Origin of the sequence: Clostridium nigeriense (genome assembly GCF_050585265.1) — a bacterium.
Taxonomy (GTDB): domain Bacteria; phylum Bacillota; class Clostridia; order Clostridiales; family Clostridiaceae; genus Clostridium; species Clostridium nigeriense_B.
In genome coordinates this window covers 57,672-115,342 of record NZ_JBNOOE010000006.1, presented here as the reverse complement: position 1 = coordinate 115,342, position 57,671 = coordinate 57,672, and the positions used below count along the sequence as shown (strand labels likewise).

Annotated in this window: 46 protein-coding genes, 2 pseudogenes, 1 riboswitch and 1 other annotated feature (2 of these 50 cut by a window edge); of the genes and pseudogenes, 40 read left to right on the top strand and 8 right to left on the bottom strand. The window is 26.6% G+C overall.

The features are described 5' to 3' along the window. The 7 genes and pseudogenes from ACQPVP_RS07440 to ACQPVP_RS07410 form a co-directional block, all read left to right on the top strand. Positions 1 to 818, top strand: a pseudogene (locus ACQPVP_RS07440) (ATP-binding protein); it begins 256 nt to the left of the window's first position. A 162-nt stretch (positions 819 to 980) separates the two neighbouring features. Beyond that, a complete protein-coding gene (locus ACQPVP_RS07435; protein WP_430848662.1) occupies positions 981 to 2,498 on the top strand; it encodes a sulfite exporter TauE/SafE family protein in 1,518 nt (505 codons plus the stop codon). Then, a complete protein-coding gene (locus ACQPVP_RS07430) occupies positions 2,495 to 3,406 on the top strand; it encodes a LysR family transcriptional regulator (protein WP_430848660.1) in 912 nt (303 codons plus the stop codon). The genes ACQPVP_RS07435 and ACQPVP_RS07430 overlap by 4 nt, the downstream gene beginning before the upstream one ends. 162 nt (positions 3,407 to 3,568) lie before the next feature. Then, positions 3,569 to 4,681, top strand: a complete 1,113-nt coding sequence (locus ACQPVP_RS07425; RefSeq protein WP_430848658.1) for a 5-methyltetrahydropteroyltriglutamate--homocysteine S-methyltransferase — start codon at positions 3,569 to 3,571, stop codon at positions 4,679 to 4,681. A gap of 207 nt (positions 4,682 to 4,888) precedes the next feature. Further along, positions 4,889 to 10,675 (top strand): beta-N-acetylglucosaminidase domain-containing protein, encoded by a 5,787-nt coding sequence (locus ACQPVP_RS07420; protein ID WP_430848656.1) that lies wholly within the window; start codon positions 4,889 to 4,891, stop codon positions 10,673 to 10,675. A gap of 210 nt (positions 10,676 to 10,885) precedes the next feature. Beyond that, complete coding sequence (locus ACQPVP_RS07415; RefSeq protein WP_430848654.1) at positions 10,886 to 11,785, top strand: DMT family transporter; 900 nt, start codon at positions 10,886 to 10,888, stop codon at positions 11,783 to 11,785. A 98-nt stretch (positions 11,786 to 11,883) separates the two neighbouring features. Continuing rightward, on the top strand, positions 11,884 to 12,258 hold the full coding sequence (locus ACQPVP_RS07410) for a hypothetical protein (RefSeq protein WP_430848652.1): 375 nt from the start codon (positions 11,884 to 11,886) through the stop codon (positions 12,256 to 12,258). Between the two features lie 47 nt (positions 12,259 to 12,305). Here ACQPVP_RS07410 and spoVAE read toward each other — a convergent pair whose 3' ends face one another. Genes spoVAE through ACQPVP_RS07385 form a run of 5 tightly spaced genes read right to left on the bottom strand, consistent with a single transcriptional unit; the run spans position 12,306 to position 15,250 of the window. Beyond that, complete coding sequence (spoVAE, locus tag ACQPVP_RS07405; protein WP_430840904.1) at positions 12,306 to 12,659, bottom strand: stage V sporulation protein AE; 354 nt, start codon at positions 12,657 to 12,659, stop codon at positions 12,306 to 12,308. A 16-nt stretch (positions 12,660 to 12,675) separates the two neighbouring features. Continuing rightward, positions 12,676 to 13,677 carry a stage V sporulation protein AD gene (gene spoVAD / locus ACQPVP_RS07400; RefSeq protein ID WP_430840902.1) on the bottom strand — a complete coding sequence of 334 codons (1,002 nt, stop codon included), beginning with the start codon at positions 13,675 to 13,677 and terminating at the stop codon, positions 12,676 to 12,678. After that, the gene (gene spoVAC / locus ACQPVP_RS07395) at positions 13,678 to 14,157 is read right to left on the bottom strand and encodes a stage V sporulation protein AC (RefSeq protein ID WP_430840901.1); all 480 of its coding nucleotides are present in this window, start codon (positions 14,155 to 14,157) and stop codon (positions 13,678 to 13,680) included. A 12-nt stretch (positions 14,158 to 14,169) separates the two neighbouring features. Beyond that, a complete protein-coding gene (locus ACQPVP_RS07390) occupies positions 14,170 to 15,030 on the bottom strand; it encodes a DUF421 domain-containing protein (RefSeq protein WP_430848650.1) in 861 nt (286 codons plus the stop codon). 13 nt (positions 15,031 to 15,043) lie between these two features. Continuing rightward, positions 15,044 to 15,250 carry a DUF1657 domain-containing protein gene (locus ACQPVP_RS07385; RefSeq protein ID WP_430848648.1) on the bottom strand — a complete coding sequence of 69 codons (207 nt, stop codon included), beginning with the start codon at positions 15,248 to 15,250 and terminating at the stop codon, positions 15,044 to 15,046. A 225-nt stretch (positions 15,251 to 15,475) separates the two neighbouring features. Here ACQPVP_RS07385 and ACQPVP_RS07380 point away from each other — a divergent pair, with 225 nt between their 5' ends. Beyond that, complete coding sequence (locus tag ACQPVP_RS07380) at positions 15,476 to 15,679, top strand: DUF1657 domain-containing protein (RefSeq protein ID WP_430840896.1); 204 nt, start codon at positions 15,476 to 15,478, stop codon at positions 15,677 to 15,679. Positions 15,680 to 15,745: 66 nt separating this feature from the next. Here the strand turns inward: ACQPVP_RS07380 and hisS are convergent, their stop codons facing one another. Beyond that, positions 15,746 to 17,044, bottom strand: coding sequence for a histidine--tRNA ligase (gene hisS / locus ACQPVP_RS07375; RefSeq protein WP_430848646.1), 1,299 nt, complete (start codon positions 17,042 to 17,044; stop codon positions 15,746 to 15,748). Between the two features lie 351 nt (positions 17,045 to 17,395). Here hisS and ACQPVP_RS07370 point away from each other — a divergent pair, with 351 nt between their 5' ends. The 4 genes from ACQPVP_RS07370 to ACQPVP_RS07355 all read left to right on the top strand — a co-directional run bounded on the left by ACQPVP_RS07370 (position 17,396) and on the right by ACQPVP_RS07355 (position 21,027). Further along, on the top strand, positions 17,396 to 18,901 hold the full coding sequence (locus ACQPVP_RS07370; RefSeq protein ID WP_430848644.1) for a carboxypeptidase M32: 1,506 nt from the start codon (positions 17,396 to 17,398) through the stop codon (positions 18,899 to 18,901). Between the two features lie 101 nt (positions 18,902 to 19,002). Further along, complete coding sequence (locus ACQPVP_RS07365) at positions 19,003 to 19,350, top strand: hypothetical protein (RefSeq protein WP_430848642.1); 348 nt, start codon at positions 19,003 to 19,005, stop codon at positions 19,348 to 19,350. Between the two features lie 18 nt (positions 19,351 to 19,368). Continuing rightward, positions 19,369 to 20,148 (top strand): nitroreductase family protein, encoded by a 780-nt coding sequence (locus tag ACQPVP_RS07360; RefSeq protein ID WP_430848640.1) that lies wholly within the window; start codon positions 19,369 to 19,371, stop codon positions 20,146 to 20,148. 141 nt (positions 20,149 to 20,289) lie between these two features. Beyond that, positions 20,290 to 21,027, top strand: coding sequence for a hypothetical protein (locus ACQPVP_RS07355; protein WP_430848638.1), 738 nt, complete (start codon positions 20,290 to 20,292; stop codon positions 21,025 to 21,027). 49 nt (positions 21,028 to 21,076) lie between these two features. On the opposite strand, the gene ACQPVP_RS07350 is transcribed toward ACQPVP_RS07355, so the two are convergent. Next, positions 21,077 to 22,894: an LTA synthase family protein gene (locus ACQPVP_RS07350; RefSeq protein WP_430848636.1), complete on the bottom strand. Its 1,818-nt coding sequence runs from the start codon at positions 22,892 to 22,894 to the stop codon at positions 21,077 to 21,079. 171 nt (positions 22,895 to 23,065) lie between these two features. Beyond that, positions 23,066 to 23,168: riboswitch (SAM riboswitch) on the top strand. Positions 23,169 to 23,255: 87 nt separating this feature from the next. Here ACQPVP_RS07350 and ACQPVP_RS07345 point away from each other — a divergent pair. The 19 genes and pseudogenes from ACQPVP_RS07345 to pyrE all read left to right on the top strand — a co-directional run bounded on the left by ACQPVP_RS07345 (position 23,256) and on the right by pyrE (position 46,924). Continuing rightward, the gene (locus ACQPVP_RS07345; protein WP_430848634.1) at positions 23,256 to 24,407 is read left to right on the top strand and encodes a trans-sulfuration enzyme family protein; all 1,152 of its coding nucleotides are present in this window, start codon (positions 23,256 to 23,258) and stop codon (positions 24,405 to 24,407) included. Position 24,408: 1 nt separating this feature from the next. After that, positions 24,409 to 25,548 (top strand): aminotransferase class I/II-fold pyridoxal phosphate-dependent enzyme, encoded by a 1,140-nt coding sequence (locus tag ACQPVP_RS07340; RefSeq protein WP_430848632.1) that lies wholly within the window; start codon positions 24,409 to 24,411, stop codon positions 25,546 to 25,548. A 158-nt stretch (positions 25,549 to 25,706) separates the two neighbouring features. Beyond that, on the top strand, positions 25,707 to 26,141 hold the full coding sequence (locus ACQPVP_RS07335) for a MarR family winged helix-turn-helix transcriptional regulator (RefSeq protein WP_430848630.1): 435 nt from the start codon (positions 25,707 to 25,709) through the stop codon (positions 26,139 to 26,141). Positions 26,142 to 26,269: 128 nt separating this feature from the next. Continuing rightward, the gene (locus ACQPVP_RS07330; RefSeq protein ID WP_430848628.1) at positions 26,270 to 26,998 is read left to right on the top strand and encodes a pseudouridine synthase; all 729 of its coding nucleotides are present in this window, start codon (positions 26,270 to 26,272) and stop codon (positions 26,996 to 26,998) included. Between the two features lie 9 nt (positions 26,999 to 27,007). Then, complete coding sequence (locus ACQPVP_RS07325) at positions 27,008 to 27,550, top strand: tRNA (mnm(5)s(2)U34)-methyltransferase (RefSeq protein ID WP_430848626.1); 543 nt, start codon at positions 27,008 to 27,010, stop codon at positions 27,548 to 27,550. Positions 27,551 to 27,685: 135 nt separating this feature from the next. Further along, complete coding sequence (locus ACQPVP_RS07320; RefSeq protein WP_430840876.1) at positions 27,686 to 28,582, top strand: MurR/RpiR family transcriptional regulator; 897 nt, start codon at positions 27,686 to 27,688, stop codon at positions 28,580 to 28,582. 118 nt (positions 28,583 to 28,700) lie between these two features. After that, complete coding sequence (locus ACQPVP_RS07315; protein ID WP_430848624.1) at positions 28,701 to 29,924, top strand: NAD(P)/FAD-dependent oxidoreductase; 1,224 nt, start codon at positions 28,701 to 28,703, stop codon at positions 29,922 to 29,924. Positions 29,925 to 29,968: 44 nt separating this feature from the next. Continuing rightward, on the top strand, positions 29,969 to 30,649 hold the full coding sequence (gene cmk / locus ACQPVP_RS07310) for a (d)CMP kinase (RefSeq protein ID WP_430848788.1): 681 nt from the start codon (positions 29,969 to 29,971) through the stop codon (positions 30,647 to 30,649). Positions 30,650 to 30,671: 22 nt separating this feature from the next. Continuing rightward, positions 30,672 to 32,579: pseudogene (locus ACQPVP_RS07305) on the top strand (bifunctional 4-hydroxy-3-methylbut-2-enyl diphosphate reductase/30S ribosomal protein S1). Between the two features lie 117 nt (positions 32,580 to 32,696). Continuing rightward, positions 32,697 to 33,614 carry a GNAT family N-acetyltransferase gene (locus ACQPVP_RS07300; RefSeq protein WP_430848622.1) on the top strand — a complete coding sequence of 306 codons (918 nt, stop codon included), beginning with the start codon at positions 32,697 to 32,699 and terminating at the stop codon, positions 33,612 to 33,614. Positions 33,615 to 33,830: 216 nt separating this feature from the next. Further along, the gene (gene miaB / locus ACQPVP_RS07295; protein ID WP_430848620.1) at positions 33,831 to 35,165 is read left to right on the top strand and encodes a tRNA (N6-isopentenyl adenosine(37)-C2)-methylthiotransferase MiaB; all 1,335 of its coding nucleotides are present in this window, start codon (positions 33,831 to 33,833) and stop codon (positions 35,163 to 35,165) included. Between the two features lie 99 nt (positions 35,166 to 35,264). After that, positions 35,265 to 35,517: a binding site (T-box leader), on the top strand. Positions 35,518 to 35,684: 167 nt separating this feature from the next. Beyond that, positions 35,685 to 36,167, top strand: a complete 483-nt coding sequence (locus ACQPVP_RS07290; protein WP_430848618.1) for an Lrp/AsnC family transcriptional regulator — start codon at positions 35,685 to 35,687, stop codon at positions 36,165 to 36,167. Further along, the gene (locus ACQPVP_RS07285; protein ID WP_430848616.1) at positions 36,164 to 37,333 is read left to right on the top strand and encodes an aminotransferase class I/II-fold pyridoxal phosphate-dependent enzyme; all 1,170 of its coding nucleotides are present in this window, start codon (positions 36,164 to 36,166) and stop codon (positions 37,331 to 37,333) included. The genes ACQPVP_RS07290 and ACQPVP_RS07285 overlap by 4 nt, the downstream gene beginning before the upstream one ends. A 202-nt stretch (positions 37,334 to 37,535) precedes the next feature. After that, positions 37,536 to 38,867, top strand: a complete 1,332-nt coding sequence (gene glnA / locus ACQPVP_RS07280) for a type I glutamate--ammonia ligase (protein WP_430848614.1) — start codon at positions 37,536 to 37,538, stop codon at positions 38,865 to 38,867. 25 nt (positions 38,868 to 38,892) lie between these two features. Continuing rightward, positions 38,893 to 39,450 carry an ANTAR domain-containing response regulator gene (locus tag ACQPVP_RS07275; protein ID WP_430848612.1) on the top strand — a complete coding sequence of 186 codons (558 nt, stop codon included), beginning with the start codon at positions 38,893 to 38,895 and terminating at the stop codon, positions 39,448 to 39,450. Positions 39,451 to 39,518: 68 nt separating this feature from the next. Continuing rightward, on the top strand, positions 39,519 to 44,069 hold the full coding sequence (gene gltB, locus ACQPVP_RS07270) for a glutamate synthase large subunit (RefSeq protein ID WP_430848610.1): 4,551 nt from the start codon (positions 39,519 to 39,521) through the stop codon (positions 44,067 to 44,069). Beyond that, positions 44,069 to 45,535, top strand: coding sequence for a glutamate synthase subunit beta (locus tag ACQPVP_RS07265; protein ID WP_430848608.1), 1,467 nt, complete (start codon positions 44,069 to 44,071; stop codon positions 45,533 to 45,535). The genes gltB and ACQPVP_RS07265 overlap by 1 nt, the downstream gene beginning before the upstream one ends. Positions 45,536 to 45,657: 122 nt before the next feature. Further along, entirely contained in the window at positions 45,658 to 46,080 is a 423-nt protein-coding gene (locus tag ACQPVP_RS07260) for a hypothetical protein (protein ID WP_430848606.1), read from the top strand. 163 nt (positions 46,081 to 46,243) lie between these two features. Then, positions 46,244 to 46,924 carry an orotate phosphoribosyltransferase gene (gene pyrE, locus ACQPVP_RS07255; protein ID WP_430848604.1) on the top strand — a complete coding sequence of 227 codons (681 nt, stop codon included), beginning with the start codon at positions 46,244 to 46,246 and terminating at the stop codon, positions 46,922 to 46,924. 29 nt (positions 46,925 to 46,953) lie between these two features. Here pyrE and ACQPVP_RS07250 read toward each other — a convergent pair whose 3' ends face one another. Continuing rightward, a complete protein-coding gene (locus ACQPVP_RS07250) occupies positions 46,954 to 47,931 on the bottom strand; it encodes an alpha/beta hydrolase fold domain-containing protein (RefSeq protein ID WP_430848603.1) in 978 nt (325 codons plus the stop codon). Positions 47,932 to 48,086: 155 nt separating this feature from the next. Between ACQPVP_RS07250 and ACQPVP_RS07245 the strand changes: the two genes are divergently transcribed. From ACQPVP_RS07245 to ACQPVP_RS07205, 9 genes are all read left to right on the top strand, one after another. Further along, on the top strand, positions 48,087 to 50,096 hold the full coding sequence (locus ACQPVP_RS07245) for a hypothetical protein (protein ID WP_430848602.1): 2,010 nt from the start codon (positions 48,087 to 48,089) through the stop codon (positions 50,094 to 50,096). A 257-nt stretch (positions 50,097 to 50,353) separates the two neighbouring features. Next, entirely contained in the window at positions 50,354 to 50,860 is a 507-nt protein-coding gene (locus ACQPVP_RS07240; RefSeq protein ID WP_430848601.1) for a QueT transporter family protein, read from the top strand. A 91-nt stretch (positions 50,861 to 50,951) separates the two neighbouring features. Continuing rightward, positions 50,952 to 52,862, top strand: coding sequence for an ABC-F family ATP-binding cassette domain-containing protein (locus ACQPVP_RS07235; RefSeq protein ID WP_430848599.1), 1,911 nt, complete (start codon positions 50,952 to 50,954; stop codon positions 52,860 to 52,862). A 69-nt stretch (positions 52,863 to 52,931) separates the two neighbouring features. Continuing rightward, on the top strand, positions 52,932 to 53,396 hold the full coding sequence (locus ACQPVP_RS07230) for a DUF4358 domain-containing protein (RefSeq protein WP_430848597.1): 465 nt from the start codon (positions 52,932 to 52,934) through the stop codon (positions 53,394 to 53,396). A gap of 71 nt (positions 53,397 to 53,467) precedes the next feature. Next, complete coding sequence (locus ACQPVP_RS07225; protein WP_430848595.1) at positions 53,468 to 54,838, top strand: MBOAT family O-acyltransferase; 1,371 nt, start codon at positions 53,468 to 53,470, stop codon at positions 54,836 to 54,838. 27 nt (positions 54,839 to 54,865) lie between these two features. Further along, a complete protein-coding gene (locus ACQPVP_RS07220; RefSeq protein ID WP_430848593.1) occupies positions 54,866 to 55,999 on the top strand; it encodes a DHHW family protein in 1,134 nt (377 codons plus the stop codon). A 79-nt stretch (positions 56,000 to 56,078) separates the two neighbouring features. Beyond that, positions 56,079 to 56,687 carry an acetate uptake transporter gene (locus ACQPVP_RS07215; protein ID WP_430848591.1) on the top strand — a complete coding sequence of 203 codons (609 nt, stop codon included), beginning with the start codon at positions 56,079 to 56,081 and terminating at the stop codon, positions 56,685 to 56,687. A gap of 83 nt (positions 56,688 to 56,770) precedes the next feature. After that, positions 56,771 to 56,950: a hypothetical protein gene (locus ACQPVP_RS07210; protein WP_430848589.1), complete on the top strand. Its 180-nt coding sequence runs from the start codon at positions 56,771 to 56,773 to the stop codon at positions 56,948 to 56,950. 147 nt (positions 56,951 to 57,097) lie between these two features. Further along, positions 57,098 to 57,671 carry the 5' portion of a DUF2828 family protein gene (locus ACQPVP_RS07205; RefSeq protein WP_430848587.1) on the top strand. It continues 929 nt past the right edge of the window, so the window shows 574 of its 1,503 coding nt (coding positions 1-574); the start codon lies at positions 57,098 to 57,100; its stop codon lies off the right edge, out of view.

The following is a 57,671-nucleotide window of genomic DNA, read 5'->3' as shown; positions in this document are numbered from 1 at the left end:
AATTTTCTAAACCAATTTCAGAGGTTTCGAAAATATCAGCTCAACTATCACAAGGTAATTTTAATATTAAGTTCAATGGTAATACTAAAATAAGGGAGATGGATAAGTTGAAGGCTAGTATAAATACACTATCAGAAAAGTTAAATAATCAGGACTTATTAAGAAGGCAACTAGTAAGTGATATTTTTTATGAGATAAGAACACCTTTAAATGTTTTACAAAACAATTTAGAAGCAATGATTGATGGAGTGTTTCCAATTACTGTAGATAGACTTATGAAATTAAACTCAGAAGTTATTAGGTTTGGAAATTTATTAGAAAATTTAGACGTGCTAAAGGATTTTGAATCAAAAAATTATACGTTAAGTATCAGGAAAGTAAATTTAGAAGAAGTAATTTTAGACATATATAAAGAGTTTCTGTTAGAAGCACATAACAAAAATATTGAATTAACGTGTGAAATTGATAAGAATAATAATTATATTATAAATGGTGATAAAGATAAATTGAGACAAGTAGTCATTAATATTATTAATAATTAAATAAAATTTAATAGAGTTAATGGGGAGGTTAATATTTGTTTAATGAAAGAAGGAAAAAGAATAGTAATTATAATTAAAGACTCAGGAATTGGAATAAGCCAAAAAGATTTACCATATATTTTTGAACGACTATATAGAGTGGATAAGAGTAGAAATCCTGTTGAAGGAAGTGGTATTGGATTAACTATTGTAAAGAGTATATTAAAACGCCATAATGCTGATATTTTTGTTGAAAGTGAAGTTGGAAAAGGAAGCGTTTTTAAAATAATTTTTTAATATAATTAGAGCTCTATTTTTATAGGGTTCTTTTTCTTTATATAATCTACATATCTTTTTTTTATAATAATACATAGGGAAATTAACCTTAAAATATAATAAATATGATTATTTTATTAGTGTGAAATTGGTGTTTTACATAATTAAATTAAGGAGGTTACTATGAATATAAAAAATGAAAAGTTAAATGTAAATGGAATGGTATGTGGATCATGTGAAAAAAGAATTGAAAAAGAATTGAAAAAATTAAAAGGGGTTAAGTCAGTAAAAGCAAGTTATTTAGAATCTACTGTAGTAATAAAGTATGATTTAGAGTTATGTAATAAAAAAAATATAAACACTATCTTAAATCAATATGGATATAGCATAATAAATAAAAAAAGAAATAATAAAAAAGAAGCAGAATGGATTTATATTATAGGAATTATTATTGTGGCATTATTAATATTGAGACTAGGTAAAAATTCTGGAAGTTATAATATATCAGATAGTCTAATGAATAATGCTGGATTTATAACATTGTTTATTATTGGATTAATATCATCACTTCATTGTGTGGGAATGTGTGGTGGAATAATGATGAGTCAAAGTATAACTATTGATAAAGGTTCCAAATTTGAAAGTTTAAAGTCGGCATTAAAATATAATATTGGGAGATTAATTTCTTATACAGTTTTAGGAGGAATTATAGGTGCAATTGGACAAGTGATATCTTTATCATTAAGTGGACAAGCCGTTATTGCTTTAGTTGCTGGGATATTTATGGTAGTAATGGGTCTTAATATGTATGGATTTAAATCCTTTAGAAAATTATCAATTAAACTACCTTTTTCTAAATGTAGTATTAAAAAGAAAGAGAGTACTCCTTTTATTGTTGGATTATTAAATGGATTTATGCCATGTGGACCATTACAAACAATGCAATTATATGCTCTAGCTACTGGAAGTATTTTAATGGGAGCTGCTTCTATGTTTTTCTTTGCATTAGGGACAATTCCTTTAATGTTAATGTTTGGGGTTATTACTAACTCTTTAAGTCAAAAAAATTCTAGTAGGCTAATAAAAATTAGTGGATTAATAATTATTGTACTTGGTATTTCTATGTCTTCAAGAGGATTAACACTTTTAGGAATAAATATTCCAACAATTGTATCAAGTAATTCTGTAGCTAGTAGTTCAAATGATAAAAATATAAAAGGAAGTAAAGCAGAAATAGTTGATGATAAACAGATTATAAGAGTATCTGCAAATACTTCTGGTTATACCCCTAAAGTAATTTATATTCAAAGGGATACTCCTACAGAATTTATTATAGAAGGAGATAGAATTACTTCTTGTAACAATGAAATAATTATACCATCAATGAATATTAGTAAAAAACTTACCAGTGGTACTAATACAATTACATTTACATCAGAAGATAGTGATATTAATTATAGCTGTTGGATGGGAATGAAAAGAGGAGTGTTAAAAGTAGTTGATGATTTAAGTAGCATAGAGCAGGACGAGGTTTCAGAGAATATTCCTAATGAACAAGAAGTGGAGTTTTATGGAATACCTATTTCAAAGGTAGAAACAGATAGATTAATAGGAACATCAACTTTAAATGATAGTGTACAAACAATTGATGTTAAATATAATATCTTATATAATAAATTAAAAGGAGATGAGAAGTTATGACATTACAGCAATTAAAATATGTAGTAACCGTTGCAGACAAGGGAACCATAAGTAGTGCTGCAAAGGAATTATTTATTTCTCAGCCAAGTTTAACTAATGCAATTAAAGAATTAGAAGAAGAAATGCAAATTACTATATTTAATAGAACTAATAAAGGTATTGTGATATCAAATGAAGGAAATGAATTTCTTGCATATGCTAGACAAGTCCTAGAGCAATTTAATCTTTTAGAAGAAAAATTCTTAAATATAAAGAAACAAAGTCCAAGATTTTCAGTATCTACTCAACATTATTCTTTTGCTGTAAATGCATTTGTAGATGTTATTAGAGAGTTTGGTGGAAATCATTATGATTTTACTCTTAGAGAAACTCAAACTTATGAGATTATTGATGATGTAAGTAGATTAAAAAGTGAAATAGGAATTTTATATACTTCATCTAAAAATGAAGAGGTAATTTTGAAAATTATTAAGCAAAATGGGTTGATATTTGAAAAACTTTTTGTGGCAAAACCGCATGTATTTATTAGTTCAAAGCACCCACTTGCTGAAAAGGATGTAATTACTTTAGAAGAATTAGAAGCTTATCCATACCTATCCTTTGAGCAAGGAGACTATAATTCCTTTTATTTTTCAGAGGAGATTTTAAGCACACTTGATCGTAATAAAAATATAAAGGTAAGGGATAGAGCCACTTTATTTAACCTTGCAGTTGGTTTAAATGGGTACACTGTAAGTTCAGGAGTAATAAGCAAAGAACTTAATGGAGAAAACATAATTGCAAGACCACTTATGGTGGATGAATATATGTGTATTGGTACTGTTCTACAAAAGAATATGTCTCTAAGTAGATATGGAAAGGCATACATGGAGGCTTTAAGGAATCATGTTAGTGCTTATATGAAATAAAACTCAGTTTTATAATTTATAAATTGATATAGTATTAAGAATAGAATATACATTTGATATAGTTTAAAGCTATATTAAACGTATATTTTTTTGTATTTTTCAATTATAAAAAATTAATTTATACTAAGTTTATAATATAGATAGGGATAGGAGAGAATTAATATGAGTAAAAATTCACCATTTAAATATGATATTGTTGGAAGCTTTTTAAGACCAGACTATTTAAAGAAAGCTAGAAAAGATTATGCAGAAGGAAACATAAAAAAAGAAGAATTAAAGAAGGTAGAAGATAAGGCTATTATAGAATTAATTGAAAAGCAAAAAGAAGTTGGCCTACCAGTTATTACTGATGGAGAATTCAGAAGAAGTTCTTGGCATCTAGATTTTATGTGGGCATTTAATGGAGTTGGACATAAAAAAACAAAGAGTGGCATTCCGTTTCATGGAGAACCAGCATTAATTGATGATACATTCCTTACAGGAAAAGTTTCTGTTAATAAACATCCTTTTGTAGAGCATTTTAAATTTGTAAAAGAATTTGAAGATGAAAACACAGTTGCACGTCAAACAATACCTGCACCAGCACAATTTTTATTTCAAATGATTACAGCAGATAATATAAAAAAGACTAGGGAAATATATCCTAATGAAGAAGAGCTTATTAATGATATTGCAGAAGGATATAAAAAAGTTATTGGAGATTTATATGAGGCTGGATGTAGAAATCTTCAATTTGATGATTGCACATGGGGAGTATGTGTTGATCCAAATGCATGTTTTATTCTGGGAACAAATGAAGATGGATTACAAAAAATAATTGAAAAATTAATTAGAATAAATAATCTATCTATTGAAGGAAAACCTAAGGATATGGTAATTAATACTCATATATGTCGTGGAAATTTTCATTCAACATGGGCTTGTGAAGGATCATATGATAGGGTGGCAAAAGATCTTTTTGCAAATGAAAATGTAAATGCTTTTTATTTAGAATTTGATGATGAGCGTTCAGGTGGTTTTGAATCATTAAAATATATAAGTAATAATAAAAAAGTGGTATTAGGACTTATAACTACAAAATCACCTGTACTTGAAAGTAAAGAAAATATAATAAATCGTATAAAAGAAGCGGAAAAATATATTCCTTTAGAAAGGTTATGCTTAAGCCCACAATGTGGTTTTGCATCAACTGAAGAGGGAAATAAGCTTACAGAAGAAGAACAGTGGGCAAAATTAAAACTAGTCAAAGAAATAGCTAAAGAAGTTTGGAATTAATAATATAAAAATATAGGATAGTATCATATTATAAATATTTACTAATATGATAGCTATTCTATTTTTTTATTAAAAATGTAATCTATTTGCTAATAATAATAAATATATTGCTAATTTATGGAATAAAATAATATATTATGTTATCATTTACAAAGATAGGTTCATATATATTCAATATTTATAAATAAGAAGGGAGAGTGTAAATTTATGAAAAAAAAGCTACATGATTGTAAAAATAGAATTGTAGCATTTACTTTGAGCATAACTATCTTATTAGGAATTTGTCTTCAACCTCCAGTTTTTAAAGTATATGCTATAGAAAATGAAAAAAATACGGATGGAACCTCTGACGAATCTAATAAGTACTCAATTTATCCAATACCACAAAACATTGAATATGATGAAGATGAAACCTCATTTAATTTAAGTAAAGAAGTGAATTTAGTTTTAGAAAGTGGGGTTGATGATCCTACAAAGTTATATGTAGAAGAAGTATTAGCAGAATATGAAATTGATTACACTTTAAATGACAAGCTAAGTGATGGCAAAACAAATTTATGCTTAGGTGTTAATAATTCAAATGAATTGGTTGATGAGTATGTAAAAAATAATATAACAATAAGTAATGAAAATTTATTTGAAAATCCAGATGCTTATTTAATGGACATAAAGGAAGATACAATTGTAATATTGGGTAAAGATACAGATAGTACATTTTATGGAGTATCAACATTAAAGATGATATTATCTTCATTTAATAATATGAAACTATTAAATGCTAAAATTGAAGATTATGCTAGTGTAGCAACCCGTGGCTTTATAGAGGGTTTTTACGGAGGATGGAATTATGATGAACGTGAAAGTTTAATGAATTTTGCGAAGGATTACAAGATGAACTCATATGTATATGCTTCTAAAACAGATCCTTATCATACTAGTAAATGGGATGAATTGTATCCAGCAGAGGAATTAGCTAAGATTGAAGAGCTTGTAAAATTAGGGGAAAAAACAAAGGTACGGTATGGTTGGTCGGTTCATATTTCAGGATTTTTTAGTGGATTAAATGTTTCTGACAAAGAGGAATATGAAATAAGATATCAAAAGCTAATAGCAAAGTTTCAACAGTTATATGACATTGGAGTTCGTAAATTTGATATACTAAATGATGATTTCGGTAGTGGTTCTAATCAAGATGTAGTAGATTTATTAAATCGTCTTGATAATGAATTTATACAGAAAAAAGGTTGTTCTAGAATGGTTTATTGCCCACAGGGATACAATAAAGCATGGTCAGGTAATGGTGAAGAACTTAGAGTATTGAAGGGTTTAAATGAGACAATTGATTTATATTGGACAGGGGATGATGTAAATTCTCCTATTACTCAAGAAACAATTAATTTTTTACAAGAAAAAACAGATCATAAACCTGTATTTTGGCTAAACTATCCAGTAAATGAGCACGCTAAATCAGGAATTTACTTAGGAGATATTACTTATTATGCACGTGATAATGTAAATGGAATGGCTGGCTTTGTATCAAATCCTTCTAGATTTGCAGAGTCTAATAAAGTTGCTTTATTTCAACTTGCTGCATTAAATTGGAATAACAATAATTATTTAAGTAATTCACAGAAAGTTTGGGAAGATTCATTTAAATATTTACAGCCAGAAGTAAGGGAGGCATATTTAACAATAGCTAGAAATATTGCTAATGCACCGAAATCTTCACGTGTACCAGGATTTAATGAGTCAGAGTATTTAAAAACTAAATTAGATAGTATAGTTGAAAAAAGTAAAATGGAAACATTGACGGCAGATGATCCAGAACTACTAGAATTAATTAAAGAGTTTGATAATATGTTAGCAGCTATAGAAGAAATGAGAAACAATTGTACAAATAATGAATTACTAAAAGAATTAGACCCATGGCTTAAATCATTAGAGGATGTTGCAACATCAGGTAAAGAAATTTTAAAAAGTATGATTTCAATATTAAATAATAAAAAGAGTGAAGCTTGGGACTCATTTAGAATAGCAACCAAAGCTTTTGAAACTAAGTATACTTATTTAACTACAGAGGATATACCTAGTGTATATGCAGAAGCTGGAAGTAAACAATTGACACCATTTATTTCTAAAATGATTAACTATGTAAAAAATGATATATTTTCTATATTTGGTGTAGAAGATGATAGCTTTATTCCAAGTATATATGCAGTTATGGGTGGGGTGGAACAAGTAGATAACACAAATACATCGAAAATATTTGATGGGGATGAAGGAACAAGTGCATCATTTATTGTAAATCAAGCTGATGGTGATTATATAGGTATTGATATGGGGAAAACTATATCAGTAAAAAATCTTCATATATTACAAGCAATGAATGATACTCATCATGATTATTTTCATGAAGCTGTTTTAGAATATTCAACTGATGGAACTACATGGAATGAAATTAATACTTACAGTAATAAGGTAAGAATTGATTTAGAGGATTTAAATTTTGAAGCTAGGTATGTGAGATTGCGTTTAATTAAAGATAAGGTAAAGCCTTATTGGACATATATTCGAGAGTTTACTGTTAATAGGGAGGATCAAAAACAACCACGTGTATATACAAATGTTGAAGTATTAAAGGAAACTCCTATAACTATCAATGGAAGTAAAAATAGTATTTGCAACTTGAATAATGTAACTTTAAGAGCAAATGAATATGTAGGGATAAAGTTAGAGGATATAAGTACGGTTTCTAATTTAGTTAATAAAGTTTCTAAGGAAGGATTAACAATTGAATATTCAATTAATGGCAATACGTGGAGTCAATTTAAAGAGGAAAGTGCAAATTTAAAATATATTAGATTAATAAATAAAACAAATGTAAATATTAATTTGGATATAAATGAATTTGGTGTATCTATTACAAATTTAAAAGTAAATCCTAAAATAATGGAAACAAATTTAACAAATGGATTAAAAGAAGGGGATTATAAAAATCTATTTGATAATGATTTATCTACATTTGCATGGACTAACGAAGAACAAGCTATTGGTGATTATATTACTTTTGATTTAGGAAGTACAAGTAAAGTTTATGATGTGAAAGTTATTACATCAGATGGTAATCCTAGGTTATATAATGCTGAAATTCAAATTTCAAAGGATAACAAGGAATGGACAAGCATTGGAAAAGTTATAGATGATAATAGTGTATTTGAAGTTCCATATAGAAATGTAACTGCAAATGGAGAGGGTAAAGAAGCAAGGTATTTAAGGATTTATATAACAGGAAATACAGGATATTATTTAAAATTGCATGAAATCGAAATAAATAAATCTGTAGAAAGTCAAATATTAAGTAATTTAAATAGTAGTCTAAAAGGTAGTATTAATAAAGTTAATGATAAGGATATTTCAACTGTATTTACTCAAAAAGATCCTGTAAGTAATACTGATTATATAGAATATATATTTAGTGAAAATACAAATGTTGATAATATTTTACTTTTACAAGAACCATCAAATGGGGTTATGAAAATAAATACTAAGAATGGTTATAAAGATATATCAGATTTAAATAGTAGTATTATAGATGTAGATACAAAAGAATATGATGACATTTTATCTGTTAGATTAGAGTGGAAAGCAGGTGAAACTCCTTCTATATACGAATTAATGTTCAAATATGGAGAAAGCACAAGTGATGATATTGGAGTAAATGTAGACAATATAATTAGTGACGGACCAAAAGATAAAATTAATAATATTGCTTTAGGTAAGGCAGTTACAGTATCCGGAACAAGTGATGGGAATAAAGACTTTGTAAATGATGGAGATGAAAATACAAAATGGGATAGCAATTTCATTAAAGGAAATAATGCAGATGATAGTGCATGGATAACAATTGATTTAGGTGAAGATAAAAACGAAATTACACAGATAATTGTTAAGTATTTTAATAAAATTTATCCAACTGATTATGAAATTCAGATCTCTAAAGATAATGTAAATTGGGAAACTATAAAAGAGATAGAAAAAAATCATAATGGACCAACATCTCCAGTTGATTCAATTGATTTTGAAACTCCAATAAGTACTAGATATCTAAGATTATTTTTTAAAGAGTTGAATAATGTAGCTGCTGGTAATGGAGTAGGTATTACTGAATTAATGATAATGGGAAAATATATAGATGAGGTAGAAGTTGACTATAGTGCATTAAGCAATTTAATTAATGAGATAAAAGAAAAGGATCTAAGCAACTATACTAAATCAAGTGTAGATAATCTAAATAGTACTCTTAAAGAATCAGAGCTTTTATTAGATAATAAAGAAGCTACACAAGAGCAAATTAACTCAGAAGTGGAAAAACTTAAAGAATTAGTCAATGCATTGGAAGTAAAGATAACAGAAACTTCAAATATTGCACTTAATAAAAATCTAGAAGTATCAGGAACATCTAATGGATTAAAAAGTTATATTAATGATGGAGATAAATCAACAAAATGGGATTCTAATTTTATAAAAGGTGATAGTGCAGATGAGAATGCATGGATAATAGTTGATTTAGGTGAAAAACCAACTATTATAAAAGAAGTTATTATCTCATATTTCAACTTAGTATTTCCAACAAAATATAAAGTTCAAATATCATCAGATCAGGAAGAATGGGTGACAGTTGAAGAAAAAGAACATGAAAGTGGAGGAGCATCACATCCAGTTGATACTATTAAATTAGATAATGAGGTTTCAGCAAGATATATAAGATTTATATTTGAAGAATTAAATTCATCTGCATTAGGTAATGGTGTTGGAATAAATGAACTTGAAGTTATGGGTAAAATTATCAATGAAGAATCTGAATTAGAAAGTGTAGAAGATCATGAACAGAAAGAAGCTATAATTCCAACAAATATAGATTTGTTAAATCTTGATAAAATGAGTAATGTAAATATAAAAGTTGGAAATTTATTACTTGAATTATTAGTTCCTGTAATATGGGATATAAATAATTTTGATGGAAATAAAGCTGGAGTTTATACTTTATTTGGAGAACTAAAGTTAAATAGCCTTGTTAAAAATACAAATAATCTAAAAGCTAAACAAAGTATTATTTTAAAAGAAGAAGATAAGCCAGATGAGACTATTGATAAATCAAATCTTGAAGTTAAAATTAAAGCATTAGAGGATATTGTATCTAATATAGATAAATATATTCCTGAAAGTGTAGAAGAGATACAAGAACTATTGGAAAAAGCACAAGAATTATATAACTCTGAAGATGCTACTCAAGAAATGATAGATGCTATGTGTGAAAAGATAATAGAAGCGATAGATAATGTTAAATTAAAAGATGATAAACCAGATCCAGGTGAAACTATTGATAAATTAAATCTTGGGACTAAAATTAAACTTCTAGAAGAACTTATTGATAATATCGATAAGTATATACCTGAAAGTATAGAAGGAATACAAGAACTTTTAGAAAAAGCACAAGAATTATATAAGGCAGATAATGCAACTCAGGAATCTGTAGATGATATGTGTAATAAAATATCAAAGGCTATAGATAACTCTAAATTAAAAGAAGATAAGCCAGATCAAGGTGAAAGTTTTGATAAAAAAGACCTTGAAACTCAAATTAAAAAATTAGAAAAACTTATTGAAAATATAGACAAGTATATACCTGAAAGTGTAGAAGATATACAAGAACTTTTGGAAAAAGCACATGAATTATTTAGAGATGAAAATGTGACTCAAGAGGTTATAGATGATATGTGCAATAAAATATCCAAAGTTATCGATGATGCTAAATTAAAAGAAACTAATGATGAATATGATACAAATTCAGAAGAAGACATTATTATTAAGGGAGAAACTGGTGATACATCATCTAAAAAATTACCTAATACTGGTTCTAGATTTAATGTTACAGGATTATTAGGATTATTATTTAGTTTTACTGGTATAGCACTTCTTTTAAAGAGAAAATAAAATTAATATTATATAATTAAATAAGGTTAATTAAACTAATAAATAAAACTCCTTCTTAGAAATAATTAATTATTATTAAGAAGGAGTTTTTTATTTGTTGATAAAATATTTATTTATAAATCAGAAAAATATATATAGCTGAAATTTATTAAATAATATAGTAAAATATATGATGAAATTATTAATAAATCAACAAAAGAAGGTGATGAAATGAAATTTAGAGGTATTTTATTTACAATATTATCTGCAGTAATATTTGGGGTTACACCTGCATTAGCTAGTTTAACTTATGAATTAGGTAATAATTCATTATCAATGACTTTTTATAGGAATTTATTTGCGATTCCTTTTTTATTCTTAATATTAAAATATAAGAAGGTTCCTTTAAGAATAGAAGGAAGAGAATTAAAAAATATTTTTATTTTAAGTTTAATAGGAGTTGCTATTACTACAGCTTTACTTTATAGCTCGTATACATATATAGGAATAGGAGCTGCAACAACTTTACATTTTATGTACCCAATTTTTGTTGCTATGGCATGTAAGTTTATATTTAAGGAAAAGTTAGGAAAAGGAAAGATATTATCTTTGATATTAGCTTTTATTGGTGTAGCACTTTTTATGGATACAAAAAGTAGTGGAAATATATCTGGAGCTTTAATGGCTTTAATATCAGGGGGAACTTACGCTTTTTATATATTATGGCTTGATAAAAAAGATTTAGTAAAAATAAATCCGTATAAATTGTCTTTTTACATAGTTACTTTTTCTTCCTTTGAAATGTTTATAGGGAATATTTGGGGATCTTATATTGAAGTTAATCTTCCATTAAAGGCATATATTTTAATGATTCTTTGCTCAATATTAGCATCTATAGTAGGAATAGTATCATTCCAAATAGGTGTATCAATTATAGGATCAACATCGGCAGCTATATTTTCATTATTTGAGCCAATAACTAGTGTAATTAGTGGTATACTATTGTTTAATGAATCACTTAATATAAGTAAACTCATTGGATGTTTAATTATTTTTGTAGCTATTACATATTTGGCAATTGAATCAAAGACAAGAAAAGATACTGTTATCTTAGATAATCAAACTATTTAAATTAGAATATAATAATATGATAAGTATTATTTATATTATTGAAAATTAATCTCAATAGAATTAAAATAGAATTAATTGATTATTTTGTGGAGGTTGTTTTGGATAGAAAATTAATTGAAAAGATAATAGGAAAGAAGAACTATGCTGATTTAAATGATGAAGTATTTAATTTAAGAGAAGTTACTTCAAAAATGAGAGAAATAATAGTATTTAAAGAAAAGTTTACTGAAGAATTTCTTAATGATATAAATAAAAAAGTTATAAATTCTAAATCTGTAATTGATAATATAATTGATGGTCTTGAAAATGATAAGTTTATTTCAGGATATACAAATAGCAAGATTTATTTACTAAAGTATCTAAAAGATTATCAATATAATTTAAATGGAATTTTAAAAACATCTAATCCTTTAAATTATAATAAGTTAATTATATATACTAACAGTTTAATAGATCTTATATTATTATTTTAAAATATGACCACTATTTAATGGTGGTCATATTTCTTTATGTATAATATTTAGCCTTTAGGTTTAAATATTAGTGCGGCAAGGAAGCCAAATACTATTGCAGAAGATACTCCAGCACTTACTGTATTTAACATACCAGTAAAAAGCCCTATAAATCCATATTGTTGAGCTTCCTTAATTGCTGCTGTAACAAGTGTATTTCCAAAACTACTTATTGGAACAAAGGCACCTGCACCAGCAAATTTAACTAAAGGGTCATATAAGCCAAATCCTCCTAAAATTGCACCAATTACAACTAATGTACAAGTTGTATGGGCTGGAGTAATTTTTAAGGTATCCATTAATATTTGACCAATTACACAAATTATACCACCTATAATAAAGGCAAAAATAAATTTTTCCATAATATATCACACCTTTTTACATTTCTATAGATACTGCGTGAGCAATACAAGGTATACTTTCTTTTTGTTGAAAAGATATAGGAGAAAATAGTGCTCCAGTTGCAACTATTAATATCTTTTTTAAATCTCCTTTACGCATACGATTTAATAAGTGGCCGTAAGTTACAGTAGCAGAGCAACCGCATCCACTTCCACCTGCAAAACTAGGTTGTTCTTTCTTATATATTAAAAGTCCACAATCAGTAAATATGTCTATAGGCATATTTATGTTATGTTTTTCAAACAAAGCATTTGCAACTTCATGACCTACTTTTCCTAAATCTCCTGTGGCAATAAGATCATAATGTGTAGCATCAATATTTAAATCTCTAAAATGAGCTTCAATTGTGTCAACAGCTGCTGGAGCCATTGCGGGCCCAACATTATAAGGATCTGATATTCCCATATCTATAACTCTTCCAATGGTTGCAGAAGTTACTTTTGGCCCATTCCCATTTTCTGAAAGTACTGCGGCACCTGCACCTGTTACTGTCCATTGAGCAGTAGGTGGTCTTTGGACTCCATAATCTGTTGGATATCTAAATTGCTTTTCAGCAGCAGCATTATGACTACTTGCAGCTGTAACAACATATTTTGCAGATTTACTGTCTATTAATTGAGCTGCTAACGCCAATCCTTCCATAGAACTTGAGCAAGCTCCAAAGACGCCTAAATAAGGTATTCCTAAAGTTCTTGCAGCAAAGCTACTTGATATTATTTGATTCATTAAATCTCCGCTAAATAGAAAATTAATATCTTCTTTTCTTAGTTTTGCTTTTTCAATAGCTCTATGACAAGCATGCTCTAAAAGAACTTTCTCTGCTTTTTCATAGCTATCTTGACCAAGCCATAAGTCTTCAGTAAGTATATCAAAGTCATTTGCTAAAGCACCGTTAGCTTCAAAAGGTCCACCAACAGCAGAAGAAGATAATATTGTAGGTCTTGATTCAAAAATCCAAGATTGATGACCTTTAAGCATTTACATCACCTCCAACCATATTATTGTCATTTTTATTAAAGCTACTATAAAAGCTGAGATAACTCCATATACTACTATTGCTCCAGCAAGCCTAAACATATTACCTGCAACTCCGAGAACAAGACCTTCGCTTTTATGTTCCATTGAAGCAGATGCTATTGAGTTAGCAAAACCTGTAATTGGGACTGCAGTGCCACATCCAGCCCATTGACTTAGATGATCAAATACTCCAAGTCCAGTGAATAGAGCTGCTAAAAATATTAATAAAACTAAAGTAGGAGATACTGAAGTCTTTTCATCAAAATTAAAATAGTTAATAAATATCCATTGAAATAATTGACCAATAGTACAAATTGCACCACCAACTAAAAAGGCTCTAATACAATTTTTAACTATAGGTCTTTTAGGTTCTATAGTTTTCACTAAAGCATCATATTGCTGTTGAGTAGTGGTCATTTTTTTCTTTTTCATATTTGACATATATTTCACCTTCTAACGTAATAAATATGGTTCTAGTTTCTTTATTACTTTCTCTAATTTCTTTGCATTATCAGAGTACATCTTTTTGGCTTCTAAATTATCTGTGTCTAGAGAAAAAGATATAAGATCTGATATAGATTTTTCAATACTTGCATATAGCATTTCCTTAACTTGAGCCTTTGGAACTTGAATCATATCATCATAAAGATCCAAATATAAATCTCCTGATGAATCTACCTGACCAAGAAATACATTTTCAACAGATACTCCTTGCATTTCTAATTGAGTTGTAAGCCATCCTTGATTTAATCCAGCATTAGTAAGACCCTCATTTAAAATATTACCATCTAAAATCACTGCTTGAGGTTCAGCTTTTGCCCCTATTTTTTTACCTAAATCATAGGATGTAATAGGATTTTTGTCAGCCTTTAAACTAATATTAATATCTCCATTTGATTCCATTAAAGCAAATTCTACATCTGCTAAGTTAAATGCATTTTTTGAACGCATTTGTTGTAGGAATTCTTGGCCTGTAATTCTTTCTTTAGATAAATTGTCTTCCATGATCTTACCATTCTTAATTAAAACTCGTTCTTTTCCATGTAAAATGTTATAAACAGTTTTACTTTTCATTTCAGAATAGTCTAAAATCAGAGGCATAAATACCCAAACAGCCAATGCAACGAATCCCAAATAAAAATTACTTATTAAATTTAAAGACATTAAAGAGATTATAATTGCAATGACAGAATATGAAATAAAATCAAATGGAGTAGACCTAGATAGTGTCTTCCTTTTCATATATTTAGCTATTACTATTGCTATAAAAAATAGAATTATTGATTTAAATAATATTATTAACCAAGTACTCATTGTTTCACCTCACTTAGTTACCTTTATATTGTGGTTCTTCAAATTCCATAGTACCAATCCTTTTTTCTAAATCTCTTTTAATTTTATTTATTTCTCTAGCAGCTTCACTATAAACTTCTTTAGCTTGATTATTACGTTCTTGTAATGAATATATTTCTAGAGTTGATTCAGCTCCTTTTATTGTAGCTAATGTTTGCTTTACTTTTGCAATAGTGCTCATATAAAAGTCTCCTTTATTTTTATTAAATTCCTTGTAAGTTTACTTTAACCTTTATAGAGTATTTTAATTCATTACTTAATAAAAATTATTATTAATATTAAAAAATATTTAAATTTATATGATATAGATAATAGGAAAAATTTTCATTATAAATATATAGAATATTTAATTTCATTATGAACCAAAATATAGTTGCAATATAAAAATACAAAGGAGGAATTTATAATGCCAACAGGAACTAAACTTGAAACAGCATTAGCAAGTGCTAAAGGATTAGCTGCAGATATGAAGACATTCTCATTAGATACAGATAATCAAGAAGCAAAGCAAATGTTCAGTCAGCTTGCAAATACAATGGATGGAGTAGAACAATCACTTCAATCAAGACTTGATTTTGTAAAAGAGCAAGAACCTCAATATAACAAATAGTAAAAACGACATTATATAGATAAAATTTTATCTATATAATGTCTTTTAAAAATAAAATGTACTAATTTAATTAATGTTTTCAAACTTGACTGTTTCTTGTAATCCAGAGTTCATATCTTTTATATTTAGCATCCTATTATTTTTTTCCTCTTCCCCTAAAAGAATAACATATGGTATGGAAAGTTTATCTGCATAATTCAATTTTTTCTTAAGCTTATCGTCTTCAAAGTAAATTTCAACTTTTTTTTCTAAAGAAGATAGTTTATTATAAACTTCAAAGCAATAGTTAAGGGTATCTCCGATCGGGATTATTAAATAATCTACTCTAGATTGCAGTTTATAGTTATCTATAAACCCTATTTCTTTTAATACAAAGAATAATCTAGTTAAACCTATAGAAATACCAACACCAGGTAATATGTTATTTGTATAGTTTTCAGCTAAATTATCATATCTTCCACCTGAGCATATAGAACCATATTCTTCATTATTAATTAATAATGTTTCAAAGACAGTTCCAGTATAATAATCTAGACCCCTTATTATTTTCAAATTGATTATATATTCATTATCCTTTACACCTAAGAAATCTAAAGTATTAATAACTTCTTTTAACTCTTTTATTCCTAAGATAAATTTTTCATCTTTTATATTAAAAGATTCTAACTCCTCTAAAGCAGTTTCTGTTGAACCATTTATATTTATTATTTTACATATAGTTATAGCTTTTTCTTTATCTACGATCCTTTGTAATTCTTCTTCAAATGTTTCTTTACCGATTTTATCGAACTTATCTATTAAAATCATAACTTCGTTTATATTATCTATGTTCAAGTGTTCTAATAAACCTGAAAGGATTTTTCTATTATTAATCTGAAATTTATAATTATCTAATCCAAAAGATTTAAATGCCTTTGAGGCTAAGCTTATAACTAAAGCATCATTTTTAATACTTAGTTTATCTTTACCAATTATATCAACGTCACATTGATAAAATTCTCTATATCTTCCTTTTTGATTTCTTTCACCTCTATATACTTTTCCAATTTGGTATCTTTTAAAAGGGAAGGTTAAATCATTTAGGTATTGAGCTGTATATCTTGCAAATGGAACTGTTAAATCAAACCTTAAGGATAAATTTTTAGATCCTTTAGTGAAAGAATATACTTGTTTTTCAGTTTCTCCAGCAGTCTTTGCTAATAAAACTTCAGATTTTTCTATTATAGGTGTATCGATTGGAAGACAACCATTTTCTTCGTAAATCGTTGTTATTTTACTTACGATATCATTAAAAATTCTTTGCTCATTAGGTAATAATTCCATAAACCCTGGTAATATAATAGGTTTAATAATAGCATTTTTCATTTTCATCTCTCCTTAAAATTATTTAAACAACAAAAAGCCCTGTAGGCATATTCTACAGAGCTAAACTAATATGATTGCACTAATCATAGCCTAGAGAAACAAGCCTACTGGAAATAGACTTGCATCTCAAATAAGATGAAGTCTCTCTAGCGATGATGATGTATGTAATTCAAATATACTAGTGCTTTCATAATATTTCCTCCAAATTTTTATTATTTATATAATAAACTAATAAGTATAAATATTCAAGATAATAAATTATATTTATGTGAAAATAATAGAAAATATTTCTTTATATATCTAAAATATGGTATATTTATTATAAGTTATAGTTATAATAGGAGGATAAATATGGAATTAAAAGATAAAATAAATGAATTAAAAGAATATTTAGGACAATATGAAAGGTTAGAGCAAGCTATAGGCTTAGTTTATTGGGATATGAGAACTAATATTCCTAGTAAAGCTGGAGAGTCAAGATCTAAGGTTCTAGAATATTTATCAGGTGAAAGCTTTAAAATGATAACTAGTACTAAGATAGAAGAATTTATTAAGGATTTAACACCTTATAAGGATGAAATGAACTTAACTGAGAAAAGAATGCTTGAAGAGTTAGAAAGATCTTATAATGAAACTAAGAAGATACCAGAAGATAAATATGTTGCTTATGTTGGGCTTTGTAGTAATTCAGAGTTAGCTTGGGAAAAAGCAAAAGATGCAAGTGATTTTGATATTTTTAAGCCTTATTTAGAAAAAGTGGTTGAATTCCAAAAGGAATTTATTAATTACTGGGGATATAAATATGATAAATATGATACTTTATTAGATAAATATGAATTAGGTCTTACAACTGAAAAATTAGATAAGATATTTTCTGAATTAAGGGATGGTATAATAGAAGTATTAAATAAGGTTAAAGGAAGTAAAAAGAAATTAAATCGTGATTTCTTATATGGGCATTTTGATGCTGATAAACAAAAAGATTTATCTTTATATATACTAGATAAAATAGGATTTGATATGGAAGCAGGCAGACTCGATGTTAGTGTGCACCCATTTACAACCAACTTTGGAAATAAAGATGTTAGATTAACTACTAACTATCATGAAGATGAATTTACTTCAGCTTTATTTAGTACAATCCATGAAGGCGGTCATGGTATATATGAACAAAATATTAGTGATGATTTAGAGTGTACAGGCTTACAAACTGGAGCTTCAATGGCAATACATGAATCTCAATCTAGATTTTATGAAAATATATTAGGTAGAAGTAAGGAATTCTGTTCATATCTTTTACCTGTAGCTAAAAAATACTTTGATGATTTTAAAGATGTAACTTTAAATGAGTTTTATGAAGCTATGAATTATGTTGAAACATCTTTAATTAGAACAGAAGCAGATGAATTAACATATGGACTTCATATTATTATAAGATATGAAATAGAAAAGGAATTAATTAATGGAAGAATTTCTGTAGATGATCTTAAAGACATATGGAATAAGATGTATAAGGAATACCTAGGAGTAGAACCTAAAAATGATGCTGAAGGTATTCTTCAAGATATGCATTGGTCAGATGGTTCCTTTGGTTACTTCCCGAGCTATGCTTTAGGTAATTTATATGGTGCACAAATGTTCAATACATTATTAAATGAAAAACCAAATATAATGGAAGAAGTTAAAAATGGTAATCTTACTGAAATTACAAAGTGGTTAAATGAAAAGGTACATGTACATGGTGCAATATACACTCCAGGAGAACTTATAAAGAGAATTACTGGAGAAGATCTTAACCCAAAATACTTTATTGATTACTTAAAGAATAAATATTATAAGATTTATGATGTAGAATAGAAATAATTAAAAAGTCAGGTATCGAGGATATTTGACTTTTTAATTTTTATATAAGAATGATATAATGTTTTATAATAAAATTATATTCATGGAGTTTTAGAATGGGAAAGTTTAAGAGTATATATATTAATTATTTAAACTTAGACAAAGAAATAAGAGATAAAATTAAAGAATACTCTAAGGAATTTATTTATGATAATAGTAATAATAGGTTATTATTGTCTCAATATATTTTAATGTCTAAAAATTATATATATGAAATAAAAGCTATTGAAGGAACGGCTCATCTTTGGACATGGAGTGATTTTAAAGATGAGGGAAAAGGGAAGATATTGAGTTATAAAACAGAAGGAAATATAATTATAAGTCAGCTAATGGAATTTGAAAAAGAGCTAGATTTAGAGTTATTAAATAAGTATGGGCTAGAAATAGTTCATAGGATAAATTAAGAATTGGGGGAGAAAAAAATGAACGAAACAATAAGCACAATATTAAAAAGGGGATCATTAAGAAAATATGATGAAAAAGACATATCTAAAGAGGACTTAGATTTAATTTTAAAATCTGCTATGAGAGCACCAACAGCTGGTAATATGATGTCTTATTCAGTAATTGTCGTAAAAAACAAAGAAATTAAAGAAAAACTTTCTATAAGCTGTGATAACCAACCTTTTATAAAAACAGCTCCAGTATTATTAGTATTTCTAGCAGATTTAAATAAGTGGTATAAGTACTATGAATATAATAATACAAAATCATTTATGGAAGAAAAAGGTGAGTACTTTGAAGGCCCAACTGAAGCAAATTTAATGCTAGCAACTCAAGATGCAATAATAGCAGCAGAAAATGTAGTAATTGCGGCAGAAAGTTTAGGAATAGGTTCTTGTTACATAGGAGATATTATGGAAAAGTTTGAATATCATAAAGAATTATTAAATTTACCTAAATATGTTTTTCCTATCACTATGTTAACATTAGGCTATTACCCTAAAGGTTATAGTGTTCCATTAAGAGATAGGTTTAATGAAGAATATATTATTTTTGAAGAAGAATACAAGGAATTTTCTGAAGTGGATATTAAGAAAATGTTTAAAGAAAGAGATAGATTATTTGTTACTAAAAATAAATATAATGCCAATAATTATGCGCAATATCATTTCAATATGAAAGTTAAGTCAGAGTTTTCAAAGGAAATGACTAGATCTGTAAAATTAGCATTAGATGAATGGAACGGAAATAAAATATAAAAAGTTTTAAAATAGTTTTTAAAGAATAAAATAAATTTAGATGTTTAACGAAATATTTTCTGGGAAATATTGTAATATTAAAGCTTATGATTAATTTATGATAATGTGTCAATACTCTTAATAAAATAAGGGGGTATTGAGATGAAAAAATATAAAAAAATTTCAATTATAATATTAATTATGCTAGTATTTTTAATTGGAGATCAGATTAGAGTTTATGCTAACTCAGATGAAGAAGTTTTAAAATCTAATTTAAATATTGAAAACTTAATTGAATATATAAATAATTTAGATTTGAGTGAAGAGGAAATTCAAAATATATCAGATAAAAGTAAAACTATATCTAATGATATAAAGGTAAATGCTTCTTTTAAGGATTATAAATTAACAGATATTATAAAAATATATAAAAATTTTGCATCTATGTCGAATGATTTAAAGCTAAATATAGATTTTAGTATAAAGAATGGAGATTTTACTTTAAAAGATAAAGCTAATGGTAATTCTATATTTAAAGGGAATGTTAGTGAAATAAAAAAGTATTTTGAAGTTATTAAAAATAATACAGAGCTTTTAACAACGGAAGTACTCGCTAATATAGATAATGAAACTATAAAGGAAACTATTAAGGAAATTTTATCTGAGGATAATGTTGATGATAGTAATGAAAATTTTAGTACTAATGAAGATTTGAGTGTAAATGAAGAAACTGAAACTACTAAAAATAATAATTATACTACAATTGAGAGTGAGGAAGATATTTCAATAAATGAGAAAAGTTCCATTAATAATAAATTAGGTAGTAGTATGATAATTCCTACATCTATTCTAGTTTTAGCTTTTTTGGTAATAATAATTTCTTATATTAAATTTAGATAATGTATAGATAGAAAAATGATAAAGGCACTACCAGAAGGTAGTGCCTTTATTAATAACCTTTAAGCTTGAAGTAATCTCCTTGAATAATTAGATCTGCAATTTTGAATGTATCTTTTAAATGAGTTTCTTCATTTTCATCTTTAGGAGTACCTATTATTTCTCCATAATTTAAAATAGTTGAGTTTCTATTAGTATTAACTAAAATACGTCCCATAGATGTATTTTGGAATTTGTCTTTATCAATACCTAAAAGATATGATATAGTTGGTAAGAAGTCTACTTGACCTCCAGCATTAGAAATTGTAGCTGCCTCTATATCTTTATTGTAAATAATTAGAGGAATCTTTTTATTATTTTCTTGCCACCAATTACCCTCAAGTGGTGCATCGACAATATCTTCTTCATAGAATTTATGAACTCCACAGTGATCTCCATAAATCATTATTACAGTATTATCAAGTTGTCCATTTTTATCTAGTTCCTCTAAAAATATTTTAATTGCTTCATCAGTATATCTAATGCTTTGGAAGTAAGCACCTAGCATATTATTATCTAGTTCTTTAGGTAAATCTAATAACTTTTTATCCTCTGGAATATCAAAAGGTCCATGACTAGTTAATGTAGTAACAAAAGTATAAAATGGCTCTGTTTCATCTTTTAATTTATTAGCTAGTTGTTTTAAGTATGATTCATCTGATAAACCAAGTCCAATAACTTCATCTAAGTTGAATTCATTAATATCCCAAATCTTATCAGCTCCAAATGCTTTATGAGGTTCTGCCCAGTTCCAGCTTCCAGGAAGCTCTGCATGTGTAGAAATAGTTGTATATCCTTCTTCGTTCAATAGTTTTTGAAGGCTATTATAAGTAGTCCATGAGTATGTAGGGAAAGTACTGTAATTCCTTAATGGAAAAATTGAAGTGTTAACCATTAAGTCTGCATCAGAACTTGTTCCTGAATTATTTTGCTCATAAATATTATCAAAATATAAACTGTTTGATAGTAATTTATTTAATGTAGGAGTAATCTCTTGTCCATAAACAGTTTGATTAATAACAAAGTTTTCTAAAGATTCAACTTGTATTGCAATTAGATTTTTGCCTTCAAGATATCCTTTATATTCATTATCTTCTATATCCTCTTTGTTGTTTTCAAACCAAGTATCTATTTCATTAACTTCTGACTCTGTTAATCCATTATCTAAATCTGAATAAAAAAACAAATCATATCCATGATAACCTAGTGGACTCATATCACTATATGTTTGAAAAGGAGCCCAGGATTGGCTAAGGAATGTTTGACCTGACACTCCTTTTATATCTATGTAATAATGATAAAGATAAATTGAAAATCCACATATTATAAATACTACAGCAGTTTTTACAAACCTTATAATAAGTTTTGAAGTATCATTGAAGCCTTTGTTTTTTGTTAATTTAATTATGATAAAGAAAAATATAAAATCAATAAAAAATAATAAATCTACTATTCTAAAATTAAATAAATTTTTTCCTATTGGATTAAATATTTCAGGATGAAGTAAATGTCTAATAGATAAAAAGTTTCCATTTATTCTGTAATACCAAATATCTAATAAAAATAAAATAGTAATAAATATATCTATAGTTAAAGCTACTTTTATCTTACTTTTATATTTAAATAAAAATATAATACTACAAATTAAAGCTATTATTAATAAATGAGCTTTAATAACTGGTGTACCAAAATACATTGTAGAAATACTAATACTTGATGAATTTGGTGATCTTAACATTGAAAGTAAAAGCATTGACTTTAATTGTATTATGAATACCATTAATACAAATAACCAATTATTATAGAATAGACTTTTTAAAAATTTCTTCATACATGTTCCTCCAAAGTAATTCATTTGCTTTCCTTATTTTATATTAAATAAGACAGTATTTCTATAAAAATAGATATTATGTAAACAAAAATTAATAATATTTCAGTGTATGGAAAAATATACTTGATTATCTATTATTAGTAATATATAATTAGTGTAAAAATAAATAGTATCTTATTAAGAGTGGTGGAGGGACTGGCCCTATGAAACCCAGCAACCTATTTATAAATATAAATGTGGTGCTAATTCCAACAGTTTATCTGAAAAATAAGAGTACTAGTATAAAATTTAATAATTTTGTATTTAGGAATTCTTTCTATGTTGAGGGAATTCTTTTTTATTTAAAAAGGGGGAATTAAATATGTCAAAACAACAATTAGACTTTGAAACTATTTCAGTAAGAGGATTCAGTAAAGGAGACAAAGTAACCGGAGCAATAAGTTATCCTATTTATCAAACTGCAACTTTTAAACATCCTGAATTAAATAAAAGTACAGGGTATGACTATTCAAGAACTAATAATCCCACTAGAGAAGAGGTTGAAAATACATTATCTTTATTAGAAGATGGTACTGGGGCATTAGCATTTTCTACAGGCGTTGCAGCTATTTCAGCATGTATTCATTTATTTAAACCTAATGATCATATTATAATATCTGAGGATCTTTATGGAGGTACTTATAGGCTATTTAATGACATTTATAGTGTATTTGGCATAAAAGCTTCCTTTGTAGATACATCAAATTTAGAAGAAGTTAAATCTGCAATTAATAAAAATACACGATGTATATTCATTGAAACACCTTCCAATCCATTAATGAGAGTGAGTGATATAAAAGAGATTTCTGAAATTTGTAAAAAATATAACTTACTATTTATAGTGGATAATACTTTTTTAACACCGTACCTTCAAAAACCAATTTCGCTTGGAGCTGATATAGTTATTCATAGTGGAACTAAATTTTTAGGTGGACATAACGATGTTTTAGCTGGATTTTTAGTTGTAAATAATTTGGAAATATACAACAAACTTAAAATAATCCAGAATTCTATAGGTGCTACATTATCTGCTTTTGATTCATGGTTAATTTTAAGAGGATTAAAAACTCTTTCTATAAGAGTTAAAAAAGCACAAGAAAATGCAATAGAAGTAGCTAAATATCTAAAGGAAAATTCAAAAATAGAAAATATATATTACGTTGGCTTAGAAGATAATTTAGGTTATGAAGTTAATTTGAAACAATCGAAAGGATTTGGCTCAATGATTTCTTTTAGAGTAAAAGATAAAAATATAATTCCTAAAATATTAAAGGATTTAAAAGTAATATCATTTGCTGAAAGTTTAGGTGGAGTTGAAAGCTTAATAACTTATCCATTTACACAAACACATGTAGATATGCCTAATAAATTGAAAGAAAAACTAGGGGTAGATGAAAGATTACTTAGATTAAGTGTTGGAATAGAGAGTATTAGAGATATATTAAATGATTTGAAATCAGTATTGGAGGATTAATATGAGATTTGCAACAAAATTATTACATGGAGAAAACACTATAGATAGAAGTACAGGCGCAGTTACATTGCCTATATATCAAAGTTCAACTTTCCATCAATTTGATATAGATAATTTTGGCAAATATGACTATGCTAGATCAGGAAATCCTACTAGAAAGTACTTAGAGGAAGAATTTGCGCAGTTAGAAGGTGGAAGTTATGGATTTGCTTTTTCATCAGGAATTGCAGCGATTTCCTCTGTAATAAGTATATTTTCATCAGGAGATCACTTAATAGTAGCAGAGGATGTTTATGGTGGAACTTATAGAGCTGTAACAAAACTTTTTAATCGGTTTAATATAGAGTTTACTTTTGTTAATACAAATAATATTGAAAATATAAAAAGTGCTATTAAGAAGAATACAAAGGCTATTTATCTAGAAACACCATCAAATCCACTTTTAAAGATTACAGATTTAAATGCTGCTATAAGTTTAGCAAAGGATAATAATTTAATTACTATTGTAGATAATACTTTTATGTCTCCATATTTACAAAGACCGTTAGAACTAGGAGCTGATATTGTAGTACATAGTGCTACAAAGTTTATTGGAGGACATAGTGATGTAATAGCAGGTCTTTCTGTAACTAAAAATAAGAATATAGCTGATGAAATATATAAGATTCAAAATGGATTTGGAGCTATATTATCGCCACAAGATTGTTATTTAGTTTCTAGAGGATTAAAAACCTTAAAGGTTAGAATGGAAGAATCTCAAAGAAATGCTTTAAAGCTTGCTAATTGGCTAGAAAAACAAGAAGAAATAGAGAAAGTTTATTATCCAGGTCTTATTAATCATAATGGATATGAAATTCATAAAAATCAATCTTTTGGTCCAGGGGCAGTATTATCATTTAAATTTAAGACTTTAGATCAAACTAAATACTTTTTAAATAATGTAGAAAATGTAGTTGTTGCTGTAAGTTTAGGAGCAGTTGAAACTATAGTATCTTATCCAGTAAAAATGAGCCATGCTGCTATTCCTAGGGAAGAAAGAGAAAGGCTTGGAATAACAGACACTCTAATTAGAGTATCTGTTGGTTTAGAGGATATAGAAGATGTAATTTGTGGGTTTAAAAAAGCGTTCATAAATTGCTAGTATTTAATACTAAGAAAAATTCGGATATTTTTTATCTATAAATAAAAAATATAACAAAATTAAAAATCATTGACAATATTATATTAAAGAGATATTATATAATCTAATATATTAATTGTATAAAATTAAATTTAATATTACAATTTGTAGGTGATTTAATGATTAAATATAATAATTTAAAGCTAGATAATCAGTTATGCTTTTCTTTATATGCTTTATCTAGAGAAATAATAAAGCTATATAAACCATTATTAGATGAGTTAAATTTAACATATACTCAATACTTAGTAATGTTAGTTTTGTGGGAAGAAGAAAAATCAACTGTAAAACATCTAGGTAATAGACTACATTTAGACTCTGGAACATTAACGCCTCTTCTAAAAAAGCTTGAATCTATGGGTTTAATAAGAAAATATAGATCAGAATATGATGATAGGGTAGTAATTGCCAAGTTAACTAAAGAGGGAGAGGAACTTCAGGAAAAAGCTAAAAATATTCCTAGTAAAATGTTATGTAGCATAAATATTGAAGAAAAAAAAGTTAAAAAATTAAAAAATGAATTAGATGAAGTTCTAGAAAATTTAAAGTTATAAGCTATATAAATATTAAGGAAAACATAAAGTGGTGAAAGATTGTATTTCACCACTTTTAAAATTTTATTGCAGAAAAACATATACTAGAGTAGTATATTAATTGTTTATTAAAAAATCGGAGTGATATTATGGAAGAAAGATTGCAAAAGTTTATGGCTAGATGCGGAATAGCTTCTAGACGTAAATGTGAAGAAATAATACTAAGTGGTAAGGTTAGAGTTAATGGTAAGATTACAAATGAACTTGGTATTAAGATAAATTCAGAAGTTGATATAGTTTCTTGTGAAGGAAAGATAATAAAACCAGAGGAAAAAAAGCTCTATATTATGCTTAATAAACCTGAAGGATATATTACTTCTGTAAAGGATGAAAAAGGCAGAAAAACTATATTAGACCTTGTAAAAGTAGAAGAAAGAATTTATCCAATTGGAAGGTTAGATTATGATAGTTCAGGATTAATTTTATTAACTAATGATGGAGATATATATAATAAGATAATTCATCCTAGAGTTAAAGTAGAAAAAAAATATATAGTTTTGTGTAAGGGAGAATTTACCAAGGAAGAGTTAACTAAATTTGAGAATGGTGTAGATATTGGTGGTTATATTACTGCTAAATCTAAAATAAAAATTCTTGATAAAGAAAAAGATAGAAAAACTAATAAAATTAATACTTTGGTTGAAGTTATTATACATGAAGGTAAAAATAGACAAATTAGAAGAATGTGTGAAGCTTTAGGTCATGAAGTAATTACCTTAAATAGAGTAGCCGTTGGAAATATTAAATTAGGTTACTTAAAGAAAGGTGAATGGAGAGAGTTAAGAGAAGATGAGCTAAAGTATATAAACTCATTATAGGGGTATATTATGTACAGATATGTTGGAAATATAAGTGATTTATCTCATTATATTATTAAAAATTTTATGGAAAATAGAAATATAGCTATTGATGGAACGTTAGGTAATGGATATGATACAGACTTTTTATCATCATTCTTTTCAAAAGTTTATTCTTTTGATATTCAAGAAGAGGCCTGTAATAATTACATAAATAAAAATATAGAGAATGTAAAAATAATAAATGATTCTCATCATTTATTTAAGAAATATATTAATGATAAAGTTGATTGTATAATGTATAATTTAGGATTTTTACCTGGTGGAGATAAGAGTATAACAACTTTACATGAAACTTCTCTAAAAAGTATAAAAGAAGGATTAGATATTTTAAATAATGGTGGAATAATGACCATATGTATCTATAGAGGTCATAATGAAGGTAAAATTGAAGAAACTTGCATTTTAGAGTATCTTAAAAATTTGCCTAAAAATCAGTTCGGAGTTATGATTCAATCATACTTAAACAGGCAGAATAACTCACCTTTATTAGTTGTAGTTGAGAAAAAATAAAATTGACAACCTTTCAATTAATTACAAGTTTTTATGGCGATTATATATTAAAATGAAATAAATATTGATGATTTATTCAAAAAATGATAATATATAATTATTAATTGTAAGTTTAAACGAAAAGAAGGTATACGGATGGATAATAATCTAAATGATAACTCAAAGGACTTAATGCGATTAATACAATCAAGGTTTCCAAGATTGAGTAAAGGTCAAAAATTAATTGCAGAATATATTTTAAAAAGTTATGATAAGGCAGCATTTATGACAGCTGCTAAGCTAGGAGTTTCAGTGGGAGTTTCAGAATCTACTGTAGTTAGATTCGCAAATGAACTAGGTTTTTCTGGATATCCTAAGCTTCAAAAAGCATTACAGGAATTAATAAAAAATAAACTTACTACAGTTCAAAGATTAGAATTATCAAATGATTATATTAGTGAAGGTTATGCTCTTAAAGGAGTTCTTAAGGCTGATATGGAAAATATAAGGGCAACCCTTGAAAAGATAAATTATAATACTTTTGAAGATGTTGTAAATAAAATTTTTGAAGCTAAAAGAATATATATAATAGGTCTTAGAAGCTCGACTGCTTTAGCTGAATTTTTAGGATTTTACCTAAATATAATATTGCAAAATGTTAAGACTGTTGGATATGGTATATCCGATATATTCGAACAAATGATAAATGTAGAAGAGGGAGATTTAGTTATAGGAATAGGTTTTCCAAGATATGCATCAAGAACTATAGATGCTTTAGCTTTCGCTCAGGATAGAGGAGCAAATGTTGTTGCTATAACTGATAGCCTTTTATCTCCATTAGCAGCAAAAGCAGATTATTCATTAATAGCTCAAAGTAATATGGCTTCTTTTGTTGATTCATTAGTTGCTCCTTTATCTGTGATTAACGCATTAATAATAGCAGTTGGAATGAGAGAAAAACAAAGTATAACTAGTACTTTTAATAGCCTTGAATCTATATGGAGAGAATATAACGTATATTCATATAATAATAGAAATGTTGGCGAAGATTAAGATTGTTGCTAAGCTATGTTAACTCATATCTTAGCACTTTTTATTATATAGAAGTTGAATTAGAGAAATTTAAATGATATATTAATTAAGATAAAATAATGCAGTTTGGAGGATTATAATGAAAAAAGTTATAGTTATTGGAGCTGGTCCAGCTGGTATGATGGCAGCTATATCAGCTGCTAAGAATAATAACGAAGTAATATTACTTGATGGGAATGAAAAGGTTGGGAAAAAACTATTTATTACTGGTAAAGGAAGATGTAATGTTACAAATAGCAAGGATATATCAGAATTTTTTGATTATATTCCAGGGAATCCTCATTTTTTATATAGTGCATTATATTCATACACTAATGAAGATACTGTTAATTTTTTTGAATCTCAGGGTATTAAGCTTAAAAGTGAAAGAGGAGGTAGGATTTTCCCTGCTTCTGATAAATCTTCAGATATAATTAAAGGATTAATAAAAGAATTGAAAAAAAGTAATGTAGAGATAAAATTAAATAGTAAAGTTACAAATATAAAATTTAGTAACAATACTATAGAAGAAGTTGAAATAAATAATAGCTACTATATTAAAGCAAATCATTTTATTATAGCTACAGGAGGAGTCTCTTATCCTTTAACTGGATCTACAGGTGATGGTATAAGTTTTTCAAAAATGCTTGGACATAATATAATAAAATTAAAACCTTCATTAGTACCTATAGAAATAATGGATTTATGGATAAGGGATTTAACTGGTTTAAATCTAAGAAATATAGAAATATCTTTATTTAACGAAAATATTAAAAAGCCATTATATAAGAATAACGGGGAGATGTTATTTACAAGTTATGGACTATCAGGACCAATTATTTTAAAAGCTTCTAGGTATATAGAAAAAAGAAATAATTATACTTTACTTTTAGATTTAAAACCTGCATTATCTTATGAAGAGCTTGATAAGAGAATTCAAAAGGATTTTAAAAAGTATATAAATAAGGATTTTAAAAATTCTTTAGATGAATTACTTCCACAAAAGTTAATACCTACTATAGTTAAACTTTCGAATATAGATGAAGATAAAAAGGTAAATGAAATAACTAAGGAAGAAAGAAAGTATTTAGTTAATTTAATTAAAGGTGTTAAAATGAAAATAAAAGGATTAAGACCGATAGAAGAAGCAATAGTAACTTCAGGTGGTGTAGATACTCTAGAAATAGATCCGTCAACAATGAAATCTAAATTAGTTAGTAATTTATCTTTTGCAGGAGAAGTAATAGACGTAGATGCTTTTACCGGTGGGTATAATGTACAAATTGCATTATCTACAGGTTATTTAGCCGGAAGTAATATATAAAATGCTTGTTTAAAATTTATAAAAATAATATAATTTATATGATAATGTTTTTCAAGAACGAAAGGTGGAATATTATTTTGAGAATATCAGTTGCTATAGATGGACCAGCAGGAGCTGGTAAAAGTACAATTGCAAAATTAGTTGCTAAAAACTTTAATTTAATGTATATAAATACAGGAGCAATGTATAGAGCTGTAGCCTTAGTAGCAAAAGAAAATAATATAGGGGATACAGATATAGAAACTTTATGTAATTTAATAGATTCTTTTGATATGAAGTTTGAAAATGATGACTTAATATTAAATGGGGAAAATATTCAAGAACAAATTACTATGCCAGAAATTAGTGCAATAGTATCAAAATATGCATCTATTAAAGAAGTAAGAAGCAAATTGGTTAAATTGCAAAGAGAGATGTCAAAGAAGTTTGATGTTATAATGGATGGTAGAGATATTGGAACGGTTGTATTAAAGGATTCAAAGTTTAAGTTTTTCTTAACAGCAACTCCTGAAGCAAGAGCTGAAAGAAGATATAAGGAGTTAAAAAATAGGGGGTTAACAGTAGATTATTCTACTATTTTAGAAGATATAATAAAAAGGGATTATATCGATAGCAATAGAGAGGTTGACCCATTAAGGAAAGCAGATGATGCTATTGAAATAGATACTACTAATCTTTCAATTGAAGAAGTAGTAGAACAAATATCCCTAAGTATAAAAAAATAAAAAATTTCTTAGGAGAATTAATATGAGTAAAGTTATATTAGCAGAAAATGCTGGATTTTGTTTTGGAGTTCAAAGAGCTGTAGAAGAAGCTCTAAAAGTAAAAAAACAATATGATAAAAAAATTTATACATTAGGACCACTAATACATAACAATGATGTTGTTATGTATTTAGAAGAAAATGATATATATGCTGTAGATTATAGCGAAATTTATAAATTAAACGAAGGTGATGTAATCTTAATTAGATCACATGGAGTATCTAAAGAAGTTTTAGAAAATCTTGAAAGTCGTGGGTTAATCGTTGTAAATGCAACATGTCCATATGTTACTAACATACACAAAAAGGTTAATAAATATTCAGATTTAGGATATAATATTGTTATTTTAGGTGATGAAAAGCATCCTGAAGTAGTTGGTATAAATGGATGGTGTAAAAATAAAGCTGTAATAACTAAAGATGGTAATTTTACTGAAAAGCTACCTAAAAAGATATGTGTAGTATCTCAAACTACTGAAAAAGAAGAAACATGGAGAAATACAGTAAGCAATTTATCTTCTGTTTCAAAAGAATTATTAGTCTTTAATACAATTTGCTCTGCAACAGAAGTAAGACAAAAAAGTGCTAATGAATTATCTAGAACTGTAGAGACTATGATTGTTATTGGAGGAAAAAATAGTTCTAATACAACTAAACTTTATCAAATATCAAAGGCAAATTGCCAAAATACAATTCATATTGAGAATTCTAAAGAACTTACAAAAGAGTTCATAGAAGCAAATAAAGATAAAACTGTCGGGATTACTGCTGGTGCATCTACTCCTGATTGGATAATAAAAGAAGTAATTGATATTATGGAGGGAAAAAACTAAATGGAAGATCAATTAAAGCTAATGGAAGAAATGGATAGAAGATTTAGAATTGGAGATGAAATTAAAGGAGAGGTGTTATCTATAGGTAGAGATGAAGTTATAGTATCTTTAGTTGGATATAAATCTGATGGGGTTATACCATTTAAAGAATTAACTTCAGAAGAAAATTTAGATTCTTGCCTTGAAACAATCACTGTAGGAGATGAAATAACTGCAAAGGTTATTAAGCTAAAAAATGAAGATGGTAATGTAGTTCTTTCGAGATTAGAATATGAAAAGAAAGAAACATTAAAAGAACTAGAAGATAAGTTTAATAGTAAAGAAAGCTTTAAGATAAAAATTAAAGATGCTATTGAAAAAGGTCTAATTGGATATTATAAAGGAGTAAGAATATTTGTACCTTCATCTCAAGTAGACATAAGATATTCTAATGATAGAAGTAACTTAATAGGAGAAGAATTAGAAGTTAGATTAATAGATTTCTCTATAGAAAATCCATTAAAAGTTGTAGCTTCCAAGAGAGTAATCCTTGAAGAAAAAAAGAAAGTTATAGAAGATGCTGCATGGAAAAATATTAAAGTTGGAGAAGTTGTAAAGGCTGAAGTTAAAAGATTTACAGACTTTGGTGCTTTTGCAGATATAAATGGAGTAGATGGATTAATTCATTTATCACAAATATCATGGAATCACGTTAAATCAGCAGACAGTGTTCTTAAAAAAGGTCAAATAGTTGATGTTAAAATAATTGAAGCTGATAGAGAAAAAAATAGAATTTCTTTAAGTATAAAAGCTTTAATACCAGAACCATGGAGCAATATTGAAGAAAAATATCCAGAAGGTTCAGCAGTTTTAGGAAAGGTAGTTAGAATAAGTGATTTTGGAGCTTTCGTTGAGTTAGAGCCTGGTGTAGATGGATTAGTTCATATTTCTAAAATAACTAATGAAAGAATAAGTAACCCTGCTGATGTTTTAAATATAGGCGATGAAGTAAAAGCCATAATTTTATCAGTAGATGCAGAAAATAAAAAAATTGCACTTAGCATAAGAGATGCAAAGTAATATATAAAATAAGACACACATATAATTTTATATGTGTGTCTTATTTTATATATTATAACCTTGACCTATATATTATATAAGAATTATACTTATTATAAAGAAAATAAGAGGGGTTTTATGGTAATGTTGGAAAAGTTAACATTAAATAATATGAATTATTTTAAAGAAATGTATAATAAAGATTTTAAAGAAATTAATTATAATAAAGATTTTTTTAGATGTTATGAAAGACAAAATTTTCTAATTAAATTTTTATATAGAAAGTTCATACGATTGATTAAAAAAAATGGGTATTATATTGGCTATATATGGTATGAAAGAGTCGAAGAAAAATGTATTAAAATTTGGGCTCTATATATAGATATAAATTATATAGATTTAATTGACAATTTAACATTATCTTATTTTAATAATAATATTCTTTTATATGAAGCTATAGATACTAGAGAAAATTCTATGATTCTAACAAAAATAGGTTTTAAAAAAGAAAACTACACAATGCTTTTAAATATGAATATAACTAATTATTTAAATAGTGATATTATTTTAAATGAATTTAATAGTGAAAAAAACACTTTAAAATCTAAGTTTAATATTAAAGAAGATGTTATATTTTCTTTAAAAAAACTAAATATAGGAAATGATGAAAAATTAAGATGTGATGTACAAAATGATATATTTTCTCAATGGAATAGGAAACCGTTAACTGTAGATGATATTTATGCTGATATGGCTCAAGATTACTTTTTAAAGGATTTATCTTTTTTTGGTAAGATAAATAATGAATATATTGGGTATGGTCAAATAATTTTTAATAGAAATATGTATACTATAGTTAATTTTGGAATAGTAAGTAAATATAGAGGGTTAGGATTAAGTAAGATTTTATTAAATGAAATCATAGATGAAGCTAGGCGGTATGGAATAAAAGAATTATATATAAGAGTGGATTCTGATAATACTAAAGCTATTAATTTATATAAGTGGATAGGTTTTAAAGAAATAAATAAGATACTTGTTTGGAAAAGAGACTAGAGGATATCTCGTAAATAGCTTTTATATATTTAATGAGATATTCTTTTTATTTTAATAACTTTTCATGAAATTTTAAAGCATTAATGAAATTTATTATAAAGATATTTAATATAAATATGTGAACTAATATCAAATTTTATTATAAGTATTTAAAAAAATGAATATTTTTATTATAATGTTACTGTAGAAAATATATTTCTAAGAAGGAGAATACTTATGAATGAACAAATAAAAGATTTAAAGTATTATATTGAAACTTGGGGATGTCAGATGAATGAGGAAGATTCTGAAAAGTTATCTGGTATGCTTAAAAGTATAGGATATAGTAAAACAGATAATTTAAATGAAGCTGGAATAATAATATATAATACTTGTTGCGTTAGAGAAAATGCAGAAAATAAGGTATTTGGTAACTTAGGAGAGTTAAAGCACTTAAAAAAGAAAAATCCTGATTTAATTGTTGCAGTTTGTGGTTGTATGATGCAACAAGAAGGAATGGCAGATAAGATACTTAGCAAATTTCCACATGTTAACATAATATTTGGAACACATAATGCTTATAAATTCCCTGAGTATTTAAATAGGGTAAGAACTGAAGGAGTTCAAGTTAAAGAAATATTTAATAAGGAAACAGAAATAGTAGAAGGATTACCAATAGATAGAGAAAGTTCAGTAAAGGCCTTTGTTACTATAATGTATGGCTGCAATAATTTCTGTACTTATTGTATAGTTCCATATGTAAGAGGAAGAGAAAGAAGTAGAAAATCTGAAGACATAATAAATGAAATAATAGATTTAGTATCAAAGGGATATAAAGAAGTAACTTTATTAGGTCAAAATGTTAACTCTTATGGTAAAGGATTAGAAGAAGATATAGATTTTGCTAAACTTTTAAGAAAAATAAATGAAGTTGAAGGCTTAGAAAGAATTAGATTTATGACTCCTCATCCAAAAGATTTAACGAAGGATGTTATAATGGCTATAAAAGAATGTGATAAGCTATGTGAGCAAGTTCATCTTCCAGTTCAAAGTGGATCTAATAGAATATTAAAGAAAATGAATAGACATTATACTAAAGAATCTTACTTAGAATTAGTTGAACTTATAAAGAAAGAAATTCCAGGAGTATCTATAACTACTGATATAATAGTTGGTTTCCCAGGAGAAACTGAAGAAGATTTCTTAGATACATTAGATTTAGTTAATAAAGTTCAATATGATTCAGCATTTACTTTTATTTACTCAAGAAGAAATAATACACCAGCTGATATGATGTTAAATCAAGTTCCAGATTCAGATAAGCACCATAGATTTGACAGATTAATAAAAGCTGTTAATGAAAGTGTTATAAGAAAAAATAAAGAGTTTGAAGGAAAAACTGTAGAAGTATTAGTTGAAGGTCCAAGTAAAAACGATGAAAGCAAATTTACTGGTAGAACTAGAAATGGAAAGCTAGTTAACTTCATAGGTGAAAATATAAAACCAGGTGATATAGTTAATGTAAAAATAGTAAGAGCTCAACCATTCTCACTTGTTGGGGAAGTAGAGTAATTAAATTATTCTACTATTTATTAAAGCAAAATAATTTTTATTTTAAAACCTATTGAATATTTTTAATTTTATTATTATAATAGTAAAAAAGTAATATTTATAAAGATTGTGATAAGGAAGAGTAATTTAACTAAACATTAAAGAGAGCTAAAGCTAGGTGAAAGTTTAGTATGGTATGTTAAATAAAAGCAGCCTTTGAATCTCGTATTGAAAAATAAGATTAATCTTAATTAGGTATTGACGGTTTTCTCCCGTTAAGGAGAAATGGATATATATTTATATCCATACTGAGTGAGTAATTTATTTTACTTATTAGGGTGGTACCGCGGAAGCTTCGTCCTTCGTCCCTTTTTATTAGGGATGAAGGACTTATTTTATTTTTTTAAGAAATTATAAAGGAGCTTAACCTTTTATAATTTTTTCCTTCAGCTCTGAGGTGCTTTATTACTTGGAGATTGAGATAAAATAAACAAAATCATATAGAAGTACTTATTTATTATTTATATGGAGGTATTTAGAATGGATGAAATATTAGAAGTTTTAGAAAAAAATAGTAGGTATAAGGATGAAGAAATAGCTACAATGACTGGCAAAACTGTAGAGGAAGTTAGAGATGCAATAAGGGATTATGAAGAAAAAAAAATTATTGCTGGATACACAACTCTAATTAATTGGGAAAATACAGGAAAAGAAACTGTAACAGCTTTGATCGAAGTTAAAATAACTCCTCAAAGAGGTGTTGGATTTGATAAAGTAGCAGAAAGAATATATAAATTTAATGAAGTAAAAGCCTGTTATTTAATGTCTTCAGGAGGATTTGACTTAACTGTAATAGTTGAAGGAAAAACAATGAAGGAAGTAGCATTATTTGTATCTGAAAAACTTGCTATTCAAGAATACGTAACTGGAACAGCAACTCACTTTGTCTTAAAGAAATATAAAGACCATGGCAGAGTATTTAAAGAAAGAAAAAATGAAGACAGGGAGGCTATATTTATATGATTCTAGAAGAAATGATATTAAGTAACGTAAGAAACATGCCTCCATCAGGAATTAGAAAATACTTTGATTTAATTAATGAGATGGATGATGTTATATCTCTTGGAGTAGGAGAACCAGATTTTGTTACTCCATGGAATATCATAGAAGCCGGAATATATTCATTAGAAAAAGGACATACTCATTATTCTTCTAATGCAGGTTTTGTTGAGTTAAGAAAAGAAATTTCAAATTATTTAAATAGAAGATTTAATTTAAAATATGATCATAATGATGAAATATTAGTAACTGTAGGTGGAAGCGAAGGTATAGATCTTGCTTTAAGAGCATTAGTAGGGCCTGGTGATGAGGTTATAATTCCTGAACCAAGTTTTGTAGCATATAAGGGTTGTACAACTTTTTGTGGAGCTACACCTGTAACAATAAATTTAAGGCAAGAAGATGAATTTAAACTAACTGCAAAGTTATTAGAAGAAGCTATAACTCCTAAAACAAAGGTAGTTATAATTCCATTTCCTAATAATCCTACAGGGGCTATTATGACAAAAGATGAACTTAGAGAAATTGTAGAAGTGCTTAAAGATAAAAATATTATAATACTTTCTGATGAAATTTATGCTGAACTTTCTTATGATAAAGATCATTATTCAATTGCTTCTTTTCAAGAAGTTAGAGATAGAACTCTTGTTATTAATGGTTTTTCTAAAGCTTATGCTATGACTGGATGGAGATTAGGATATGTTTGCGGAAATCCAATATTAATAGATGCTCTAAAGAAGATACATCAGTATGCAATAATGTGTTCTCCAACAACAGCACAATATGCTGCTATTGAAGCATTAAAAAATGGTGATGATAGTGTTAGAGAAATGGCAAGAGAATATAATAGAAGAAGAAAAATTTTAGTTGAAGGATTTAGAGAAATGGGATTAGAATGTTTTGAACCCTTAGGTGCTTTATATGTTTTTCCATGCATTAAATCTACAGGACTAACTTCAGATGAATTCTGTGAAAAATTATTAATAGAAGAAAAAGTACTAGCTATACCTGGTAATGCTTTTGGTGAATGTGGCGAAGGTTTTATAAGAGCCTGCTATGCATCTTCTACTGAAGATCTGATAGAAGCTGTTAAACGAATAAAAAAATTTATAAAAAAATATAAAAACTAGATTAATAGTTTTATAATAAGAATAAGTAAAAGATAGTCTTTTCATACAATAAATATATTTTTTTATATAAATTTTCCAAATTGCTGTTGCAAAGTTATTAAATTAATAATATAATAATAAAAAATAAGTTTTGAACAACGGCGTTCAATAGATGGTTTTCTATTGTGCGCTTTTTTTTATAAATAAAAAGGGGGAAGTTATTATGTCAAAATATTCAAAGGAAGATGTATTAAGATTAGTGGAAGAAAATGGGGTTAAATTTATTAGATTACAATTTACTGATATATTTGGGGCGTTAAAAAATGTTGCTATTACAAATAAGCAATTAGAAAAAGCACTAGATAATCAAGTTATGTTTGATGGTTCTTCAATCTCTGGGTTTGTTAGAATAGAGGAATCAGACATGTATTTAAGACCTAACTTGGATAGTTTTGTTATTTTTCCATGGAGACCTCAACAAGGCAAGGTTGCTAGATTAATATGTGATATCTATAGACCTGAAGGAAATCCTTTTGAAGGAGATCCTAGAAATATATTGATGAAGATTTTAAAAGAGGCAGAAGAGTTAGGATTCTCAATGAATGTTGGACCAGAATGTGAATTTTTCTTATTGAATACAGATGAATATGGACAACCAATATTAAAAACACAAGATGATGCTGGATACTTTGATTTGAGTCCTTTAGATGCTGGTGAAAATGTAAGAAGAGATATTACATTAGCATTAGAAGATATGGGATTTGAAATTGAAGCATCACACCATGAAGTTGCAGCTGGACAAAATGAAATAGACTTTAAATATGAAGATGCATTAACTACTGCTGATAATATAATGACATTTAAGTTAGTAGTTAAATCAATTGCTCAAAGACATGGAGTTCATGCAACATTTATGCCTAAGCCATTTTTCGGAATCAATGGGTCAGGGATGCATGTTAATATGTCATTAAATAAGGATGGAAGAAATGCTTTTGTTGATGAAAATGATAAATTAGGCTTAAGTAAAACAGCTTATAGTTTTATTGCAGGATTAATAAAACATATTAAGGGAATATCAGCTATAACTAATCCTCTTGTAAACTCTTATAAGAGGTTAGTACCGGGATATGAAGCTCCAGTTTATATTGCATGGTCTGCTAAAAATAGAAGTCCATTAATAAGAGTACCAGCTACAAGAGGAAATGGAACAAGAGTTGAACTTAGATGTCCAGATCCATCAGCAAATCCATATTTAGTACTAGCGTGTCTTTTAGCCGCAGGACTTGATGGAATTAAAAATGATTTAGTACCATCAGAAAGTGTTGAAAAAAATATATTCAAGATGTCATTAGAAGATAGAAAAGAAGAAGATATAGAAAGTTTACCTGGAAGCTTAGAAGAAGCTATAAAATGTATGGAAGAAAGTGAATTAGTTAAGAAAACATTAGGTGAGCACACTTTCAATAATTATATTAAGGCTAAGAAGGCAGAATGGGATGATTACAGAAGTAAAGTTCATCAATGGGAGTTAGATAATTACTTGAATCAATATTAATTTTACTTGTAAGGGAGCAATGTAAATGGCAATAGATGTAATTATTGCACTGAATAACGATGTAATTTCTCAAAGGATAAAAACTATATTAACAGGAAATGGATACAATGTTATAGGTATGTGCACATATGGTAATGAACTTATACGAACTATAAGACAATTTTCTCCATCTATAGTCATTAGTGGGTATAAATTTAAAGATATAAATTTAATTGATATTTATGAAAATATTGGGGATGAATGTAGCTTTCTTGCTATAGTAAATGAACCATATAGGTCTTTTGTACAAGAATCAACAGATATTTTTTGCATTTCTAGTCCAGTAAATACTTCATTATTAATAAATACTTTAGATATCATTTATCAAAGTGAGAGAAGGGTTAAAAAGCTTAAAGAAAAAGTAAATGACTTAGAATTAAAAATAAATGAAAGAAAAGTAATTGAAAAAGTAAAAGGAATGCTTATGTTAGAAATGAGTATTTCTGAAGAAGAAGCTTATAGATACATTCAAAAGAATAGTATGAATTCTGGTATTAAAATGATTGATTATGCAAAGAATATTTTAAATCAAATAAATCATTAGTTTTATACTAGCCTTCTGGCTAGTATAGAACCCTATCCCTAAAAATACTTATTGAAAGGAGGACTTTTATGCTTAAAGATATAGGCTTATATAGAAGTTCTTTTGAACATGATGCTTGCGGAATTGGAGCTATAGTTAATATTAATGGAAATAAAACTCATAAATCTATTCAAGATGCTCTAAATATATTAATTAATTTAGAGCATAGGGGGGGGACAGGAGCTGACGGTAAAACTGGTGATGGTTCTGGTATATTATTTCAAATACCTCATAGATTTTTTAAGGAAGAAGCTCAAAAACTTGGTGTTATTCTTCCAAATGAGGGTGATTATGCTATAGGGATGTTCTTTTTGCCAATAGATAAATTAGAAAGAAAAATTTGTGTGAACATATTTGAAAAATTGTGTGAAGAAGAAAATTTAAAGATATTAGCTTGGAGATCTGTACCAGTAAATAAATTAGTTCTAGGCGATTTTGCTACATCATCCATGCCTTCTTTTAAACAAGTTATAATTGAAAAACCTTCAAGTATATTAGATTTTAGAGATTTTGAAAAAAAATTATATATTATAAGAAGAAGGTTTGAAAAAGAATTAGTAACAGAAAATGCATATATAGCTTCATTATCATCAAAGACAATAGTGTATAAAGGCCTATTGTTAGCGGGACAGCTTAAAAATTTTTATATTGACTTATCTAATGCAAAAGTTGAATCGGCAATAACAATGGTACATTCAAGATTTAGTACAAATACTGTACCTAGTTGGAAGAGAGCTCATCCGAATAGATATATTATTCATAATGGTGAAATAAATACTTTAAGAGGTAATATAAATAGTCTGTTAGCTAGAGAAGGAAGTTTATCTTCAGATGTATTAGGTGATGATCTTAAGAAAGTATTACCAATAATAAATAGTGAGGGTTCAGATTCTGCTATATTAGATAATACATTAGAATTTTTAATTATGAATGGTAAGAGTATTGAAGAATCAATTATGATGTTAGTTCCAGAACCTTGGGAAAAAAATAATTTCATTTCAAAGGAAGAAAAAGCTTTCTTCGAATATAATGCAACCTTAATGGAACCGTGGGATGGACCAGCAGCAATAGTATTTTCAGATGGTAATGTAATGGGAGCAACATTAGATAGAAATGGATTAAGACCTGCAAGATATTATATAACTAAAGATAATACTTTAGTTTTATCATCAGAAGTTGGTGCCTTAGATATAAGAAATGAAGAAATAATATCTAAAGGAAGATTAACCCCAGGAAAAATTTTATTGGTAGATACTATTAATAAAAAACTACTAAGTAATGAGGACGTTAAAAAAGAATATTATTCAAAAGAATCATATTTAAATTGGATTGATGAAAATATTATTAGCATAGAAGATTTATCTATATATAGTAGAGGTGATGATGAATTTAATATAAATAGAGACAAGCTTCTGCAGATATTCAATTATTCTTATGAAGATTTAAAAAATACAATCTTACCTATGTGCCAAAATGCTGAAGAACCTCTAAATTCAATGGGGGTTGATACTCCATTAGCGATATTATCAAAAGAATCACAATTATTATTTAATTATTTCAAACAACTATTTGCTCAAGTAACTAATCCACCTATAGATGCTATTAGAGAAGAAATAATAACATCAACAACAGTATATCTTGGATCATCAGGGAATATATTAGGTACTTTAAAAGATAATCAGAAAAAGATAAAGCTATCTTCACCTATTTTATCTAATGAGGATTTGAAAAAAATTAGAGATTTAAAAAATTCTCACTTTAAAGTAAAAACTATTTCAATTTCATATGGAAAAACTATTGAAGAATATGATTTAGAAATGGCTTTAGATAATTTATGTAGAAAATCTGAAAAGGCAATATCAGAAGGGTATAATTTAATTATTTTAAGCGATAAAAATGTTAATGATAGATTAATACCTATTCCTTCACTTTTAGCAACCTCTTCTGTCCATCATTATTTAATTAAAAAAGGGTTAAGAAGTAAAGTTGATTTAATAGTTGAAAGTGCAGAACCAAGAGAAGTCCACCATTTTGCAACATTAATAGGTTTTGGAGCTTCTGCAATAAATCCATATTTAGCATATGAAGCAATTTATAAGTTGAAAAATGATTTTTTACTTAAAGAAGATTACAATATTTTAATAAAAAAATATAAGAAGGCTATATTAAAGGGATTAGTAAAAATAATATCTAAGATGGGTATATCAACTATCCAATCTTATAAAGGTTCACAAATATTTGAAGCTGTTGGTATAAATCAACATGTTATAAATAAGTATTTTACTAATACTATTAGCAGAATTGAAGGAATTTCATTAAAAGAAATTCAGGATGAAGTGTTAAAAAGACATAGAAATGCTTATAGGGATAGTAATTTAAATTTTAAGTTTACTTTGGATTCTAATGGAAAAGATAAATACAGATCAGAAAAAGAAGAGCATTTATATAATCCATTAACAATATATAAACTTCAACAAGCAACAAGGACAGGCAATTATGATACTTATAAGGAATTTACTAAATTAATTGATGCGGAAGATTCTTTTATCACTTTAAGAAGCTTATTAGATTTTAAATTTTTAAGCAATCCAATTCCATTAGATGAAGTTGAAAGTGTTGAATCTATCGTTAAAAGATTTAAAACTGGTGCAATGTCATATGGTTCTATTTCAAAAGAAGCACATGAAGCTTTAGCTATTGCAATGAATAGAATTGGTGGAAAATCTAATACAGGAGAAGGTGGAGAAGATAGTGATAGATTTACTCCTGATGAAAATGGCGATTGGAGACGTTCTGCTATAAAACAAATAGCTTCAGGAAGATTTGGGGTAACATCTGAGTATTTAGTAAATGCAACTGAGCTACAAATAAAAATGGCTCAAGGGGCTAAGCCTGGTGAAGGTGGACAACTTCCAGCTAAGAAAGTATATCCATGGATAGCAAAAACAAGAGGTGCTACTACAGCGGTAGGATTAATATCTCCTCCTCCACACCATGATATATATTCTATAGAAGATTTAGCACAACTTATTTATGATTTAAAACAATCAAATGATTTAGCTGATATATCTGTTAAGTTAGTTTCAGAAGCGGGAGTTGGAACAGTAGCTACTGGAGTTGCAAAGGCTGGTGCCAATGTAATATTAATTTCTGGTCATGATGGAGGAACTGGAGCCTCACCTAAAACCTCAATACAAAGTGCAGGATTACCATGGGAACTTGGACTTGCGGAAACACATCAAACGCTAATATTAAACGGATTAAGAGATAGGGTTAGATTAGAAGCTGATGGTAAATTAATGACGGGAAGAGATGTTGCTATAGCGGCACTTTTAGGAGCTGAAGAATTTGGCTTTGCAACAGCACCATTAGTAGCGTTAGGTTGTGTAATGATGAGAGTTTGTAATTTAGATACATGTCCTGTTGGAATTGCTACTCAAAATAAAGAGCTTAGAAAGAGATTCAAGGGTAAACCAGAGTATGTAATTAACTTTATGTATTTTATTGCAGAAGAATTAAGGGAATATATGTCTAAATTAGGTTTTAGAACTGTTGATGAAATGGTTGGAAGATTTGATAGACTTAAAGAAAAAGATAGTAAAAAAGGATTTAAGAGAAGTAAGGTTAACTTATCTTCATTATTAATTCAAGATTCTAGATTTTTTATAGCAAATAATAAATTTAATAAAAACTATAAAGAAAAGAAAGCAAATACTTTAGATAGAAGTTTATTAATACCTATGGTAGATAAATATTTCAATAATGAAGATTCATTGAATATAAATATAAATATAAATATAAATATAAATAATACAGATAGAGCTTTAGGTACACTTCTTGGATCTAAAATTACTAGAAAATATGGATTTAACGTATTAGATGAAGATTCTATAATTTTAAACTGTACAGGATCAGGAGGACAAAGTATAGGTGCTTTCATTCCTAAAGGTATAACTATAAAAGTTGATGGTGACTGTAATGATTATTTAGGAAAAGGATTATCAGGAGGAAAAATTGTAGTTAAAAATCCTTCAAATTGTAATATAAATCCTGAAGAAAATATAATTATTGGCAATGTTGCTTTATATGGTGCAACTTCAGGAAAGGTATTTATAAATGGAGTTGCAGGTGAAAGATTTGCTGTAAGAAATTCTGGTGCAACTGCTGTAGTTGAAGGTGTAGGAGATCATGGATGTGAATATATGACTGGAGGAACAGTTGTATTATTAGGAAAGTGTGGTTTGAATTTTGCCGCAGGTATGAGTGGTGGTATAGCTTATGTCTTCGATAAAGATAATTCCTTGAATAATAAATTGAATAAGGAATTGATTAGAGTTGAAGCTTTAGATGATAAAGATTTGATAATACTAAAAGATTTAATAGAAGAGCATGCTGAGTTGACCGAGTCTAATCTTGCTAAAAATATATTAAATAAATGGAGTGAAGAAGTTAAGCAGTTCAAAAAAATAGTTCCTAGCGATTATAAAAAAATAATAACTTTAATTGATAAGAAAAGGAAAGAAGGATTAAGTCATGATGATGCATTACTTGCTGCCTTTTATGAAAGGAGTGTAATGTAATGGGAAAACAAACTGGATTTTTAGAGTTTGAAAGAAAATTGGGAAAAAATGATTCTGTAACTGAAAGAGTAACTCATTACAAGGAATTTCATAATTTACTTTCTAAAGATGAACAAATAGAACAGGGTGCTAGATGTATGGATTGTGGAATTCCTTTTTGTCAGTCTGGTATACTTATTAAAGGAATGGCATCAGGATGTCCTTTAAATAACTTAATACCTGAGTTTAATGATTTAGTATATAATAATAATCTAAATTTAGCATTAGACAGATTGTTAAAGACAAATCCTTTTCCTGAATTTACAGGAAGAGTATGTCCTGCACCATGTGAATCTGCTTGTACTGTTTCAATAAATTCTCCAGCAGTTAGTATTAAAGAAAATGAAAGATTCATTATTGATAATGCATATAAAGAAGGTTTTCTTACAACTGATGCTCCTAAGTATAGAAATGAGAAGAAAGTTGCAGTAATAGGTTCAGGGCCTGCAGGTTTATCATGTAGTTATTATTTAAATAGATATGGATATTCTGTAGATGTTTATGAAAGAGAAGATAGAATAGGTGGACTATTAATGTATGGAATACCTAATATGAAATTAGATAAGGAAGTAGTTAATAGAAGAATAGAACTTTTAAAAGGGGAAGGGATTAATTTCTTTACTAATTGTGATATATGTTTAGATGATAACTTTAGAAATGAAGTTTTGAATGAATACGATGCTATAGTATTGGCTACTGGAGCAACTAAACCAAGAAATTTAAATATTCCTGGAAGAGATTTAAATGGAATTTACTTTGCTGTTGATTATTTAAAAGAAAACACTAGATACTTATTAAATAATTTAAAAAATGAAAAATTTATTTCTTGTAAAGATAAAAATGTTTTAGTAATTGGTGGTGGAGATACTGGTACTGATTGTGTTGCTACTTCTATAAGACAAGGATGTAGATCCGTAATTCAATTAGAAATAACCAATCCATTACCAAATGAAAGATTAGAAAGTAATCCTTGGCCAGAATGGAATAAAACATTAAAAATAGATTATGGCCAAGAAGAAGCACTTGAAATATTTGGTGAAGATCCTAGAAAGTATTGTAAAAGTGTTAAAGAATTTATTTCTGATGATATGGGGAATGTAAAATTCGCTAAAATTATAAAGGTTCAATGGTATACAGATGAATCAGGTAGATTTACTTTTAAAGAAATAGAAGGTAGCGAAGAAGTTATAGAAGTAGATATAGTCTTACTTGCTATGGGATTCTTAGGAACAGAGGAATATATAAGTAGTAGTTTGAATTTAAATTTAGATGACAGAGGAAATATAAAAGCTAAATATAAATCTTTTAAGACCAATAAAGAAAAGATATTTACTTGTGGTGATGCAAGAAGAGGGCAATCATTAGTAGTTTGGGCAATACGGGAAGGTTTAGAAGCTGCTAAAAGTATAAATGAATATCTAGATTAAAATATCCAATATAAAAATAAAAAAATGGTAAAAAGAATTTATGAATAGTAAAATTTACTTCCTTTAAATCTTTTAGATATTCATATAATAATAATATGAATATCTAAAAGGGAGGGCGAAAGATGATAAAAAACTTTGCTTTAATTTTTTTAGTTTCAACAAGTATATTGACTTCTAATATAGTCAAATCTGATGAAATTAGACAAAAAGGTAATGCTTTTAGGGTATTTAAAGAATATTCTTTAAATCTTAATAAGAAAGATAAATTTGATGACTTTTGGACCTCTAAAAATGAAGGGTATCTTAATGAATCTCAAAAAGAGAAAATTACCAGTTTAAGAGAGAAGGTGAAAAATGGAGAATTCTTAACCATTACAGAAAAAAATGAATTAAAATCTATTAAATCTGAAGTGATTAAAATCAAGTTAGGTGAAGACAGGTATAAAGAACTTGAAGATTTAATAGATAAAAGAGAAGGTAATATAGAATTAACATTACCTGAAAGAGAAAGACTTTATAAGCTTAATAAAGAAGCAAGAGAATAATTTAGACCTTAGATATTCATATTATCAGAAAAGCATTAAAATTAATTTAATGCTTTTTCTTTTAAAAAATATTAGTAATTTTTCTAAATAAATGATAAAATTATTTAAACGTATTATTTTGTAATTTTTACGTTTAATATTTGTACCGGAAGGAATGTTTATTGTGGAGAGATATAAAGAAGAATTTATTGAATTTATGGTTGAGAGTAATGTTTTAAGATTTGGTGATTTTGTTACTAAAAGTGGAAGAAAGACTCCATTCTTTATAAACACAGGGAATTACACAACGGGAGCCCAATTAAAGAAGTTAGGAGAGTTTTATGCCAAAGCTATAAATAAACATTTTGGAAAGGATTTTGATGTATTATTTGGACCTGCATATAAAGGAATTCCACTAACTGTTACAACTGCAATTTCATTAAATGAATTATACGATATTAATGTAGAATATTGCTCTAACAGAAAAGAAATAAAAGATCATGGAGAGGGTGGTATTTTATTAGGAGGATCATTAAGTGATGGAACTAAAGTTGTAATTGTTGAAGATGTAATGACAGCTGGTACATCAATATATGAAACTACTCCAATTTTAAAGGCTCAAGGAAATGTTGATATTAAAGGACTTATTATTTCCGTAGATAGAATGGAAAAAGGGAAATCTGAAAAATCTGCACAAGATGAAATTAAGGAGAATTTCGGCATAACTACATATTCAATAGTTTCAATGAAGGAAGTTGTAGAGTATTTGTATAACAAAGAATTAAATGGTAAAGTATATATAGATGATTCAATGAAAGCTGCTATAGAAGCTTATTATGAAAAATATGGTGTTACATATAAATAATAAATAAAAGGTGTTGTTTTATACACCTTTTATTTATTATTAAAATCTAAAAATTTTAATACTTCAAAAACTACTAAAGCTATTTCATTTTTACTATAACCATCAAAATAATGAGATCCTGAATTTAATGTAAGTAGTGTACTTTCAACACTGTTATATAATAATTCATTATATAGGCTAGTAGCATTTTTATAAGGAACTATTTCATCTGTTTTACTATGTATTATTAATGTGCTAGGTGATAATTTATTTATATATTTAATTGGGCTGTAATTATCTAAGCTTTTAGTTGATTTTAACAAGCTTTCAATTTCATATTTATATTCTAATTCTATAGATGATGTATCTAGGCTATACAAGTCTGTAGGCCCAAATACATCTATAATATAATTTACTTTTGATGGGTACTTCATTAAGTCCTTATCTCCAATAAAGTCATCTTCTTCTGAATATGAAGCCATAAGTGCTAGATGTGCCCCTGATGATATGCCTAAAATTCCAATATTATTAACATCAAAGTTATATATATCTTTATTTTTATATATCCATCTAATTGCATCTTTTACGTCTTTAATTGGATTCGCTATCGGAGTATTTTCTTTTAATAGTTCATAGGATACACTTACTATTGTGTATCCCTTTTTATTAAAAGCTTTTATTACTGGTTCTAGTCCTATGGGAATTCCATTGTCGCCATATATCCAACTACCACCATGTATATATAAAATGACTTTTGAAGGTTCATTTTCTATTTCTGATCTATATATATCTAAAAAAACATCATTAGATTTAGATTTTTTATATTTTAATCCTCTAATATCCATAGTATTAGTTACATAATAGTTAGTTAATTGTGCTAATGTTTCCATTGATTTGTTAGAATTTTTTAGCTCTGTATAAATATTATAAGCTATTGTTAAGGAATCTTTAAAATAAAGAAGTATACCTAATGTAGTTAAGAAAATTGATATAATAAAAATTGTAAAAACTTTAAGTACTTTCTTCAAATAATCAACTCCTAATATTTAATATTTATAGTATTGACATAAATATTAAATATTAATGAAATTTAATTATAATTTTTATATTACATGAATATATTTTACTAATATTTAAATTTAAAAATATAAGGAGGAAGTTGCTATTTGCAACAAAATAACTTATGGAAAGTACTTTTAACCTATTAAGTCTTAATTATATTTCAAATGTTATTTTAAATAATAATGATAGTAGTAAGTTAATAATAAATAATTTAAATGAAGAAGATATATTAAAAGCTATTAATGAAATTATATCTCATTATTTATATAATAAAGAGCAAGTTTTAATTATTTCAAATATTGAAAAAAGCAAAACTTTAAGTCAAAAGATATTTAAAGCCCTCGGGAAAAGAAGTGTAGATTTTCACCATAATAATGATTTAAATAAAAAAATAAAAGAATTATTACTAGATTTACATCCTCAAACAGGTAAAACTATTATAAGTAAGATAGAGTTAATAAATAGAGATATTAAGAAAAAGTATGAAATATTATCACAAATTAATGGCTTATTTTTAAATAAGAATATTAATAATATTTCACTAATAGAAAAGTATGAGATTACTGAAAGAAAGATAGATAATTATGATTTATCTTATAAGTATTATAAATCATATAGAATAAAGAGACCTCTAAACAAATATTCTTATTCAGAAGTAAAAGAATCCTGTAAAAATATATTATCTTCAAGTTTTATTTCTTCTTATGTAAAATACAAAAGATTCAGTGATAATGATATATTTAAATGCTTAATATATCCTATAGATTATAATCTCCTAAGTGAAACGATAGAAAAAATTAATTATATAGTTAGCAGTAAAACAATAAATTATAATTTAAGATACTCAAAATATACTAATGATTTTATTGATTTATATTTTTTAAATGATACTATGGATGAAAAGTATATTGCTTCGTTATCAAGTATAATTAATTTGAAATATAATCATGATTTACTAAGTATTAATAAAAAAAATAAATGGTTTAATATATTTAAAAAGAAAAAAATATTAGAGAAGGAAGATAAATTAAATTTATTTACTAGTTGCCAAAAAGAAATATATGATGAATATATAAATAACTATAATTCAATTTGCAGTTTAAAAGATAATTTATCATTTTTAGAAGAAATTTTAAATGATGGAACCTACATTGAAACTCTTAGAAATATTATTAGAGGAGAAGATGTATACGAAATTTTAAAATTTTATTTAAGAATATTTAAAGTTGCATATAAAACTAAGATAGATCTTGAAATAGTAGATAGGTTATCTCCAATAGAAAAGGACATACTTAATTATTGCTATGATGATTTAGAAGAAAAAAAGGAAATTAATAATTTAATATCATATTTACCTAGACTTAAGCTGTATTTAGAAATAGAAGAAGAGGAATTCAAATATAATGATATTATTAAACTCTATAATCAATATGATAAAATAGTAGAAGATATTTTTAATGATATCTATATAAAAGAGAGTTTATTATATAATGCTATCAATAGTGTATGGGATAATCAATTAAAAGATTCTTATTCATTATTAATGGAAAATATAAAAAATCTATCTATTGAATCAATAAATAGATTTTTCCCCTGTGTAATATCTAATGGTTCTATAGAAGAATTAGATAAATTAATTCAGAAAAAGTTCTATTTTAAAAGAATCGTTGTTGAATTAAACGAGTATTGTATTTTAAATGAAAATATATTAAATAAATTAAATAGATTGGGAGAAAATATAATTATATTTTCTAAAAGTAAAAATAATAGTATAAATGATTTTAAAAGAATTAATAGCATAGATTTATATAATGATTATATAACTTCTCATAATGAAAGCATAGTAATTAACGAAATAAACAATTTTTTAATTGATAAGGAATTAGCAATAAATATAAATGTTAAGGGGGATTATTTAGAAATCTTAAAAAATGATTCAGAGAAAAAGATAATAGTTATAGTATCTCCTAGTGGTAAAGATTTAAATTATGACATTTTATTAAATGATATATATAAACTTAAATACTATAGAGAAAATGATGCTAAAATATATAGGGTATGGTATAGAGATTGGTGGATAGATAAATATAGAGAATATACTAAGATTGAAAAATATATAAAAGAAATATAAAGTAATTGACAATATTAATCTATTGCAATATACTAATTAGGTAAATTAAATAAGACAGTTCGTAAGCCTCCTGTCTATAAACAAAACTACGGTGATTAATTGCAATTTGTATTAAGTGTAATTTTATTAGTAGAGGTTTTATTTATTTTAATAAACCTCTTTTTATTTTTGTACAAATTAGCTTTTATTAAATTCGTATCTTGAGGTGTCTATTGTACTATAGGCATCTTTTTATATTTAAAAATGGAGGAGTAAACATGAGACACGATTTAACTAAAAAAATGGTTAGAACAGCTTTAATTGCAGCTATTTATACTGTTCTAACATTAATATTAGCGCCAATTAGCTATGGAGCACTTCAATTTAGAATATCAGAAATATTAGTTTTGTTAGCTTTTATTAATCCTATATATATAGGTGGATTAACTTTAGGTTGCTTATTAGCTAATATTTTGGGTGGACTAGGAATACTAGATATCGTATTTGGAACTTTAGCTACTTTTATAAGTGTATTAGCTATATATGTAACATCTAAAATAATAAAAAGTAAAGGTATTGCTCTAGTAGTAGCTTCATTATGGCCAACAATATTTAATGGACTTATCGTTGGATGGGTTATTTGGGCATCAAGTGTAGATTCTACAGTATCATTATTTATTATAATGTTACAAGTTGCTTTTGGAGAATTTGTAGTAATAACAATTGCTGGAGTTCCAGTCTTTAAGTTGCTTGAAAAAACTAGAATAAAAGAAGTTTTAATATAAAAAAATAGGCTTAGATACTTTTATAGTTGTCTAAGCCTATTTTTTTGATTAAAATATATTTATATACTAGATAAACATTAAGGAGAAAGTTATGAATTTAATAACATTAGAAAATATAAATAAGACATATAGTGAAAAAGTTTTATTAAAAGACGTAAATTTAAATATAAATGATGGCGATAAAATAGGACTAATTGGGTTAAATGGTGCTGGTAAGTCAACTTTGCTTAAGATATTAACCGAAAGAGATGAATTTTTTGATGGAAAAGTATTAAAAAGTAAAAATGTTAGAATAGAGTATTTAGCACAAGATACAAAGTATGAAGATAATTCCACAGTATTAGAACAAATATTTAAGGGTGATACTACTGAAATGAAGCTTTTAATGGAGTATGAGGAATTATTAGATAAGGTATCTAAAGACAATTCGTTAAATGATAAACTTATACAATTACAAAGTAAGATAGATAATATGAATCTGTGGGATTTAGAGAGTGAGGCTAAGACAATCCTTACTAAACTTGGAATTAAGGACTTTAATCAAAAAATGTGTGAACTTTCAGGAGGACAAAAAAAGAGGGTATTCTTAGCTTCATCATTAATAAAACCTTGTGAATTGTTAGTTTTAGATGAGCCTACTAACCACTTAGATTCAGAGTCTATTGAATGGTTAGAAGAATTTTTAAATGCTAGAAAAGGTGCTTTAATTATGATAACTCATGATAGATATTTTTTAGATAGAGTTACTAATAAAATCTTAGAATTAGATAGAGGATCACTATATCAATATGAAGGTAACTATAGTGACTTTTTAGAAAAAAAAGCTGAAAGATTACAGGTAGAGGCGGCAAAAGAGGAGAAAAGGCAAAAACTTATTTTAAAGGAATTAAAATGGGTTAGAAGAGGGGCAAAGGCTAGAACTACTAAACAAAAGGCAAGACTTCAAAGATTTGAAGATTTAGTTAATACAGAATATACAGCGTTAAACTCTGATGTTGAAATGCCATTTATAGGTAGAAGATTAGGTAAAAAGATAATTGAAATTAATAATATCTCAAAATCTTATGAAGATAAAGTCCTTATAAAAGATTTAAACTATATATTTTCTAAAAGTGACAGAATAGGTATTATAGGTAAAAATGGTGCTGGTAAAACTACTTTAATAAATATGATAAATGGATATATAAAGCCTGATAATGGTATTATAGAAATCGGTGATACAGTTAGTATAGGCACTTTTTCACAAGATAATACCAATATGGATTTAAATCAAAGAGCAATTGATTATATTAAGGAAGGTGGGGAAAATATTCCAACAGAAGATGGGTATACTATAACAGCATCACAATTAGCTGAAAGATTTTTATTTGATGGAATACTGCAATATACACCAATAGAGAAGCTTTCAGGTGGTGAAAGAAGAAGATTACATTTGCTTAGAGTTTTAATGGAATCACCTAATGTTCTTATTTTAGACGAACCTACAAATGATTTAGATATTGAAACATTAAAAATTTTGGAAGATTTTTTAGATGAGTTTATGGGAGTAGTTATAATAGTATCTCATGATAGATATTTTTTAGATAGACTATGTAATAAAATATTTTCTTACGAAGGAAATGGATTAATAAAAGAGTATACAGGTAACTATAGTGATTATTTATTAAATAAAGAATATGAAAATATAAAAAATCCAGAAATAAAAGATAAAGAAAAAACTAAGAAAATATTGGATAAAAGTTATAAAAATAAAGATGAAAGGCCTAAGTTTACTTTTAAAGAACAAAAAGAATTTGAGGAAATCTATGATGTTATAGAAGGTCTTGAAAAAAATATAGAAGCATTAGAAGAAAAAATGCTGGGAAATGCTAGTAATTATGGGCTTTTAAATGAATTAATAAAAGAAAAAGAAGGATTGGAAGAAGAACTTTTATTTAAATATGAAAGATTAGAGTATCTAGAAGAATTAGATAAAAAAATAAAGGAATATAGGAAAATTTAAATTTTTATTTAAAATCTATAATTCATATAGTATAATTTATGGGAAATACAACAAAGAAGGAGAGAAATAATGAAAAAAATTGCTAAAATATTAAGTGGTATATTAGTATGTGTTTCTTTAGTTGCTTGTGAAACTAAGAGTTCAGAATTAAAAGAGGGAATAACAGTAGCAGATATTGTTGCAAAAGTTGAAGAAAAAGCACCAATGCAAATGCCTATGGAACTAGATGATTCAACAATTTCGGATTTAACTAATATAAATTTAGAAGATGTAGAAGAGTATGCTATAACTAAAGCTATGATAATGAACTCGGCTGATGTTACTGCAATAGTAAAAGCAAAAGATGGTAAGGTTGAATCTGTAAAAAATGCTCTACAAGAAATGTTAGACACAGAAAAAAATAACGCTTATTTACCAGATCAAAAAGAAAAGACTGAAAATGCTGTATTAACTGAAAAAGGAAATTATGTTATACTTTTAATAAATGAGGATGTTAAATCAGCAGAAGAAGCAGTTAATGAATGTTTTGAATAGGAAATAGGTAGAAACTAGATAAGAATGTTCTTATCTAGTTTTTTTAATAAATATATATTTAGGAGAACTTTATGGTTTTTAGTAGTCTTTTATTTATTTTCAGATTTTTACCTGTATTTTTTATAACATATATTTTATCACCAATAAAATATAGAAATTTAATTCTACTTATAGGAAGTCTTTTATTTTATTCTTTTGGAGAGCCTAAATATTTTATCATTATGATTGCATCTATTTTAGTAGATTATTTTGTCGGGATAAATATAGAAAATAACTTTGATAACAGAAAGAAATGTAAGTATTTTTTATTAATATCTATTTTATTTAATATGGGTTCGTTATTTTTCTTTAAATATTTCAACTTTTTTATTAATAATATAAATATGATTTTAGGATTCTCCATAAATGAATTGAATATAACATTACCTCTTGGTATAAGCTTCTATTCTTTTCAAACATTATCATATTCAATAGATATATATAGAGGAGAGGTTAAGGCAGAAAGAAATATAATTGATTTTGGAGCATTTGTATCATCATTTCCTCAACTTATAGCTGGACCAATAGTGAAATATAGTGATATAGATAAAGAAATAAAAAATAGAAAAATAGAACTTACTAATATAGAAGAAGGTATAAAAATATTTATAATGGGATTGGCCAAAAAGGTACTTTTAGCTAATAATATAGGTATGCTCTGGACTGAAATATATAGTAAAAATATTAGCGATATAACGACACCTTTAGCTTGGCTTGGAGTATTAGCATTTTCATTTCAAATATATTTTGATTTTAGTGGATATTCATCTATGGCTATAGGACTTGGAAAAATGTTAGGATTTACTTTCCCGAAGAATTTTGATTTTCCGTATATATCAAAAAGTATAAGGGAATTTTGGAGGCGATGGCATATTACATTAAGTTCATGGCTTAAAGAATATATTTATATACCACTTGGAGGAAATAGAGTAGGGAGAAGAAGATATTTTTTTAATTTATTGATATTATGGTTCTTTACAGGATTTTGGCATGGAGCTGAATATACATTTATTATTTGGGGATTATATTTCTTTGTATTAGTTTATATAGAAAGTAGGTTTATAAAAAATTTTTTAGAGAGGCATAAAATTTTTTCTCGTATATATACAATTTTCTTTTTGTTGATTGGTTGGTGCATATTTGCAATAGATAATATAAAATTATTGTGTCTTTACTTGAAAAAAATGTTTACCTTTAACTATTCCATTGAGTGGATTTATTATATAAAAAATTACTTTATAATTTTATTGATTTGTATCTTATGCTCTACCCCGTTGATATTAAAAATATATAATAAACTTAATGATAGTATAAAAATAATTATTATGTTTGCTTTATTTATTTTATCAATAGCTTACTTAGTAGATAGTACCTATAATCCTTTTTTATATTTTAGATTTTAAAAAAACTTAATAAAGGAAGATTTAATTATGATACAAATTTTAAAAAAAATCAAAAAATATCCTATGACTATTTTCTTTACAAGTATTATTATAATTTTTACAGCCTTAGATGTATTTAATAAGGATATTACATTTTCAGAGTATGAAAATCGTTCTCTGGCTCAAAAACCAAAATTCTATTATAGTTCTTTTATAGAAGGAAGATTTTTTAACAACTATGATAGATATATAAATGATCAGTTTATATTTAGAGATAAATGGATTAATATAAAATCAATTTCTGAAAATATATTAGGGAAAAAAGAAAATAATAATGTGGTTTATGGAAAAAAAGATTTTCTTTTTGATAAATTTCAAAATATTGATAAAGATAATTTGAGTAAAAATATATCTATAATAAATAGTTTTATATCTAAATATGATAGCTTGAATTTTAATTTAATGATAATACCAGAGTCTTTTACTATATATAAAGATTTTTTACCTTATGGAATAAAATTAGTTGATGAAGAAAGATACATAAATAGTATATATTCTGAATTTGATAATTTTAATAATGTAAAAAGTATAGATATAGTAGAAAGTTTGAAACATAATAAAGATAGTTATATTTATTATAGAACTGATCATCACTGGACTTCATATGGAGCTTATTTAGCTTATTTAGAATACTGTAAACAAAATAGTATATTACCAATTGATATAAATAATTTGAAAAAAAATACTGTTACTGATTTTTATGGAACGTATTTCTCTAAAAGTAAAAAGATGGATGCAAAAGCAGATAGGATTGATTATTATGATATTGATAATATAGAGGTTTTTGTGGATAATTTAAAGGTTGATAATATAAATGATGATAGTAAGTGGAGTAGTAGTGATAAGTATTCGGCTTTTTTAAAAGGTAACAATGCTATTACTTTAGTTAAAAATAATAATAAAAATGATAATTCTAAAATATTAATAATAAAAGACTCTTATGCAAATTCATTTATACAGTTTATAGTTAATAATTACAAAGAAACTTATATAGTAGATTTGAGAAGTTTTGGTAATAATTTCAATGATTTTTTTGAAGGTCATAATTTCGATAATGTAATAATTATGTATAATTTGAAAAATATATCTGAAGATTTGAATATATCTAAGCTTAAATACTAAAAAATATTTATATGTTATTGACAAAAAGAAAATTATTTGATAACCTTTTTAAGGCATTTTAAAAATTTAGGAGGAAATTATGAAAGATACAAAAGAAGTTAAAATCTTAGTAGCTGATCCTTCAGCTTTAGGGTTATTTGGATTAGCAGTTATAACATTAGTTGCTTCATCTCAAAAATTAGGTTTAACTAGTGGTGTTTCATTAGTTTTACCATGGGCTTTATTTTTAGGAGCAACTGCTCAATTAGTGGCTTGTATAAATGATTTCAAGCATAACAATACATTTGGTGCAACTGCATTTGGAGCATATGCATTCTTCTGGTATTCAATGGGAATGACATGGTTTATACAAAATGGTGTTTTTGGAGAAAAGCTTGCATCAGCAGCTGATTCAAAACAATTAGGTTTTGCATTTTTAGCATATTTAATTTTTACTTTATTTATGACTATAGGAGCAATGGAAACTCATAAGGTTTTATTTATGATTTTTGTTTTAATTGATTTCTTATTCATAGGACTAGCTTTAAATGCATTCAATATAATACCTCATATTTCTCATAACATAGCGGCGTATTCTGAATTAGGTATTGCGATTCTATCATTCTACGGATCTGGAGCAGCTGTTTTAAATAAGCATTTTGGGAAAATATTCTTACCTGTTGGAAAGCCGTTTAATATTTTTAGATAATTTTATATAGGACATTTAACGAAATAGTGTTATAGTTTTATTATACTGTAACACTATTTTTTATTTAGGAAGGGAAGTTATATATGAAAGTTTCTATATTTTTAAAAGGTAAAAAAGATCCAATTGTGTATGAGGGAGAAAAAATAGATATAGTTGATTTAAATTTAAATAAAGTGGAGTATAAACAAATTAGATGCTTTAAAAAGGGTTCATCTAAATCTGAATTAATTTTAAATAATTTAATTGTTAAAATTATAGAATAATATATATAAATTATGTTCTAAAGCCTTAGACTTTACAATATAATAATAATGCAAAGATACTTACAGCTAAAATAACAAATATGTATCTTGATAAGACACTAACAGCTTTTTATATAAATGTGTCTTGATTATTATAAGGAGGTAAGTATGTCTAAGGCTTTAAAAAAAATAAGAGAAGAATTGTATAAAATATCTAATATAGATATCGATATAACATGTATTGACTATATTTTTGAATTTCTTAATGATATTGATTACTTAAGAGTAGCTTCAGAAGAAAGAATAATACTTTCTTTTAAACCTATTTTCTACTCTGATAAATTACTTGGGATTAAATTTCTATTTTTTATAAGAGATATTAGGGGAGGACTAGGAGAGCGGCGTATATTTAGAGTTTTATTAAGATTTTTAGGAGAAAATGAAACTGATATTTTAATGAATAATCTACACTTAATTAGTTTATATGGTAGATGGGATGATTATTATTCGCTGTTCGAAACACCTTTGGAAAGTAATGTCATTAATATTTTTAAAAAGCAACTACAAAAAGATATAAATACTGAATATCCATCTACTTTAGCAAAGTGGTTAAAATCTGAAAACACATCTTCTAAAAGAACTAAAGCTTTAGCAACTAAAACTAAATTATTACTTGGATACTCTAGCAAAGAATATAGGATACTACTTACTGATTTGAGAAAAAAATCAAATTTAGTTGAAA

Coding starts and splice junctions, on each gene's coding strand:
- ACQPVP_RS07435 (WP_430848662.1), top strand. CDS start 981: ATGAATATAAAAAATGAAAAGTTAAATGTAAATGGAATGGTATGTGGA.
- ACQPVP_RS07430 (WP_430848660.1), top strand. CDS start 2,495: ATGACATTACAGCAATTAAAATATGTAGTAACCGTTGCAGACAAGGGA.
- ACQPVP_RS07425 (WP_430848658.1), top strand. CDS start 3,569: ATGAGTAAAAATTCACCATTTAAATATGATATTGTTGGAAGCTTTTTA.
- ACQPVP_RS07420 (WP_430848656.1), top strand. CDS start 4,889: ATGAAAAAAAAGCTACATGATTGTAAAAATAGAATTGTAGCATTTACT.
- ACQPVP_RS07415 (WP_430848654.1), top strand. CDS start 10,886: ATGAAATTTAGAGGTATTTTATTTACAATATTATCTGCAGTAATATTT.
- spoVAE (WP_430840904.1), bottom strand. CDS start 12,659: ATGGAAAAATTTATTTTTGCCTTTATTATAGGTGGTATAATTTGTGTA.
- spoVAD (WP_430840902.1), bottom strand. CDS start 13,677: ATGCTTAAAGGTCATCAATCTTGGATTTTTGAATCAAGACCTACAATA.
- spoVAC (WP_430840901.1), bottom strand. CDS start 14,157: ATGTCAAATATGAAAAAGAAAAAAATGACCACTACTCAACAGCAATAT.
- ACQPVP_RS07390 (WP_430848650.1), bottom strand. CDS start 15,030: ATGAGTACTTGGTTAATAATATTATTTAAATCAATAATTCTATTTTTT.
- ACQPVP_RS07385 (WP_430848648.1), bottom strand. CDS start 15,250: ATGAGCACTATTGCAAAAGTAAAGCAAACATTAGCTACAATAAAAGGA.
- ACQPVP_RS07380 (WP_430840896.1), top strand. CDS start 15,476: ATGCCAACAGGAACTAAACTTGAAACAGCATTAGCAAGTGCTAAAGGA.
- hisS (WP_430848646.1), bottom strand. CDS start 17,044: ATGAAAAATGCTATTATTAAACCTATTATATTACCAGGGTTTATGGAA.
- ACQPVP_RS07370 (WP_430848644.1), top strand. CDS start 17,396: ATGGAATTAAAAGATAAAATAAATGAATTAAAAGAATATTTAGGACAA.
- ACQPVP_RS07365 (WP_430848642.1), top strand. CDS start 19,003: ATGGGAAAGTTTAAGAGTATATATATTAATTATTTAAACTTAGACAAA.
- ACQPVP_RS07360 (WP_430848640.1), top strand. CDS start 19,369: ATGAACGAAACAATAAGCACAATATTAAAAAGGGGATCATTAAGAAAA.
- ACQPVP_RS07355 (WP_430848638.1), top strand. CDS start 20,290: ATGAAAAAATATAAAAAAATTTCAATTATAATATTAATTATGCTAGTA.
- ACQPVP_RS07350 (WP_430848636.1), bottom strand. CDS start 22,894: ATGAAGAAATTTTTAAAAAGTCTATTCTATAATAATTGGTTATTTGTA.
- ACQPVP_RS07345 (WP_430848634.1), top strand. CDS start 23,256: ATGTCAAAACAACAATTAGACTTTGAAACTATTTCAGTAAGAGGATTC.
- ACQPVP_RS07340 (WP_430848632.1), top strand. CDS start 24,409: ATGAGATTTGCAACAAAATTATTACATGGAGAAAACACTATAGATAGA.
- ACQPVP_RS07335 (WP_430848630.1), top strand. CDS start 25,707: ATGATTAAATATAATAATTTAAAGCTAGATAATCAGTTATGCTTTTCT.
- ACQPVP_RS07330 (WP_430848628.1), top strand. CDS start 26,270: ATGGAAGAAAGATTGCAAAAGTTTATGGCTAGATGCGGAATAGCTTCT.
- ACQPVP_RS07325 (WP_430848626.1), top strand. CDS start 27,008: ATGTACAGATATGTTGGAAATATAAGTGATTTATCTCATTATATTATT.
- ACQPVP_RS07320 (WP_430840876.1), top strand. CDS start 27,686: ATGGATAATAATCTAAATGATAACTCAAAGGACTTAATGCGATTAATA.
- ACQPVP_RS07315 (WP_430848624.1), top strand. CDS start 28,701: ATGAAAAAAGTTATAGTTATTGGAGCTGGTCCAGCTGGTATGATGGCA.
- cmk (WP_430848788.1), top strand. CDS start 29,969: ATGTTTTTCAAGAACGAAAGGTGGAATATTATTTTGAGAATATCAGTT.
- ACQPVP_RS07300 (WP_430848622.1), top strand. CDS start 32,697: ATGGTAATGTTGGAAAAGTTAACATTAAATAATATGAATTATTTTAAA.
- miaB (WP_430848620.1), top strand. CDS start 33,831: ATGAATGAACAAATAAAAGATTTAAAGTATTATATTGAAACTTGGGGA.
- ACQPVP_RS07290 (WP_430848618.1), top strand. CDS start 35,685: ATGGATGAAATATTAGAAGTTTTAGAAAAAAATAGTAGGTATAAGGAT.
- ACQPVP_RS07285 (WP_430848616.1), top strand. CDS start 36,164: ATGATTCTAGAAGAAATGATATTAAGTAACGTAAGAAACATGCCTCCA.
- glnA (WP_430848614.1), top strand. CDS start 37,536: ATGTCAAAATATTCAAAGGAAGATGTATTAAGATTAGTGGAAGAAAAT.
- ACQPVP_RS07275 (WP_430848612.1), top strand. CDS start 38,893: ATGGCAATAGATGTAATTATTGCACTGAATAACGATGTAATTTCTCAA.
- gltB (WP_430848610.1), top strand. CDS start 39,519: ATGCTTAAAGATATAGGCTTATATAGAAGTTCTTTTGAACATGATGCT.
- ACQPVP_RS07265 (WP_430848608.1), top strand. CDS start 44,069: ATGGGAAAACAAACTGGATTTTTAGAGTTTGAAAGAAAATTGGGAAAA.
- ACQPVP_RS07260 (WP_430848606.1), top strand. CDS start 45,658: ATGATAAAAAACTTTGCTTTAATTTTTTTAGTTTCAACAAGTATATTG.
- ACQPVP_RS07245 (WP_430848602.1), top strand. CDS start 48,087: ATGGAAAGTACTTTTAACCTATTAAGTCTTAATTATATTTCAAATGTT.
- ACQPVP_RS07240 (WP_430848601.1), top strand. CDS start 50,354: ATGAGACACGATTTAACTAAAAAAATGGTTAGAACAGCTTTAATTGCA.
- ACQPVP_RS07235 (WP_430848599.1), top strand. CDS start 50,952: ATGAATTTAATAACATTAGAAAATATAAATAAGACATATAGTGAAAAA.
- ACQPVP_RS07230 (WP_430848597.1), top strand. CDS start 52,932: ATGAAAAAAATTGCTAAAATATTAAGTGGTATATTAGTATGTGTTTCT.
- ACQPVP_RS07225 (WP_430848595.1), top strand. CDS start 53,468: ATGGTTTTTAGTAGTCTTTTATTTATTTTCAGATTTTTACCTGTATTT.
- ACQPVP_RS07220 (WP_430848593.1), top strand. CDS start 54,866: ATGATACAAATTTTAAAAAAAATCAAAAAATATCCTATGACTATTTTC.
- ACQPVP_RS07215 (WP_430848591.1), top strand. CDS start 56,079: ATGAAAGATACAAAAGAAGTTAAAATCTTAGTAGCTGATCCTTCAGCT.
- ACQPVP_RS07210 (WP_430848589.1), top strand. CDS start 56,771: ATGAAAGTTTCTATATTTTTAAAAGGTAAAAAAGATCCAATTGTGTAT.